Origin of the sequence: Streptomyces vastus, from assembly GCF_039532825.1 — a bacterium.
Classification (GTDB): Bacteria; Actinomycetota; Actinomycetes; order Streptomycetales; family Streptomycetaceae; genus Streptomyces; species Streptomyces vastus.
The window spans coordinates 1-57,671 of record NZ_BAAASJ010000120.1 but is presented as its reverse complement, the minus strand read 5'-3'; the positions used below and the strand labels follow the sequence as shown (position 1 = coordinate 57,671).

50 protein-coding genes (1 of these 50 running past the window's edge) are annotated in these 57,671 nt (G+C 68.9%); 26 read left to right on the top strand and 24 right to left on the bottom strand.

Annotated elements, in window-relative coordinates; all coding sequences use genetic code 11:
- On the bottom strand, positions 1-491 hold the 5' portion of the coding sequence (locus ABD357_RS39995; RefSeq protein ID WP_344396337.1) for a hypothetical protein. The gene continues 409 nt to the left of window position 1, outside the view; 491 of the gene's 900 nt are visible here — the first part of the coding sequence; it begins with the start codon at positions 489-491; its stop codon lies off the left edge, out of view.
- 335 nt (positions 492-826) lie between these two features.
- Between ABD357_RS39995 and ABD357_RS39990 the strand changes: the two genes are divergently transcribed.
- Complete coding sequence (locus tag ABD357_RS39990) at positions 827-3,730, top strand: hypothetical protein (RefSeq protein WP_344396336.1); 2,904 nt, start codon at positions 827-829, stop codon at positions 3,728-3,730.
- A gap of 390 nt (positions 3,731-4,120) precedes the next feature.
- Here ABD357_RS39990 and ABD357_RS39985 read toward each other — a convergent pair whose 3' ends face one another.
- The 12 genes from ABD357_RS39985 to ABD357_RS39930 all read right to left on the bottom strand — a co-directional run bounded on the left by ABD357_RS39985 (position 4,121) and on the right by ABD357_RS39930 (position 18,648).
- Positions 4,121-4,633, bottom strand: coding sequence for a tetratricopeptide repeat protein (locus ABD357_RS39985; protein WP_344396335.1), 513 nt, complete (start codon positions 4,631-4,633; stop codon positions 4,121-4,123).
- 532 nt (positions 4,634-5,165) lie between these two features.
- Positions 5,166-6,572 carry a DUF6177 family protein gene (locus tag ABD357_RS39980; RefSeq protein WP_344396334.1) on the bottom strand — a complete coding sequence of 469 codons (1,407 nt, stop codon included), beginning with the start codon at positions 6,570-6,572 and terminating at the stop codon, positions 5,166-5,168.
- Entirely contained in the window at positions 6,569-10,564 is a 3,996-nt protein-coding gene (gene eccCa, locus ABD357_RS39975; protein ID WP_344396333.1) for a type VII secretion protein EccCa, read from the bottom strand. Before eccCa ends, ABD357_RS39980 begins: the two co-directional genes overlap by 4 nt.
- Positions 10,561-11,697 (bottom strand): CpaE/TadZ family protein, encoded by a 1,137-nt coding sequence (locus ABD357_RS39970; RefSeq protein ID WP_344396332.1) that lies wholly within the window; start codon positions 11,695-11,697, stop codon positions 10,561-10,563. Before ABD357_RS39970 ends, eccCa begins: the two co-directional genes overlap by 4 nt.
- An 11-nt stretch (positions 11,698-11,708) precedes the next feature.
- On the bottom strand, positions 11,709-13,040 hold the full coding sequence (gene eccD, locus ABD357_RS39965; protein ID WP_344396331.1) for a type VII secretion integral membrane protein EccD: 1,332 nt from the start codon (positions 13,038-13,040) through the stop codon (positions 11,709-11,711).
- Positions 13,041-13,095: 55 nt separating this feature from the next.
- Positions 13,096-13,374, bottom strand: a complete 279-nt coding sequence (locus ABD357_RS39960) for a hypothetical protein (RefSeq protein ID WP_344396330.1) — start codon at positions 13,372-13,374, stop codon at positions 13,096-13,098.
- A 55-nt stretch (positions 13,375-13,429) separates the two neighbouring features.
- A complete protein-coding gene (locus ABD357_RS39955; protein WP_344396470.1) occupies positions 13,430-14,299 on the bottom strand; it encodes a pentapeptide repeat-containing protein in 870 nt (289 codons plus the stop codon).
- Between the two features lie 270 nt (positions 14,300-14,569).
- Positions 14,570-15,367 (bottom strand): hypothetical protein, encoded by a 798-nt coding sequence (locus ABD357_RS39950; RefSeq protein WP_344396329.1) that lies wholly within the window; start codon positions 15,365-15,367, stop codon positions 14,570-14,572.
- 19 nt (positions 15,368-15,386) lie between these two features.
- Positions 15,387-17,489 carry a hypothetical protein gene (locus ABD357_RS39945; RefSeq protein ID WP_344396328.1) on the bottom strand — a complete coding sequence of 701 codons (2,103 nt, stop codon included), beginning with the start codon at positions 17,487-17,489 and terminating at the stop codon, positions 15,387-15,389.
- Positions 17,486-17,878, bottom strand: a complete 393-nt coding sequence (locus ABD357_RS39940; protein WP_344396327.1) for a DUF6507 family protein — start codon at positions 17,876-17,878, stop codon at positions 17,486-17,488. The genes ABD357_RS39945 and ABD357_RS39940 overlap by 4 nt, the downstream gene beginning before the upstream one ends.
- An 83-nt stretch (positions 17,879-17,961) precedes the next feature.
- A complete protein-coding gene (locus ABD357_RS39935) occupies positions 17,962-18,273 on the bottom strand; it encodes a pore-forming ESAT-6 family protein (RefSeq protein WP_033326969.1) in 312 nt (103 codons plus the stop codon).
- Positions 18,274-18,315: 42 nt separating this feature from the next.
- On the bottom strand, positions 18,316-18,648 hold the full coding sequence (locus tag ABD357_RS39930) for a hypothetical protein (protein WP_344396325.1): 333 nt from the start codon (positions 18,646-18,648) through the stop codon (positions 18,316-18,318).
- Between the two features lie 472 nt (positions 18,649-19,120).
- On the opposite strand from ABD357_RS39930, the gene ABD357_RS39925 reads away from it, so the two are divergent.
- Entirely contained in the window at positions 19,121-20,086 is a 966-nt protein-coding gene (locus ABD357_RS39925; RefSeq protein WP_344396324.1) for an LptM family lipoprotein, read from the top strand.
- Positions 20,087-20,574: 488 nt separating this feature from the next.
- Here ABD357_RS39925 and ABD357_RS39920 read toward each other — a convergent pair whose 3' ends face one another.
- Positions 20,575-20,733, bottom strand: a complete 159-nt coding sequence (locus ABD357_RS39920) for a hypothetical protein (protein ID WP_344396323.1) — start codon at positions 20,731-20,733, stop codon at positions 20,575-20,577.
- A 252-nt stretch (positions 20,734-20,985) separates the two neighbouring features.
- Between ABD357_RS39920 and ABD357_RS39915 the strand changes: the two genes are divergently transcribed.
- The 6 genes from ABD357_RS39915 (at position 20,986) to ABD357_RS39890 (ending at position 30,639) form a co-directional block, all read left to right on the top strand.
- Complete coding sequence (locus ABD357_RS39915; RefSeq protein WP_344396321.1) at positions 20,986-21,660, top strand: restriction endonuclease subunit S; 675 nt, start codon at positions 20,986-20,988, stop codon at positions 21,658-21,660.
- Between the two features lie 98 nt (positions 21,661-21,758).
- Positions 21,759-24,215, top strand: coding sequence for a type I restriction-modification system subunit M (locus ABD357_RS39910; RefSeq protein ID WP_344396320.1), 2,457 nt, complete (start codon positions 21,759-21,761; stop codon positions 24,213-24,215).
- Positions 24,208-25,455 carry a restriction endonuclease subunit S gene (locus tag ABD357_RS39905; RefSeq protein WP_344396319.1) on the top strand — a complete coding sequence of 416 codons (1,248 nt, stop codon included), beginning with the start codon at positions 24,208-24,210 and terminating at the stop codon, positions 25,453-25,455. The genes ABD357_RS39910 and ABD357_RS39905 overlap by 8 nt, the downstream gene beginning before the upstream one ends.
- A gap of 51 nt (positions 25,456-25,506) precedes the next feature.
- Positions 25,507-28,851 (top strand): type I restriction endonuclease subunit R, encoded by a 3,345-nt coding sequence (locus tag ABD357_RS39900; protein ID WP_344396318.1) that lies wholly within the window; start codon positions 25,507-25,509, stop codon positions 28,849-28,851.
- Complete coding sequence (locus tag ABD357_RS39895; RefSeq protein WP_344396317.1) at positions 28,844-29,590, top strand: M48 family metallopeptidase; 747 nt, start codon at positions 28,844-28,846, stop codon at positions 29,588-29,590. Before ABD357_RS39900 ends, ABD357_RS39895 begins: the two co-directional genes overlap by 8 nt.
- A 206-nt stretch (positions 29,591-29,796) precedes the next feature.
- Positions 29,797-30,639: an SAM-dependent methyltransferase gene (locus ABD357_RS39890; RefSeq protein WP_344396316.1), complete on the top strand. Its 843-nt coding sequence runs from the start codon at positions 29,797-29,799 to the stop codon at positions 30,637-30,639.
- A 34-nt stretch (positions 30,640-30,673) separates the two neighbouring features.
- Here the strand turns inward: ABD357_RS39890 and ABD357_RS39885 are convergent, their stop codons facing one another.
- The 7 genes from ABD357_RS39885 to ABD357_RS39855 all read right to left on the bottom strand — a co-directional run bounded on the left by ABD357_RS39885 (position 30,674) and on the right by ABD357_RS39855 (position 39,895).
- A complete protein-coding gene (locus tag ABD357_RS39885; protein ID WP_344396315.1) occupies positions 30,674-30,982 on the bottom strand; it encodes a YciI family protein in 309 nt (102 codons plus the stop codon).
- 57 nt (positions 30,983-31,039) lie between these two features.
- Positions 31,040-31,804, bottom strand: a complete 765-nt coding sequence (locus ABD357_RS39880) for a pentapeptide repeat-containing protein (protein ID WP_344396314.1) — start codon at positions 31,802-31,804, stop codon at positions 31,040-31,042.
- On the bottom strand, positions 31,804-35,448 hold the full coding sequence (locus ABD357_RS39875; protein WP_344396312.1) for an nSTAND1 domain-containing NTPase: 3,645 nt from the start codon (positions 35,446-35,448) through the stop codon (positions 31,804-31,806). The genes ABD357_RS39880 and ABD357_RS39875 overlap by 1 nt, the downstream gene beginning before the upstream one ends.
- A 47-nt stretch (positions 35,449-35,495) precedes the next feature.
- A complete protein-coding gene (locus tag ABD357_RS39870; protein ID WP_344396310.1) occupies positions 35,496-36,296 on the bottom strand; it encodes a 2OG-Fe(II) oxygenase family protein in 801 nt (266 codons plus the stop codon).
- On the bottom strand, positions 36,293-37,897 hold the full coding sequence (locus ABD357_RS39865) for a carbamoyltransferase C-terminal domain-containing protein (RefSeq protein ID WP_344396309.1): 1,605 nt from the start codon (positions 37,895-37,897) through the stop codon (positions 36,293-36,295). Before ABD357_RS39865 ends, ABD357_RS39870 begins: the two co-directional genes overlap by 4 nt.
- Positions 37,898-38,067: 170 nt before the next feature.
- On the bottom strand, positions 38,068-39,411 hold the full coding sequence (locus tag ABD357_RS39860) for an NsdA family TPR-like regulatory protein (protein WP_344396307.1): 1,344 nt from the start codon (positions 39,409-39,411) through the stop codon (positions 38,068-38,070).
- Between the two features lie 25 nt (positions 39,412-39,436).
- Positions 39,437-39,895: a hypothetical protein gene (locus ABD357_RS39855; protein WP_344396306.1), complete on the bottom strand. Its 459-nt coding sequence runs from the start codon at positions 39,893-39,895 to the stop codon at positions 39,437-39,439.
- Between the two features lie 63 nt (positions 39,896-39,958).
- On the opposite strand from ABD357_RS39855, the gene ABD357_RS39850 reads away from it, so the two are divergent.
- The 4 genes from ABD357_RS39850 to ABD357_RS39835 all read left to right on the top strand — a co-directional run bounded on the left by ABD357_RS39850 (position 39,959) and on the right by ABD357_RS39835 (position 42,187).
- Positions 39,959-40,231 (top strand): hypothetical protein, encoded by a 273-nt coding sequence (locus tag ABD357_RS39850; RefSeq protein ID WP_344396305.1) that lies wholly within the window; start codon positions 39,959-39,961, stop codon positions 40,229-40,231.
- A gap of 7 nt (positions 40,232-40,238) precedes the next feature.
- Complete coding sequence (locus ABD357_RS39845; protein ID WP_344396304.1) at positions 40,239-41,180, top strand: ATP-binding protein; 942 nt, start codon at positions 40,239-40,241, stop codon at positions 41,178-41,180.
- A gap of 237 nt (positions 41,181-41,417) precedes the next feature.
- The gene (locus tag ABD357_RS39840; RefSeq protein ID WP_344396303.1) at positions 41,418-41,576 is read left to right on the top strand and encodes a hypothetical protein; all 159 of its coding nucleotides are present in this window, start codon (positions 41,418-41,420) and stop codon (positions 41,574-41,576) included.
- A gap of 83 nt (positions 41,577-41,659) precedes the next feature.
- Positions 41,660-42,187 (top strand): ATP-binding protein, encoded by a 528-nt coding sequence (locus ABD357_RS39835; protein ID WP_344396302.1) that lies wholly within the window; start codon positions 41,660-41,662, stop codon positions 42,185-42,187.
- A 161-nt stretch (positions 42,188-42,348) separates the two neighbouring features.
- Here ABD357_RS39835 and ABD357_RS39830 read toward each other — a convergent pair whose 3' ends face one another.
- Together ABD357_RS39830 and ABD357_RS39825 are read right to left on the bottom strand one after the other, a co-directional pair.
- A complete protein-coding gene (locus ABD357_RS39830) occupies positions 42,349-42,984 on the bottom strand; it encodes a translation initiation factor IF-2 (RefSeq protein ID WP_344396301.1) in 636 nt (211 codons plus the stop codon).
- The gene (locus ABD357_RS39825; protein WP_344396299.1) at positions 42,879-43,436 is read right to left on the bottom strand and encodes a Rid family hydrolase; all 558 of its coding nucleotides are present in this window, start codon (positions 43,434-43,436) and stop codon (positions 42,879-42,881) included. The genes ABD357_RS39830 and ABD357_RS39825 overlap by 106 nt, the downstream gene beginning before the upstream one ends.
- Before the next feature lie 152 nt (positions 43,437-43,588).
- Here ABD357_RS39825 and ABD357_RS39820 point away from each other — a divergent pair, with 152 nt between their 5' ends.
- The 13 genes from ABD357_RS39820 (at position 43,589) to ABD357_RS39760 (ending at position 54,833) form a co-directional block, all read left to right on the top strand.
- Entirely contained in the window at positions 43,589-44,140 is a 552-nt protein-coding gene (locus ABD357_RS39820) for a hypothetical protein (protein ID WP_344396298.1), read from the top strand.
- A 305-nt stretch (positions 44,141-44,445) separates the two neighbouring features.
- On the top strand, positions 44,446-44,994 hold the full coding sequence (locus ABD357_RS39815) for a hypothetical protein (RefSeq protein WP_344396297.1): 549 nt from the start codon (positions 44,446-44,448) through the stop codon (positions 44,992-44,994).
- 92 nt (positions 44,995-45,086) lie between these two features.
- Positions 45,087-45,785 (top strand): SAF domain-containing protein, encoded by a 699-nt coding sequence (locus tag ABD357_RS39810; protein WP_344396296.1) that lies wholly within the window; start codon positions 45,087-45,089, stop codon positions 45,783-45,785.
- A complete protein-coding gene (locus ABD357_RS39805; protein ID WP_344396295.1) occupies positions 45,782-46,639 on the top strand; it encodes a MinD/ParA family ATP-binding protein in 858 nt (285 codons plus the stop codon). The genes ABD357_RS39810 and ABD357_RS39805 overlap by 4 nt, the downstream gene beginning before the upstream one ends.
- On the top strand, positions 46,636-47,988 hold the full coding sequence (locus tag ABD357_RS39800) for a TadA family conjugal transfer-associated ATPase (protein WP_344396293.1): 1,353 nt from the start codon (positions 46,636-46,638) through the stop codon (positions 47,986-47,988). The genes ABD357_RS39805 and ABD357_RS39800 overlap by 4 nt, the downstream gene beginning before the upstream one ends.
- Complete coding sequence (locus ABD357_RS39795; RefSeq protein WP_344396292.1) at positions 47,985-48,899, top strand: type II secretion system F family protein; 915 nt, start codon at positions 47,985-47,987, stop codon at positions 48,897-48,899. The genes ABD357_RS39800 and ABD357_RS39795 overlap by 4 nt, the downstream gene beginning before the upstream one ends.
- Positions 48,896-49,795, top strand: a complete 900-nt coding sequence (locus ABD357_RS39790) for a type II secretion system F family protein (RefSeq protein WP_344396290.1) — start codon at positions 48,896-48,898, stop codon at positions 49,793-49,795. Before ABD357_RS39795 ends, ABD357_RS39790 begins: the two co-directional genes overlap by 4 nt.
- Positions 49,796-49,858: 63 nt before the next feature.
- Positions 49,859-50,062: a hypothetical protein gene (locus ABD357_RS39785; RefSeq protein WP_344396288.1), complete on the top strand. Its 204-nt coding sequence runs from the start codon at positions 49,859-49,861 to the stop codon at positions 50,060-50,062.
- 3 nt (positions 50,063-50,065) lie between these two features.
- Positions 50,066-50,479, top strand: coding sequence for a TadE/TadG family type IV pilus assembly protein (locus ABD357_RS39780; protein ID WP_344396287.1), 414 nt, complete (start codon positions 50,066-50,068; stop codon positions 50,477-50,479).
- 50 nt (positions 50,480-50,529) lie between these two features.
- The gene (locus ABD357_RS39775; protein ID WP_344396469.1) at positions 50,530-50,910 is read left to right on the top strand and encodes a TadE/TadG family type IV pilus assembly protein; all 381 of its coding nucleotides are present in this window, start codon (positions 50,530-50,532) and stop codon (positions 50,908-50,910) included.
- Positions 50,907-51,356: a pilus assembly protein TadG-related protein gene (locus ABD357_RS39770; RefSeq protein WP_344396285.1), complete on the top strand. Its 450-nt coding sequence runs from the start codon at positions 50,907-50,909 to the stop codon at positions 51,354-51,356. Before ABD357_RS39775 ends, ABD357_RS39770 begins: the two co-directional genes overlap by 4 nt.
- Before the next feature lie 43 nt (positions 51,357-51,399).
- Positions 51,400-54,204 carry an AfsR/SARP family transcriptional regulator gene (locus ABD357_RS39765; protein WP_344396284.1) on the top strand — a complete coding sequence of 935 codons (2,805 nt, stop codon included), beginning with the start codon at positions 51,400-51,402 and terminating at the stop codon, positions 54,202-54,204.
- A 104-nt stretch (positions 54,205-54,308) separates the two neighbouring features.
- A complete protein-coding gene (locus ABD357_RS39760; RefSeq protein ID WP_344396468.1) occupies positions 54,309-54,833 on the top strand; it encodes a hypothetical protein in 525 nt (174 codons plus the stop codon).
- A 220-nt stretch (positions 54,834-55,053) separates the two neighbouring features.
- On the opposite strand, the gene ABD357_RS39755 is transcribed toward ABD357_RS39760, so the two are convergent.
- Positions 55,054-55,653 carry a hypothetical protein gene (locus tag ABD357_RS39755; protein ID WP_344396283.1) on the bottom strand — a complete coding sequence of 200 codons (600 nt, stop codon included), beginning with the start codon at positions 55,651-55,653 and terminating at the stop codon, positions 55,054-55,056.
- 1,000 nt (positions 55,654-56,653) lie between these two features.
- Between ABD357_RS39755 and ABD357_RS39750 the strand changes: the two genes are divergently transcribed.
- The coding region (locus tag ABD357_RS39750) for an AAA family ATPase (RefSeq protein WP_344396467.1) at positions 56,654-57,671 on the top strand (1,018 nt) is incomplete at its 3' end.

Genomic DNA, 57,671 nt, shown 5'->3' with positions numbered 1-57,671 from the left:
GACGCCGGGCGTTCACCCAGCCCCGTCGCCCTGGCAGCCCAGGCCCCGGCCTCCTCCTCGACCCCGTCCAGCCATCCCCGGCTGCCCGGCCCCCGCGACAGCGCCCGTCCGGTGGCCCATGCACAGGTGGACAACACCGGGGAGTCGAGCAGCAGCCGTCCCTCATCGGTGATCGTCAGGGCGAACAGCGCGCTCTCGCCGTCCATCCGCCCGTCGTGGTCCTCCTCGCTCTCCCCGAAGACGTTCAGCAGTGTGTCGCGCACCGAGCGAAGCGCGTACGCACCGCCGTACACCACGTGCTGCCATGCGTAGCCCGGCTCCAGCGGCACCGAACGCAGCGGGTGCCCCGCCTCCCACGGCAGCGGGCCGTCCACCGTGACCGGGTAGACCCGGTCACGCGCGGAGACGGCCGGAATCTTCTGCGGGCTGAACAGCTCGACCGCACGCCAGTAGTCCACGATTCCGGCTCGCCGCAGCCGCTCATCCGCCATGCCCCGCCCAAGCTCCTCAGATCCGAATCCCGCTGCCTGCGGCACCCTGCGCAGCCGTTGTCCCATCCGACCGCTGCCCCGTACCGGCACGGCGACGAACAGCGCCACCGGGTCCCACGCGGCGAAGGGCAGCCTGCCCAGGCCTTGCACAGTCCCAACCCTCAATCCGCTGACCGGGTAAGCCCGTTCAGCGCAGGCAGTGGGTTCCGGCAGTGGCTCCGGAACGTCTGGCTTCGTGGATGCGTGGGCTGACGTCCTCGCCACTGCGCACGACCGACTGTCAGTGCCATCCGGTAGGAAGATCCCACGAGGCTGCGAGAGAGAAGGAGTGATCGATGGCAGCGGCTCGGCGGGCGGTGGTCGTGTGGGCGGTGCTAAGTGCTGGCTGGATCGGCGCGGTCATGCGCTGGGACGGCCTGGCGCGGGACCCCGGCATGTGGGGCACGATCTGCCTGGGGGTGGCCGCGATGCTGGCCACGTTGCTGGTCTTCGTCGTCACACTTGCCCCGCTGATGGTGCAGATGCACTTCCGCCACACCGCGGGCCTGGCCGCGACCGTGCTCGATCGTGCGGCGATCGCGTACGGTGCGTGCTTCATCTCGGGCACTTTGTTGCCGGTTCTCGCGGCGGCCGCGCCGTCTCGCGCGGGCACGCTGGCCGTGATCGCCGGCCTGATGCCCGTTCTGGGCTCGCTCGTTCCCGCCGTCCTTTTCTTCGCGGCGAGGCTGCGTTCGGGCTGGCTGTTGCAGCGCCGGGTGGCGCGTGCGGAGGCGCTGCTGAGGGATCGGCGGTCGAACCGCCGCTCCTTTCGTTTCGAGCGGGAAGCGCTCGACGCATGTCATTCCGCGACCTGGGCGATTCGGCTGGTCATGAAACACGCGGGCGACTCCTGGGACGACCAAGGAGCAGCCCGTAGTAGCGCAGTCCAGCTCCTGCAAGCTGCGGTAGCGGCCGACACCCTGGCCACTCGCCGGTTCGTCACCGACGAGATCCTCGCCTTCACATGGCTGGGCTCGGACCAACACAGCGCCTCGGTTCGTCGGGACGTCGCGTACGTACTGGAGGCCACCGTGAAGTCGGCGCGGCCGGAGACGGGTCGGTACATCGTCGAAGGCGTGCTCGCCGCGTTCCGCGCGCTGGGTGAAGGGAGTGACGTGACCCCGGCTGAGCGGGAGGAACTCGCCGGAGCCGCCAAGCGCGTGACGGTCGCCTGCCTCGCCGTGATCGCGCCGTCCGCCCGACCGCACGACACCAGGTACCGAGTACCTCGTTCCTCCGACCCCGGATCGTCGGCGCGAGAGCCCATGCCCTTCGACCGCCACCATGACGCCATCGTGGCGTGGCGAGTCCTGCAAAGCGGAGTCGCCACCATCCGAGAACTCGTCGGCCCACCGAACCGGCTGCTGGACGACAGCCGCTTCGCCCACACTCAGGCGAACACATTCGCCGCGGGCTGTCGCCTCCTCGCAGAGCTGGCTCAGGAACTACAGGACAAACATGTCTGGGTCGACCACGACGAGATCATCGAGTGCCTCGCAGGATGGCTCAATCACCGACTCGGCGACGGTTCCAGGCGCGTCGACGACCTGATCGAGACGGGCCCCCAACCCTTCCCGTACGCGGTCGAGCTGCAGGCAGCCGCCGATGCCATGGCGGACATCGCGGTGTCCGCGTACAACACAGGCTTCGATCATGTGACACGCTCCGCTTTGGCGACGCTGGTGGGACATGCCGATCGGGCGCTCACGCGCGACTCCGTTGCCGTCGTCCTGGCAGCCCGCTCTCTGGCCCGGGCCCAAACCGAACTCTTCGGGCGCGGCGATACGGAGATCCGCGACCTCGCCGCGCACGCTCGCGCCGTCGACCTCTGCACCTCCCTCCAGGGGGAGAATCGCCAACTGCTCGCCTCTGCCCTCGCCTTCTCCACGGCCGCTGAGGAATCTTCCGGTCCGGACAGCCTCCGCCGCAGCACCAGCCATGTCCGGGCCATGGAGCAGGTGGTGCAATGGGCGCTGCGCCCCCTCTTCAGGAGCTGCTCCGGGTACGGACAATTGGCCTTGGCCATAGCCCGCACCGCGCAGAGCGTGCGCTGCCCTTCCCCGTCCTTCCCGGTGTACCGCTCACGCGGCACAAGCGAGCTGCCGGACACGGACGCCATGGCCCTCTGGCGAGAAGGACACGCCTTTGACCACGGGCGTGCCTATGGGCTCGATTCTGATCTACGCATCGCCTTGATCCAAGCCATGTGGCCAAGTGAGGGGACAGAAGCGGGACTCGAGGTGTTCCGGGCGGGTGTGCGCTGGCGTGCCGCCCTGGAGGCGGCAGGCGCCGGAGTCGAGGACAGCGACGGTTCGCACGGTGTGCTGACCGACCTGGCTGGCCCCGGCATGTCCTTTGAGGTTCGATTCTCGCGGCAGGCTGCTGCCTTCGGCCGACGCGTCGAGGCGTGGACCAAAGCCCCGTGGTGCACCACTGGCGTCGTGACCCCGCTGTCGCACATCCCCGACGGGGACGGCCTTGTCTTCATCCCCGAGGCAACCGATGACGCGGCTACCAGCCTCGGGCTCCTGGTACGACGCCACCGTGCGACACGACAACAGCAGGTGTCCGACTCCGAGTTCGGCGAGCTGTCCGAAACCGAGATGCGTGCTGTGGGACTGCTCTGGGGCACATGGCCACCACCCGAGGGCTGCCCGAACGATCCCTGGGACGAGCCCGAATGGTCACGCCCGAAGACCATCTCCTACCGACTGGAACGATTCCGCTCAGAACGGGAGCGCGGCCGATACCAGACAGACGAGCTAGGCATCGACCGCATCTACCACGCCAGAACGTCCGGCAAGGAGCGCATCGTCATCACCGAGCCGGACGGCAGCAGCCGGCTCCTCTGCGGCGTGGACACAGAGAGGGAACCCTTCTCCCTTGCGTACGGCGGAACCGGCGAAGCCGTCCTCGCCCGCAGGCTCACCGCCGACGCACTGGGCTCCCTCGCCCTCTGCCCCGCCTGCCACGGAGGATCGGCGCCCGACTGGATGCCGGGCTGGTGCCGGACCTGCCGCGGACTGCGCACGCACCCGGACCTGGGCCGGACGGAACAGGCGGTCGCCAGTGCGGTGGCGAGAGCGGCGAACGGCAGAGTGGAGTGGAACATCAGCCGCAGCGACATCCTCGACGCGATTGCCTCGATGGAGGGGCGTCCGGACCTCAGGGACGCGGAGCCACAACGAATCGACCACTGACACGTCGGATCAGGCGAGCTCACCGATGACTTTCCGGAAGAAGGCGTCAATCCAGTCGAGTTTGGTCAGTGGATGGCTCGATCTTGACGGGTCCCGATCTGGTATCACGATTACCCCTTGGATAGCATTGACTTGCTTGAGTTACCCCCCACCTCAACGGGAGTCCAGAGTGAACCGCCCCCTGCCCGGCTGTTGACGGCCGCGTTTACCGCATCCGCAGCCCTGCTGCTGACCTCCCAGTAGAGGCGTTCGGCCTCGTCGGGGTCGTCGGCCTGTCGACGTAGCTCGGCCAGCTCGATCAAAGCGGCGTTGTTCCCGGCATCCGCGGCGGTGCGAGCCAGGTCCTCGGCGCCGACGGTGTCACCGGCCAGCTCCCGTGCCTCGGCGAGTTCAAATCAGGGCTGAGGTGTCACCGTCGGCAGCCGCAGTGCGGCCCAGACGCTCCGCCTCTTGGCTGTCACCCGTCATCTGCCGTATCAAGGCCAGGAGGGCGTAGCCATAGGCGTCGCCGGCCTCGACAGCGGCGCGGGCCAAACGTTCCGCCGCTGGGAAGTCGCGGGCCTGTCGCCGCAGACGCGCCAGTTCCAGGAGTGCGGCGGTGCTGTAGGGAGCGGCGGCATGGGCCACGCGCTCGGATGTATGGGGGTGGCCGGCCAGCTCCTGTACCCGGGCCAGTTCGAGCAGGACGGTGGGGTCTCCGGACTTGGCGGCGGCGCGGGCCAGGCGCTCGGCCTGATACAGGTCTCCTTCGGAGACGTGGGCTCTGGCCAGTTCGACCAGTGCCAAATGATCTCCAGCCTCCGCGGCGGTGCGGTACAGGGCATCGGCCCTCTCGGGGACGCAGGCCGCCTGCTGCAGCCGGGCCAGTTTGACCATGGCGGCGGTGTCGCCGTCCTCAGCCATGGGTCCGTAGAGGGCGGCGGCATGGCGGTAGCGGCCTCACGCAGCAGCCAGCGTCTGCTGCGCCACTCGGCCTCGCCGTCGCGCTGGCAGGAGTGCTCGTTCCCCTGGCGGTGGCGGTGGCGGTGGCGGTGGCGGTGGCGGTGGCGGTGTACCACCGGCGATGACTCGCTCGACGTGCTTCGGCTCATGGACGGGACCGGTCCTGCTCGCCGTCGCCCTGAGTGGCGGCCATCGTCACGATGCCACCCCGCACGCTCGTGGCGCCCGCTGTGGGCCCCTGGCCTCCCGTATCGGACGGGCATGAGTGACAAGTAGAACCCGGCCCGTCGAGCCGGATGAGCTGGTGGATGAGGTCGCCGAGCAGTTGATGGACGGAACCGATGCCCCGGGGCCCTGCTGGGAGGGGGCTGCTGCTGAACCGAAGTGACCCGGGCGCCTCGGTTACGAGAAGCGCGATCGGGTCGGGCAACAGCCGGAATGGCACTTCCGCGCGTCTCGGACCGCTATGCGTCCAATTTTCAGGTCTAGGTTGCTATGCCTGCTTCAGGTGCTGGGTGAGCTGTTGGAGGGTGTCCCAGGTGTGGGGGTCGGTGCCGTCGCCCAGCGGGTAGTGGAGGGCGGGTGCGGATGCAGGGCCGAGTTGGACGGTGGTGAGGTTGAGGGGTGGGCGGCGGGCATGGGCGAGGCCGATGTCGCCGACCGCGTCTGAGCCCAGCGTGAACGAGACCGGGATGGGCGGGGTCTCGAAGTGCGGGGGGATGCTCAGGTCGCGGCGGGCTGCCCGGAGCGAGGCGAGCATGGTGGTCAGGCCGTGCCTGGCGGTGAGGGCCTCGGCGAGGGTCTCGATGGTGTCGAGGGGCGGGGTCTCGTCCTTGCCGTAGCCGAGGGCGAGCGTGATGTCTTCCTCAACTCCGGCGGACGTGCGGGTGATGCGGAGAGTGGCGATAGCGGGGCGCTCGGGGTGACCGATGGCGATCAGCCAGGTGGGCTGGGGGGCGCGGCTGCGGGCGAGGTCGGTCAGCTGGCGGGTGTTCCAGGGGAGGTTGACGGGTTCGGCGGTGCTCCAGCCGGCGGGCGGGGTGTCGGTGAGGTGCTGCCAGGCGGTTTCCAGGGCGTGGCCGAGGGTCAGGTCTTCGTCGGCGGGGTGCCGTGTGCGCAGGGAGAGGACGAGCTGGCGTTCGCCGGTGTCGGCGGTGGCCCTGAAGGCCTTGGCGACGGAGGATGCGCCGTTCTCGTCGCGGATGGGGGTGAAGGTGCCGTCTTGCCAGTGGAGTTGGGCGCCGGAGAGGCCGTCGTAGTAGCCGTTGTCGGGGTCTTGGATGACCCAGCGGTTGGGGTGGCCGTGCAGGGCCGTGCGGGTGGGCAGGGTGAGCCGGGTGGTCGGTGGGGTGACGATCTGCAGGGCGAGGTCGCCTTCGGTTGCGGTGCGCAGGGCGTCGGAGAGCCAGCTGGTCATGGCGACCAGCGGGCGGTCCTGGATGACCACGGCCGTCTTGGCGGTGAGGACGTCGACCGCCGGGGCCGACGTGGGCGGGGCCGGGATCGCGGTGAGGTCGGAGGCGAGGGGGACGACGTCGGTGGAGGCTGCTTCCGGGGGCCAGACCGTGCCGCCCAGGACGGTGGCGAGGCGTCCGGCGAAGGAGCCCGCCAGCTGGCGGCCCTCGGGGACGGCGGTGGAGGCGCGGGCTTCGGTCCACCACACCGGGCTGTCCGGGAGGCCGGTTGCGGTGCCGAGGAGGCGGGTGGTTTCGCCGGGGACCTGGACCAGAAGGGGTGCTTCGACGGAGACCAGGGGGCGGCCGTCGGGGGCGCAGAGTTGGATGACGGCGCCGTCGGCCAGGGTGTTGATGCCGAGGTCGGGGCCGCCCGCGTAGAGGCCGGCGAGGAGGGTGCGCAGGTCCGGCATCTTGGGGGTGAGGGCGATGACGTCCTTGGTCACTGCGGTGCGGCCTCTTCGTGTGCTTCGGCGGTGAGGGCGGTCTGGATGAGCTGGTGGTGGCGGCCGCGGCGGACCAGGGTGCCGCGGCCGGGTGGCTGGGCGGAGGCGTAGAGGCCGGGGAAGAGTTGGCCTTCGGTGCGGTCGCCGGTCATGACCAGGGCGGTGGTGCCGGTTTCGCGCAGGGTGGTCAGCAGGGGTTCGTACAGGGCGCGGGAGGATCCGGCGACGCGGCGGGCGATGATGAAGTGCAGGCCGATGTCCTGGGCGGAGGAGATGTACGGCAGGAACGGGGCCAAGGGCTGTTGGCCGGCGGTGGTGAGGGTGTCGTAGTCGTCGACCAGGATGACGATCCGCGGCCCGGTGAAGGTTGGCCCCTCGGCGATCGCGTCGGGGTCGGCGGTCTCGGGCAGGCGTTTTTCCAGTTCGGTGGCGATGCCGGTGGCCAGGGCGGCGGCGAGTTTGGTGTTGTGGGCGTAGCCGCCGCGGTAGGGCTCGGGGACGAGGCCGCGCAGGCCGCGGCGCGGGTCGAAGACGCCGAAGACCAGTTCCTCGTCCGAGTAGCGGTCGATGAGCTGGCCGGCGATGAGCTTGAGCAGGTTGGTCTTGCCGCACTCGTTGTCGCCCAGGATCAGCAGGTGCTGGTCGCTCCCGAACAGGTCCAGCAGGGCGGGAGCGAGCGTGTCCTGGTCCACGCCGATCGGCACCCGCTTCGGCTCGGCGGCCGGGGAGGGAAGTTTCGCCGCGGGCAGGCGGGCGGGCAGTACCCGGACCGGGGCGGCGACATCACCGTGCCAGCCGGCGCGGATGGTGCGGGCGGTGCGTTCGAGGGCGGGTGCGAGGTCGCCGGTGCTGGGCCGGTTGTCGATGCGGGGCAGGGCGACCTGCGCGAAGAGCTTGCCGTCGGTCAGCACCCGGCCCGGGGTGTCCGGGGAGAGCGTCTCGGACAGTTTGCGGTCGATGCTGGAGTCGGCCGGGTCGTTGAGCCGCAGTTCGGCGCGGGTGCCGAACATGGACTGGGTGGCGATGCGGACGTCGTTCCAGCGCAGCATGCCCGCCACGACGTGGATGCCGTAGCCGCCGCCGCGTTTGAGGAGGTCGGTCACCGCGTCGTCGAGGTCGTCGAACTCGTCGCGCAGCGCGCCGAAGCCGTCGATGAGCAGCACGATGTCGGTGGAGCCGAGCTGCGGCAGTTCTCCCTTGCTGCGCAGGTGGCGTAGCTGGTCGACGGAGTCGATGCCGTGCTCGCGGAACAGTTCCTCGCGGGCGGTGAGCATGGCGCGGACCTCGGCGACGGTGCGGGCGGCGCGTTCGTGGTCGGCGCGGCCCGCGATGCCGCCGACGTGCGGCAGACCGGCGAGCGCGGACAGGCCGCCGCCGACCAGGTCCAGGCCGTACACAGCGACGTCGTTGGGGGTGTGGGTGAGGGCCAGGGAGAGGGCGAGGGTGCGCAGCAGGGTGGTCTTGCCGGACTGCGGGCCGCCGATCACCGCTACATGGCCTCCGGCGACGGTCAGGTCTAGCAGCCAGGGCTGCTGCCACTGCTGGGCCGGGTCGTCCAGGGTGCCCAGCGGGATGCGCATCGGGCCGTCGCGGTGGGCGAGCTGGAGACCTTCGGTGTCGGCGTGGAGAGGCCCGGCCGCGGCATCGAGGGTGACGGCGTCCCGCAGCGGCGGCAGCCAGATCCGGCGTACCGGCGGTGCGGCGGTGGCCAGTTGGCCGACCATCACCGACATGACGGTCGGGCCGGTCTCGCGCTTGGTCGCGGCGGGCTCCTCCGCGGCTTCGTCCTGGGGCGCGTCGAGCGTGTTGAAGGTTGGGTAGGGCCAGGCGAGCGGCTCGTTGTCCTGCTCCTTGCGCAGCGCGGGACCGCGGTAGGCGCCGGAGACGTACCCGGCCTTGAAGCGTTCGTAGGTGGAGGTGTCGACCTTCAAGTAGCCGAAGCCGGGCAGCGGCGGCAGATGGAAGGCGTCCGTGGTGTCCAGCACCGTGCGCGATTCGTCGGCGGAGAAGGTGCGCAGGCCCAGCCGGTACGACAGATACGTGTCCAGGCCCTTGAGTTTGCCGCCCTCGATGCGCTGGCTGGACAGCAGCAGGTGCACGCCGATGGAGCGGCCGATGCGGCCAATCGACAGGAACAGGTCGATGAAGTCCGGCTTGGCGGTGATCAGTTCGCCGAACTCGTCGATCACGACGAACAGGTGCGGCAGCGGCTCCAGGTCCGGGCGGTCGGTGGCGCGCAGGGCGGCGTAGTGGCCGATGTCGGCGACGTTCCCGGCGTCCTTGAGGACCTGCTGGCGGCGCTTGACCTCGCCGGCCAGACTGGTGTGGACGCGCTCGACGAGGCCGGCCTGGTTCTCCAGGTTGGTGATGACTCCGGCGACGTGCGGGAGTTCGGTGAACGGGGCGAAGGTGGCGCCGCCCTTGTAGTCGACCAGGACCAGGGCCAGGTCCTCGGGGGAGTGGGTGGCGGTCAGCGCCAGGACCAGAGTGCGCAGCAGCTCGCTCTTGCCGGAACCGGTGGCGCCCACGCACAGGCCGTGCGGGCCCATGCCGAGCTCGGCCGACTCCTTCAGGTCCAGCAGCACCGGCTCGTGACGGTCGGTCAGGCCGATGGGGACGCGCAGGAAGTCCCGCTCGCCGCGCGGTGCCCACAGCCGGGCCACATCCAGTGCGGCCGGGTCTTCGATGCCCAGCAGCGCGGGGAAGTCCACCGGACCCGCGACCGGGGTGCCCTCGGCCGCAGACTCGGCGGACAGCCGCAGGGGTGCCAGCATGCGGGCCAGCCCCTCCGCGCCCGCGATACTCACCGCCTCCGAAGTCCCATACACGACAGGGACGTTGGGCGTACGCAGGTCTTCGACCATGACCTGGTCGCCGTCGACGGTGATACGGACGCTCACCTGATCCGGCTCGTGGACCTGCTGCTCCAGCAGATGCAGCACGGTGACGCCCATGTCGTGCAGGCCGATCGCCGCATCCGAGCGGGACAGTTCGACGGCCGTCTCGCCGTACTCGTCACTGACGACCAGCAGACGGTCGGTCATGCGCAGCGCGTTCTTGTCCGACAGGCCCCGGCGCACTTCCGCGGCGTAGGAGGCGCGGCGCCGCAGGTCCTGGCGCAGCAGCCGGGCCAGCTGGGGCAGGCTGGGGGCGATCCGGCGGGCGGCCAGGGGACCGTCCTGCTCCTGCGTGTCGAGGACGTGGGGCAGCCACTTGGCCCACCCCCACTCCTCAAGCCGCTCGCCGGGTACGCCGAGCGCGATGGCCACATCGTCCGGGGCGTGGGTGACCGCGGTCTGGACGAGCAGCGCCCGGGCCACGCGCAGCACGCCCTCGCGGTCGCCGACGACGCTGACGTTCCCGGCCCGGTCCAGCGGCACGGTCAACGGGGAGTCCGTCGCCGTGGTGAACCGGCCCTGCAGAGCGCGGGCCTCGTTGAGCATGAACGGATCCGGCGGGGTCAGCACGCCCCCGGTGTTTTCCCCGATCACCAGGTCCTGCACGGGAACATCACCCACCCCGACGCGTACCCGCAGGAAATCGGCGTCCAGGCGGCGCCGCTCCCACAGCCTCGCCGGATCGCGCACCAGGTCGTACAGCGCCTGCGGCGGCGGGCTGAGCAGCCTGGCCTGCCGGCGCCGCTCGCGTTCACCGGTGGCGAGTTCCTCGCGCAGTTCCTCCAGGTATTCCAGGTAGCGCTCGCGCTGGGTACGCCGGGTGCGCTGCGCCTTGCCCCGCTGGGACAGGAACAGGGCCACCGCACCGAGCAGGGCGAAGACCAGCACGACGGCGCCGACGACGGCGAACTGGCTGCTGCGGATGACGGTCATCATCACCACCGAGCCCATCACCCCGGCCATCGGCAGCAGCGAGGTGGCCGCGTTACCGATCTTGCCCTCGGGCAGATTCGGTGGCGCCTCGATGGTGCGCGGCTCGGAGGGGGCGAGTGGGCGGGTGGAGCGGGCGGGCCGGTGGATCAGCTGCTGGGTCATCGCACCCGCACCGCCCGCTGCATCGCCTCGGCCGCCAGCCGGACGGCAGCGTCGCGGGTGGCCTCGCCGAGCATGGCGGTGTGGATGGGGCCTCCTTGGGCCAGATGACGGTCGTAGGGCAGCACGATGACGGGTACTCCGGGCTCGCGCAGATGTGCGCTCGCGGCCTTCGCATCGAGGGTCGTGTCGGGGGAGTGGGCGGTCAGCGCGACCACGGTGGTGGCCAGCGCGGAGTGCGGCAGTTGGGCGAGCCAGTCCAGGACGACGCGGGTGCCGTTGACGCCCTCCGCGGTCATGGGGGCGACCACCACCCGGGCGTGCGCGGTGTCCATCGCGGTGCGCGCGACCTCGCCGGGCAGGGTCTCGCAGTCCACCACGGTCATCGCGAAGTACCGGCGCAGCGCCAGCGTGACCGTGCGGTACGTGCGCATGTCTAGCGGTGCTCCGACGCGTCCCTGGCTGGCGGGCAGCAGCCAGCCGCCGTCGGCCACGGGCACCAGGTAGCCGGTGACGTCGGTCAACTGCATGTCGGGGCTGAGGATGTGGGCGAGATCGGCGCAGGACCAGCGCACCGACTGAGCGCCCATCCGCACCGGCAGCGTGCCGAGTGCGGCATCGGCCTCCAGGGTGAGCACCGGGTCGTGCCGGTAGTGGTTGAACGTCCGGCCCAGCAGTGCGGAGACGGTGGTCTTGCCCACGCCGCCCCGAATCGAGGTGACGGCGATGACGCGTCCGGTGGTGACCGGCTGCTGCAACTCCTGGGCCAGCCGCGTCTGGTCGGTGACCTCCTGCCCGGCGGACGCGGTCAGCTTGCGCAGCGCCCGCCCGGTGCGCTGGGCCACCGAGTCGCCGTGCTGCGGGCTGCCCAGGGCCACCGCGAGCCGCGGGTCCACGGTGGGCACGGACTCGGGCGTCGGCGTGGGCAGACGCGGATCCCGTACACCCCGCGGCGCCGGCTGGGCGCCGGGGGTGGAGTCCTGCGCCGGGTCGTGGCGTTCGGGTGGTTCGGAGCGTACGAGGCGCAGCGCCGTCGTCGGATCCGCGGCAGGCGCGGGACGTCCGTCTGGCGCGGGTGCGGGGCTCTGGCCCAACTTCCGCAGCACATTGCGCTGCCAGTCCCCTGGCTCAGCCATATCCGCGGCCCCTACGCGAAGGTGTCGAGCAGTCGCCCGTACACACCGAACACCCCGATCAGCAGCGGAAGCAGGGCGATGACCGCCACCGACTCGAGAAGGTCCCCGGCGCGCCGCAGCCGCACCCGCACATGCTCGGCCGGCTCCACCGCCAGCACCACCAACGGCAACAAGGCCAGCACGCCGAGCACCACCAGCGGGCCCGCAGCATCCGCGTGCTCCAGCCACACCACGATCAGCCGCACGATGACGACGGCCGAGGCCCCCATCAGCGCCACCACCTCGGCGATCAGGGGATACGCCCGGGCCCGAAGGGCGAGCACCAGCGCGGTGACGACCGCCAGTGGCACCGTCCATTCCGACGGCGCCTGCAGCGCGAGTACGCCGGCCACGGCCCCGGAGGCGGCCAGTACGACCGTGGCCAGGGCCAACCCGCGATGCGTGGCCGCAAGCGCCGCAGTCACCCGATAGCGGCTGACCGAGGCGCCGCCGGTGCGCCGGTCGTCCAGCCCGGACAGCCCGGACGCCATCAACGCCAGCCGCGGCAGTACACCCAGCACGATGACCGAGGCGAGCGCGAGGAGCGCACCCACCCGGCTCTGTACGACTGCGGACGCGGCATCCTGCTGCAGCCCGGCGGCCATCTCCCACAGGGCCACGCATCCACCGGCCGCTGCGGCACCGATCAACGCGCCGCGTCCCAACGGGGAAAACCAGCCCAGAAGCAGCAGCACCAGCACCACGACCGCCGCCACACCCGCCAGCCGTACCGCGGCCGACCAGGCATGCGCATCCGCCGCGGTCCACATCCCGAGCCCACCCAGCGCCCCGGCCGTGACGATCAGCGTGGCGGCCAGGCCGCGCCGTCGCGCCCGCCCGAACAGCACACCGGCGAGCACCGCGACCGCGGCGGCGGCCAGCAGGGCGGAGGCCACCGCCGACAGCGTGAACGCGCCGCGGGCCAGCACCCCGGCCGCCAGCGCCCACGCGACCGTCGCCAGCCCGGCGACGACGCGCCGGGCCGCGGGCCGCCACCGCCACGCTTGCAGGTCGAGAGCGTCGGCAGCCTCGTCGGTGACGTCATGCACCACCGGCGCGGACGGCGCATCCTCCACCCGCACCAGCCGCAGCACCGCACCATCTGGCACCCCGGCCGACTCCAGCGTGCTGTCGTGTGCGAGCGCCGAACCGTCCGCGGTCACCAGATGCCGCAACTCGGGCCGAGCGGCCACCCGGTCGTCCAACAGCCGCATCACTTCGGGCAGAAGCAGACCGATCGGCTCCTGGGAGGGGAGGACGAGGTCGACCCGCCGCTGTTCACCGACCAGAGTGACCCGGCTCAACACCGTACGTCTCGTCTGACTCAGAGCCCCCGCAGATATCACGCGTTCGAACCTATCATCGAGCCGACGACGTCACGGAAGGCGACGAAGAGGGCTGCACCGAGGAGCCGGACCCGTACGGACTCTGCCCGATCAACCGGTGCGAAATGAACGACCACCCCACGCACCCGGCACACAGAATGGCCGCGATCACCACCCCGGCGAACACCTTCCCCAACCGCTCATCCAGCGACCTTCGCTGCCGCTGCGCCCCGAACAGCACGGCATCCCGCAGGCGTCGGCGCCGAACCGACACCGACTCCAGCAACTGGCTGTCGTACTCCTGCGCTCCCACGATTGCTTGCCATCCGCCCTTCGCTTACCGGCTGTCCTTATCGGAGCCCGCCTGGTTATGTGTTCTCTTCCGCGACCGCATCAATGAACGTGACTGCTTCTGCTTCACTGATCTCTACGTGGTCGACCTCGTTGTGCCCGAGTTCGTAGAGGCGCAGGTACTCGGTCGGTTTCCAGCGCAGGTTCCTGGTGAACGCCTCGTCATGCGCTACGCCGTTCAACATGCGGCGCCGGACGATGCCCTGAGGATTGCTGCGTGAGTAGCCCTCGCTGAACTTGGCGTAGTAAGTGATGTCCTCAGAACGCGGGTTGAGAACCCGCACCTTCGCTCCGCGGCTGTTCAGCCACCGCTCGAGTTCCAGTCCGCTGATCTCGCATCGCACGCCTGCCCGGTCGATGGCCGCAGGGCCGAAGAGCGTGCCCGAGAGCCCCCGCACGACCGTGTGCTCGTCGAGCACTGCCTTCAAGGACGTCTCGCGCACTGACGCGTCGGTGAGATCGGCGCCCTCCAGCCTGACATCGATCAAGGAAACGCCATGCAACCGCGCGGCCCGAAAGCGAGCCGACCGCGCATCCACCGCCCAGAGTTGGGCGCTACCCAGATTTGCCTCGTCCAAGGTGGCGCCCCGCAGGGAGGCCTCATCGAGTTCGGCCTTGACCAACGACGCCCTGGAGAGGTCAGCTTCCTCGAGCACAGCCCCTTCCAGATGCGCCCGATACAGGTCGGTGCCGACGAGTCTGGCACCTCGGAGGACGGTCTCCGTCAGGAGTGCCATGGCGAGGTCCGCACCCGACAGGTCGGCCCGGGACAGGTCGAGCAGCGCAGTGTCCAGAAGCGAGTCCGCTTGCTCGACCCACTCCTGGAGAACTGCAGCGGCTTCCGCATCGGGTGGCATCGTCCGGATGCTTCGTTTCACGTCACGCATACCGGACACTTCGATCAGTCCTCTGTGCTGCTCGTCCCCGAAGGGGGCGCACCCACGCCGTTCCTTGTTGTCCGTGCGGAAGTCGTGATGGGGTATCCGCGTGGTCACGTGGCCCTCAGGTGGGGAACTCGCCCAGCCAGCTGTGCTGGCGCAGATGCTTGGGCAGGTAGTCGGATTCGACCTCGATGGGGACCTTCCCGTCATAGGCGAGGCATGCGATGGCCGGCGGGCCCACAACTGGCTGTCGTAGTCCGACGCCATCACGAGGGCTTAAGGCTGACGGCCATGGGATCCGCCACCTCGTTGGAGAGCTTGCGTCACCATGTGACGTACCTGCTCGTCACCAATCGAGGTCATGTAATCACCAAGCTGTTGCACTTCTGGAGATTGCGAGCGGTGAAGAAGCGTGACTGCGTGCACCAGCGCGCGATGCGACGACGCAACACTCAGTACGTCCATGACCAGCTTTGCGGCAACGCGTCCGTCGACGAGTGCCACCGCACATGCCAAGTCAACAAGCTGAGTCGCGACGTCGAACTTTTGGGGTTTCTGAACGGCGAGGGATGCGACTCCTCTTTCCACCGTCTTAGCGATGTCGCCAAGGAGCGCGCTCACGGAGGTGCGGTCGATGATCTCTCCGAGCTTGTCCTCGAAGTATTCGCTGTCGGCGATGCGTACAAGTGCACGGAAGGCCTCCGTGCGTTGTGAATACGTCCCCTTCTCTTCCGCCATTTCGTCGCTGTCGCTAACGGACACCGCCAGTTGCGCGAACGTGCTGTCTACCGAAAACTTCCGGTCGATGAGGATTTCGTACCACGGTGCGAGTTTGGCGTTCCTCGCAGCGCTCATAACCGCGTTGTAACCGGCCAACTCGCCCCACGTGGTGAGCGCCAGGCAGGAAAGGAAACGTTCCCTAGCAGGTGCCGAAGCGTCCTCCAGCACCTCAATGAGGCCGGGTACACGGTCACGGTGTCGCGGGTCGTCAAGACCCCCGTAGATGACATCATCCAGATCCGTGGTCGGCTGGCCGTCGAAGTCAGTGCCCAGTAGTCGGCTGAACTTGCTCACCTCTGACCTCCTTTCATGATCAACCGCCGAACGGTCCGCTGATATAGCCGTGCGGAACTGTACCCTTGATGAGCCATTCCTCGTCGCGCACGGTGTTCATCATGTCCATCATCCGCTGGGCTATTCGCTTCGTCTTGCCCTTGCTCAGGCCTAGTGATTCCGCAATCTCTTGGATATCGGAACGAGTTGAGCCGGGCGGAACGGTAAGATCCACGTCCTGGCCGGCGATCTTGTTCGCACTCTGCTGAATCGCTGCCTGGACCTCCTCGGGCGAGTACACCTCGACCCCTGTAACCCGACCAGCAGCGATGTCGCGCTCTAGCCTGGGCAGGTCTACTCGTATTTTCCCGGTACCGAATGCCTTGGCATCGGCCCCCTCGCGGCTTAGTGACGTGAAGGGGCTATCTGATTTGGCGGGATCACGTCCGACGATGTGATCCACGATCGTCGCCTCACCAACTGGGTTGGCTGGCACGAGATCGCCATCTTCGTTGAGATGCGACTTGCGCTGGCCCTTATGGTTTTGCTCCGACGGGAAATTGTCGTCTTGGCGTACCAGGTGTGGCCGCCCACCGCCGTCGCCACTGGAATTTCCCGATCCGCGGTTTCCTTCGCCACCATCGGCAGGAGTGCGCTCCGGATGCGAGCCGCCTTCGCCCGAGGAATGGGCCGAAGCCCCGACATTATTCCCGCCCCCATCTGGCCCGCGGGGTGTGTGACCGCTGGCGCCACCTCCTTCCCCTGCGTGAGCAGTGGCCCCGGGGGCGCGTGACGCTGCGCCGACTTCGGCCAGCTCCCTCTGCGGCGGTGCCGTCTCAGGCCGTTCCGTGCGTGCGTCGGCGGACGGTTGCTGGCGCGCGGTGTCGCTGATGGGATTGCCGTCGCGGCCGAGGAGGATGAACTCGCCGTTCTCGATGCGGACTTTGGAGCCGTCGGAGAGTTCCAGCACGCTGTGCGGAGCGCGCAGGTCCGGGATGTTGTTCACGCCGCGGAGGCTGGCGGCGACCTCGGCAATCCTGGGTACGGCGTAGGTGACCTTGGCGGCGGCGCCGATCGGGTCGATGAACTCACCGACCCTGGCCGCCGTGGCAGCGGCCTTGGCCGCCGGGCCGGCCTTGCCCGCGGAGGCGATCTTCAGCGGACCGACGCCCAGGGTCAGACCGTTGAAGACGACGGTGGCGGCGGCGCGGGCCGGGTTCTCCTGCCACATGTCCCAGGCCACGAAGGACTTGCCGAACTCTTTGGCGTACGTCTTGCTTTCCTGAGCGTAGTCACTGGCGTAGAAGCCGGTGGCCTCCCCTCCGCCCACCTCCCTCAGATAGGTGTCCGCGCCGACGAACACGCGGGCCAGGCCCTCCCAGGCATCTGAGGCCGCGTCACCGCCGTGCACGCCGAACAGGGTGGCGAGGCCGTCGACGGTACCCCCGATGCTGTCGACGATCAGTCCGTCCCACACGAAGCTCTTGGTGTAGTAGTGGAGGTCATCGGCATCGGGACGCCACCAGTGGCGCGACTTGCTGACCGCCGTGCCCCACGGCAGCTCCTTCGCCTGCTGCAGCACCTCGGCGCTATACCCGTAGACCTCCGCGCCGCGTGGGATGAACTGCTTGGCACCGGTACCGATGACGTACTGGGTGCCGCCCACCAACGCCGTGATCTTGTTGTTGCAGGCGATCTCCGCGGCGGTGAACGCGGCCTGCGCGGCGGCCACGTCGTTCATGAGCCCCTGATGCTCGTCGACCTTGTCCTGGTCGCTCATCCAGTCCTCGTCGAACGCACCGCTATCGCTCTTCAGACCCGCCACGAACGTGGCCGCCTCGGCCTGCAGCCGCTTGAGCCGGGCGATGATCGGCGTGACCTCGACGGCGTACGCGGTCAGGGCCTCGGCGACCGTGGCGACCTTATCGGCGAAGCCGTCGGCCCGGTCGCGGACCGGAGCCGTGGAGGCGAACAGATCGTCCGCCTCAGGCGCCTGGTAGAACGCTGACAACCCCTGGAACTGGGTATGAGCGGCACCCCCGGCCCGGCGGATGCCGTCGGCCTCCTTCCGCAGCCCGGAAATATGCGATTCCAACAGCCCCAGATTGCCGGTGAACTGCGGGATGTCCTCCGGCTTGATCACAGCCCACCCCGCTGCCAGCCCGACGGCATATCCGGCTCGACCACCGAGGCCGCGCGCTGCTGCAGCAGGGCCGCCATCTCCAGATCACCGCTCTGATACGCGGCAGTGGCCTCCACCGCGCCGTTGACCGACTTGCCCATCCGTTCCCCGATGAACTGCAGTTCCTCGGCCGTGCCTTCGATGAACTCCGCCAGCGCCGCGGCCACCAGCCCGGTCTGACCCGCGCCCTCACCGCTCGCCCCGCCCGGAGCAAGCGTGCCGGCCGACGTGGCCGCGCCCTGCAGATCACCGGAGTACGCCTGGACGATCTCGTCCAGCACCCCCATCACGTCTCCCACGCGGGAGACGACGACCCCGACCCCGGATGGAGTGATGTCCCACGCCGTCACCAACAGCCCCCAGATCCCCGAATACCCGTACGCCGGACCGCCCACCCGCGGCCCGGCACTTCATATCCCTGCTGTTCGGCCGGTCAGCCGATGTTGTCCACCGCGGCCCGTGCCTTGGCGAGCGTGGACTGTGCGGTGCCGTCGTTCTGCTCCAGCGTGGTGCGCACCAGCCGGATGATCTCGCGGACCTCGTTGGCGGCGGTGTTCCAGCGGGTTTCCTTGCCGTGGTACTCGTCGGAGACGCCGTCGGCCTGGTAGTCGGCCATCGCGGCCTTCACCGCCCGGTCCCGGTCGCCGAGCACACGCTCCAGGTTCCCGATCACGGTCTGCAGGCTGCCCTGTACGTCGCTGGAGGCGCCGGTGTCGTACGAGCGGCGGTCCTGGTTCTGGCCCATCGCGAAACGTTTCCCCTCGTTCTCGCTCGTTCTGGTCGGGTGTCAGCGTCCGCCGAAGCGGGCGGCGTCGAAGTTGGCCAGGCCCATGTTCTGGTTGGCGTTGTCGCCCTGCTCCAGGTCACCGGTGCCGAACGCCTCGTCCATACCCGCCTGGCCGCCCAGGATCGCGCCGAGCGAACCGTTCAGCGCCGCGGTGATCTCATCCGCGCGCATCTTGAACGAGTCGAAGGCGACCTTGCCGGAGCCGTTGAACTTGCCCTCCAGCGGCTCCGCCGCCTGGATCAGCCAGGTGATCAGCGTGCCCAGGTCGTCGCTGGAGCCGACCGTGCTCTTGCCGAGGTCGGACAGGGTCGTAGACCCCATGTCGAACTTCATGCACCCACCCCCGTAAGTCTCGTGTGCGCCGCGGCCCTCGGATCGCCACAGCGGCCTCGCGTGTCACGCACGTATCACCGTACATCGAACACCCTCTCCCATAACTCGTTGCGGATGCAACGCAGTTGGGGAGAAGTTGGCGTGATCTATCCCATGTGCTGTCCTGCTGGCTGGTACTGAGCCGAGTGCCGGACGCCTGCCTGCGGCCCAGGCGGTGCTACGCCCGCTGTTCTGGGGCGGAGTGACGCCGGGTCGGTGCAACGGATAGCGATCACGTCGTCGGGGACAGGTCACGGCGGCAGGCCCGAGTGGAGGGAAGGAGCCCCATGAGTTTGATGGTTGGCTCTGCCGAGAAGGAGCTTTCGAGATCCCCGATATCTCCGTGACCGGTGCTGGACCTGTGATGTGGCTGTGACCCGGAACTGTGGCCTCCAGCGCGGTCGGATGCATCGGGTCCTGATGAGCTGGCCCGATGCGCAGAGCCGCCTCCCTCTTACTGGTCCTCGCCTCAGGTCTCGCCATCGCGGCGTGCGGGCAGCAGGCCGACCCGCCCGCCTCCGACGCGCGGCCCACCTCGTCGGACGATCCGAGGTTCAGTCCGCTGGCCGCGTACGACATGTCCGACGACGAGAGCCGTACGGTCGGCGAAGCCCGGTGGACGCTCGCCAAGGAGTGCATGGCCCGTCTCGGGTTCGACAGCCTGAAGAACCTCGACACCGACCCCGTTCCCGCCTGGCCCCAACGCCCTGCCAACACGGGCGTGTTGGCGCTCATCTCGTACTCCTTGGACGACTTCCGCTACGGCATCCAGGACCCCGGGCAGGCCGCGCGGTACGGCTATCGGGCGGTGGAGGCCGAGTGCAAGCGCCGCTACCCGGAGAAGAGGAAGTGGACCCTGTCCGAATACCTGGCGCTCACCGGTGAGTTCGCCGTGGACGATTCGAAGACCGTCCACGGCCACCGGATCCCCAAACGCGGCTGTCTCGGCGAGGCGGACCGTACGATCTACGGGACGAGCCCTCTGGACCGCAAGGACCCGGTCTTGGACCTGGAGACCAAGAGCCTCGAGCAGGGCATGCGAGACCCCGCCTGGAAGAAGGCGGACCAGGCGTGGTCGGCCTGCATGCGGAAGGCGGGCTACCGCTACGCCACCCCCGAGGACGCCGCGACCGACCCCGACCGCGATCGCCAGGAGCGGAAGGAACGACGGGCCGACCCGCATTACGACCCGAACGAGCCGTCCGCCCTGGAGAAGAAGACCGCGACCGCCGACGCCCGCTGCAAGCAGCAGACCGGCTATGTCCGCACCGTGCACGCCATCGACGTACGCATCCAGAACCAGCTCCTCGCCAAGAACCGGAAGAAGCTCGAGGAACAGCGCCGCTGGAACCACGACGCGGCCCGCAAAGCCCACGACATCCTTGAGGACCGGTCGTAAAGACCACCCCGGCTGCCACTGCACTCGCCGGCGTCCCGGTCCCGACCGCCCGCTGAGCCGGGCTGTGTCGTTCAGCAGGTGCAGGTGAAGGAGCCGACCACATCGACGACCACGCCGCGAGTGGGGTGACGACCCCAGCTCGGTGATGGCGCGCTGCCCCAACTGCCACGCCAACAAGACGTACGGCGCAGACCGGCTGGCGCTCACCGAGCTTCTCCGCGCAGAGGCGGCCCGTTTGCATGCCGACATGAACGACGGCCGTAGCGTCCATCTGAACCACGACAGAACAAGCGCCTCGCGCCTTGACGAAGAGACTGGCGCACCCCCCAGCGGGGCGTGTCGGCCACGGAAGGGGGACTGGTCAGCACCGGTGTCGTTTCGTAAGCTGGCATGCTGGCACGGGTCCCGCCGCCGGTTGCGGCGGGACCCGTGGAGTGGCTGTGACTGTCGGCCCCCTCGGCCGGCAAACCGTTTCTGGGGGCTGGCGGTCACAGCAAGTTGCGGAGCCAGATCAACAAGCGGCCGCAGTGGTACGCTGCGGCGCTGAGGGCCGCAAACGCGGAAGCGATCAGGCGGATCTTGCGCCAGCCCGCTTCCTCCGGCTTCTCTTCCGGCTTCGCTGGGTCACTCTTGCTTGTTCCGGGCACGGTTATCACCTCCTTCCGTTTCTGTGCCTCGATTGCTGCTGTTTGGCCCCCAGGCCGGAGGGCCGCTCGTGGCGCTTCCGGTACATGACGGGACACCTGCGGCGAGCACTCCAGGTGCTAGGCTCACCCCAAGGCGCAACGGACTGTACGCATGTTCTAGATCAGATTTCAACCTACCCACCCCTCACGGGTAGCGGGATACACGCGAAATTCGCGGCGGTGGTCGACGATGGAGAGAGGACGGGACGCACAGTGGCCCGCATACAGCGACTCGGTGAGCTGAGTGAGGTCACGCCGAGCCCTTCCAGTGACCAGTTCGAAGGGCTCGGCGAGGGGCTGGGTGGCACTCCGGTCATCGCTCCTGGGGACATCGCCGACGGGAAGATCGCTGAGCAGCCCCTCCTGCGGAGCCTAGAAAAAGTTCCGGACAGCCTGGAGCGGTTCCAGGTCGCGCCGGGAGACCTGGTCATGGTCCGTCAGGGCGCGGTGGGGCGCATCGCACTGGTGGAGGAGCGCTCGCGCGGTTGGCTCTACCACTTCGCATGCATGCGCGTCCGGCCGCACCGGGCCCTGGTCGATCCCGGCTACCTGATCGCGTACCTGTCGCACCCGAAAGTGCTGGATCAGCTCCTCACGCGCGCCAACGTGGGTACCGTCACCACGGTAACGACCCGCATGGTCGAGGAGCTACCGGTGGCCGTGCCGCCGATAGCCGAGCAACGGCTGCTCACCGGCGCACTGGCCGAGGTGAACGCCCAGATAGAAAACCATCGCCGGTCGTTGGCCAGGCTGGAGGCCCTGCGCCCGGCGCTGATCACACACGTGCTCGGTGGTGAGGTCCCCGGCGAACGTCTGCCGGTACCCGCTGCGGCGCCGGAGCCAGTGAGGCGTGCGGCGCGGGGACCGCGCCCGAGGAGATTGTCGTAGGCCGCTCCTATTCTTGGGGCGGTCAGGCCGGACACCCGTCGCGCACGGCGCCCGCCGTGCAGAGCGCGAGGTGGCTTGAGGAACAAGGAGTAACGCTCGTGGCTCAGCTCACGTTGCCGCAGCTGGAGAGGCACCTGTACGCCGCTGCGGACATCCTGCGCGGCAAGATGGACGCCGCGCAGTATCAGGACTACATCTTCGGGATGCTGTTCCTGAAGCGAGCCTCGGACCAGTTCGGTGTTGCGCGGGACGCCGCCGTCGAGCGGTTCATGGATCTGGGGCTGGAGCGGGCCGAGGCGGAACGGCGGGCCGAATCCCCCTCGGCGTACCGCTCGCACCAGTTCTTCGTCCCCGAAGTCTCGCGTTGGAAGACGATCAAGGAAGCGTCGCGCTCCGATCCGGCCGAGGCGCTGAACGTGGCACTGGCCGGCCTGGAAAGCGAGAACCGATCGCTGGACGGCGTGCTCGGCTACATTGACTTCAAGCGCGGATCGGGCAACACCAAGCTGAGCAAGCCCGTCCTTCAGGCGCTGATCGACCACTTCGACCAGTACCAGCTGAGCAATGACGATTTCGAGTTCCCCGACCTGCTCGGCTACGCATACGAGTACCTGATCGGCGAGTTCGCCGACGAGGGCGGCAAGAAGGGCGGGCAGTTCTACACCCCCCGCTCCGTGATCCGCATGATGAACCAGCTCGTCCAGCCCGAAGAGGGCATGTCTGTGTACGACCCGTGCTGCGGCTCGGGCGGCATGCTCATCCTGGCCAAGGAGTACGTGCAAGAGCACGGCGGGGACGCCGCCCACGTCTCAGTCTTCGGGCAGGAGGACAACGGCAGTGCCTGGGCCATGGCCCGCATGAACCTGCTCTTGCACGAGGTCGCCGATGGAGACATCCGGCACGGCGACACCCTCGCCGACCCCAAGCACACCACCTCCAGCGGCGAGTTGTTGCGCTTCGACCGTGTCCTCACCAACCCGCCCTTTGCGCAGAACTACCGCCGCAACGACATGCAGCACCAAGAGCGGATGGGCTACGGCTGGTGCCCCGAGTCGGGCAAGAAGGCCGACCTGATGTTCGTCCAGCACGTGTTGGCCGTCCTCAAGGCCGACGGCATCGCCGCCTGCGTCATGCCGCATGGAGTCCTCTTCCGCGGCGGCGCCGAACAGGACATCCGCCGCCAGATCATCGAGGACCGGCGACTGGAGGCCGTCATCGGGGTCGGGCCCAACGTCTTCTACGGCACCGGCATCCCCGCCTGTATCCTCATCCTGCGCGGACGCGACGGCGCCCCCGAAGGCCGCCGGGACGGTGTCCTGTTCATCAACGCGGACCGCGAGGTCACTGCCGGCCGCGCCCAGAACCTCCTCGAAGCCCAGCATGCCGAAAAGATCGTCTCTGCGCACCGTGGCTGGCAGAACATCGAGAACTTCGCGCGCGTCGTGCCCCTCGAGGAACTGGAGAAGAACGACTACAACCTCAACATCCGCCGCTACGTCGACAACACCCCGCCCCCCGAGCCGCAGGACGTCCGCGCGCACCTGTACGGCGGCGTCCCCAAGAGGGAAGTCCGCGACCGCGCCCGCCAGTTCCGCGCCTTCGGAATCGACCCCGGCCGCCAACTCTTTCGCGAACGGGATGACGACTACTACGACTTCCCCGAGGAAGGCTACGAGGCCGTCGCCGACCGCATCCCCGAGCTCGCCGCCGTGCGGGAGGCCGAACTCGGCGCTGCCTTCGACACCTGGTGGAAGGAGCACCGCGGTCGACTCGACGAACTCCCCAAGCACCAACAGCTCGCCGACACCCGCGCCGAACTCCTCGACACCTTCACCGAGGCCCTAGAGCCGCTGAAGGTCTTGGATAAGTACCAGCTCGCCGGCACCGTGGCCGCCTGGTGGTTCGACTCCCGTAACGACCTGCGCAGCCTCGCCCTCACCGGCTTTCCGGGAGTCATCGATCGCTGGGTCACCAGCATCGAATCCGCCTTCGCCGAACCGCCGGAGGGCGCCGACGCCAAGACCAGAGCCCGCATCCGCGCCGCCCAGCGAAAGGCCCGCGAACACCGCCTCGTACCGGAGCTGATCCCCGCCTACGTGGAACGCTTGGAGGCCGCCGAGAGGCTCGTCGCAGAACTCGACGCCAAGGTGAAGGCGGGCTCCCCGCCCAAGAAGACCGAGGGTACCGACGGGGACGACGAAGAAGAGCCCGACCTGACCGGCGTGCTGGCACCCAAGGAACTCGCCAAGCTGAAGAGGCAGCTCACCGCCGCCAAAAAGGACCTCGCGGTGGTCAAGGCCCGCTTCCTGACCGAGCTACGCGAGGCCGCCGACAAGCTCACCGCCGAACAGGCCCAGCACGTTGTCCTCGGCTTCCTGAAGGCCGACCTCCGCGCCCGCATGGACCGCTTCGTCGCCACCGACCGCCGCGCCATGATCGACGCCTACCGCAACTGGGGTAACAAGTACGCCGTCACGTTGCAGGACCTGGAACGCGAACGAGAGGCGTCCGCGAAGCGGCTGCGGGGATACCTGGAGGAGTTGGGCTATGCGTGAGATTCGGCTGGGGGATGTTGTGTCCCGCGTAGCTACCCGCAACAGCGTCGGCAATGAAAACGTGCTGACCATCTCCGCTGCGCACGGTTTGGTAAATCAGCGCGAGTTCTTCAATCGTCGCGTTGCGAGTACGGACCTCTCCCAGTACTACCTCCTAGAGAGGGGGGACTTTGCCTACAACAAGAGCTACTCGGATGGGTGGCCTGTAGGTGTGGTGCGCCAACTTGAACGCTACGACTCAGGTGTGGTGTCTCCCCTGTACATCTGCTTTCGACCCAACCGCGATGCAGTCTGCCCAGAATTTCTACAGCACTACTTCGACTCGGGCGTCTTGGACGATGCTATCCAGGCGATCGCAAAGGAGGGTGTGAGGAACCATGGGCTACTCAATGTGAGAGTTGCCGATTTCTTCTCCCTCAAACTGACCTTGCCCCCTCTGGAGGAGCAGCGGCGTATCGCCGAGATTCTTGACTCAGTCGAACGTGATATTGATCGGGTCAGTCGGGAGTTCACGAAGATGGACTCGGTCTATTCGTCCACGTTCGTGAATTCCCTCAGCCAGTCACGAGGTGTGCTTCGCCGACACGAGGTGTCCCGCATCGGGGACCTTGCTGGCTCGATGGTGGGTGATTTTCGTTTCGCGCGCCTTGGCGACTTCCTGGACTCCATTGATGCGGGTATGAGTCCCGATCTGGAAGGTAGTCCCGCCGGGCTCGGCGAATGGGCTTTCCTGAAGGTCAGCGCGGTAGGGAGAGCTAATTTTCGGGCTGAGGAGAACAAACGGGCTGACGATCCCGATCTCTTCGATCCGTCAATCGAGGTACACGAAGGTGACCTACTGATCACGCGTGCTAACACCCCAGATCTTGTGGGTGCAACGTGCGTTGTGGATGTCAACCGACCGAGACTAATGCTGAGCGACAAGACTCTGCGTCTCAACCTAGTGGGCGACCAAGCCCTCCCGGAATACCTCTGCGAAGTGCTGCGACTGCCCGAGTTGCGCGTGCAGATTGAGGTTGCAGCGACCGGTACGAGCGGCAGCATGAAGAACATCAGCCAGAAATCGATCCGCAACCTTGTGGTCCCCTGGTACGACGTAACGGAGCAGCGTCGAATTGTCCAACCATTGACTGAGAGGCGGGAGACGCGGCGCCGTGCTCGGGCTGAAATGGACAAGTTGCACTCAATCAAACGGGCACTGGCGGAAACACTCATGATGAACCGCGAGTGTGTTGCATGAATTGCGGCACGTTCAGGGTAGGCAGCTCAAACCCAGTAGGGAGGGCGTTGCATGGCAGAATCCGGTCCTGAGTACACGTTCGTCGAGAAGCCGCTGCTCGCGCAGCTGACCAGCGGTGACATGGGGTGGCGGCATGTGCGCGGGACAACCGGGGTGGAGTTGCAGCCGCCGGGGATGCCCTCGTACGTCCGCCGTGGCTACGACGACTCCGTCCTCGAAGGGATCTTGCGGGCGAAGCTCGCGGAGTTGAACCGGCGGCCGGACGGCAGCTCGTGGGTGGATGAGGCGCGTGCAGATCAAGCCGTGTCCGCGTTGACGCGGGGGGCGGTGGCGGCCGGTGGGGGGCTGGTGGCGGCGAACGAGGCCGCCACCCAGTACCTGCTCGATGGCGTGGACGTTCCGGGGTTCGAGGACTGGGGCGGGGGCCGGAACCAGACGGTGCGATTCATTGACTGGCAGAGTCCGGAGCGGAACGACTTCCTGGCCGTCTCTCAGTTCCGTACGACGATCCCGGGCAGCGGTGGGGAGACGATCGCGCCGGATCTTGTGCTGTTCGTGAACGGCATCCCGCTGGTCGTCATCGAGTGCAAGAAACCCACCGCGCTGGGTGGCAACGTCTTTGACGCGGTGGAACAGCTCCGGCGCTACGCGAATCGGCGGGACTCCGCTGTTCCGGAGGGCAGTGAACGGCTCTTTCGCACGGTGCAATTGACCGTGGCCACCACCGGGGACCGGGCGCGGCTGGGCACGTTCACCGCGCGGCGGCAGGACTATGTGGTGTGGCGGGACCCGTACCCGCTCAAGGCCAAGGACGTCGCCGAGCGCAGCTATGTTCCCGAGGATCGGGATGCTACGTCACAGAAGGTGCTGGCGGCCGGGGTGCTGCACCCGCACCGGCTGTTGGACATCGTGCGGAACTTCGTGCTGTTCCGGGATGTGGAGGTCGCCGAGGGGCGCACGGCCCGGGTGAAGATCGGGCCGCGTTATCAGCAGTACCGGGCGGTCGCCAAGGCCGTTGAGCGGTTGCAGCGCGGTGAGACGAAGGCCGTCCACGGCAAGGAGGACAAGCGGGGCGGGATCGTCTGGCATACCCAAGGCTCGGGCAAGTCACTGACGATGGTGTTCCTGGTGCGCAAGCTGCGTTCCACGCCGGGACTGGAGCACCTGAAGGTGATCGTGGTCACCGACCGCAAGCAGCTCCAGCAGCAGCTGTCGGAGACGGCCACCCTGACCGGGGAGAAGCCGGACACGATCACCCGGGCCGACCAGGTGCCGGTGGTGCTCGCCCGACACGGTGCCGGTCTGGTCTTCGTGATGATTCAGAAACAGCAGGACGCGGAGAAGACCCGCGTAGAGCGCGCCAAGTCGGCGGCGAAGAAGAAGGTCGCGGGCTGGGGGCTCGTCAACGACGACGAGGGCATTGTGGTCCTCGTCGACGAGGCGCACCGCTCGCACAGCTCCGGCCTGCACGAGAACCTGATGGAGTCGTTGCCGAACGCCGCGCGGATCGGTTTCACCGGCACACCGATCCTGATGAACCGGCGGAAGCTGACCGAGACCACCTTCGGGGAGTTCATCGACAAATACCGGATCGCGGACGCCGAGGAGGACGGCGCGATCGTCCCGATCTACTACGAGGGGCACATCGCCAGGGGTGCGGTCGAGGACGGTGCCGCGCTGGATGAGGCCATGGAGGAAGAGTTCGAGGAACTCACCGACGAGGAGTACGAGCGGCTCCAGAAGCGCTATGCGACCTCCACTGCCGTTCTCAACGCGGACGACATGATTCGGCGTAAGGCCCGCCACATGCTGCGCCACTACGTGCAGAGCGTGCTGCCCGAAGGGTTTAAGGCGCAGGCAGTCGCTCACTCCCGGGGCATCGCTGTGGGCTACCGCAAAGAGCTCCAGGATGCGCGGGATGAGCTCGTGGCCGAGGTGGAGGCTTTGTCTGAAGAGCGAGTTCAGCGGCTGCTGGAGAAGAGGCCCGAGGAACTCAAGCCGAAGCAGAAGACATTGGTGGCCGCGCACGAGAACCTGCGCCTGCTGAAGGCGATCGACTTCGTGCCCGTCATCTCCGAGGGACAGAACGACCCGGACAGCTGGAAGGAGTGGACGAAGGAGTCGACACACAAGAAGGCGGAAAAGTCTTTCCTCAGCCCCTTCCCGGACCCCGATCAGCTGGATGGCACGCGCCGCCCAGTCGCGTTCCTCATCGTGCGGACCATGCTTCTGACCGGCTTCGACGCCCCGATCGAGCAGGTCATGTACCTGGACCGGCGGATGAAGGAGGCCGAACTTCTCCAAGCGGTCGCCCGCGTCAACCGCACCGCCGACGGGAAGAGCGCCGGGCTCGTTGTGGACTACGCCGGAGTCGCCACCGCACTGAAAGAAGCGATGGACCAGTACGCCGCCGACGAGCGCGAGGGCAAGCCCATCGACTTCGAGGTCGAGGAGCACAAGCTGGCGGCCCAGTGCACGGCACTACGCCAGCACTTCGACCTCCCCCGCGACCTCACCAACGCCGACGACATCAAGGCTGTCAACCGCCTGGTGGACTCGCTGGAGGACGACCAGCGGCGGATCGCCTTCCGTGCCCTGTTGCGCGACTTCCTCGAGACCTACACCGTCGTCACCCCCCGAGAATCGGCCCGCCCCTATGCTGAGGCCGTACGGCTGTTCACCTTCATCGCCCAGCTGGCCCGGCAGCGCTTCAGCGAGGAAGACGCCTTCGATCCGGCGGCCTACGGCAAGAAGGTTCAGCAGCTCATCAACCAGCACGTCCGTTCCCTCGGGGTGGACAAGATGATCGAGCCCACCCGGCTCACCTCCGAGGACTTCAAGACCAAGGTCCAGCAGCTTCCCGGCAGCCGCTCGAAGGCGTCCATGATGCGGCACGCTCTCCGTAATCACATCGACCTGAACTTCGGCAAGAACCCTGCTGCGTATGCCGCGCTGCGTAAGCGAGTGGAAGAGATCCTCAAGAAGCACGCCGATGACTGGGACGCTCAACTGGCGGCATTCCAACGCCTCGCCCAGGAAGTCAAGGACATGGAAGGCGGCGCCAGCTCGGATCTGCCCGAGGATGTGCGCAACCTCACCCCGCTGGAGCAGGCCCTGTACCAGCAGCTCACCAGTGTGCTGACCGACGGAGTGATCGGGGACGAGATACGCGGGGACTTCGTCGACCTCGCTCACAAGGTTCACGACTTCGCGGTGCACTACAGCGCCAAGCCCGATTTCTGGACCAACCCCGCCGCTCAGCACGACTTCCGTACCGACATCTGGATGGAGGCCGTTGCCTGCCCGCACACCCGCGAGAAAGCCGACCCCCTTGCCGATGCACTCCGCGACATCGTCCAGCACAACCGCAAGGACGTCGGCCGCCACCGTGCCTGACCTGACCGAACGGGTGGCCGAGAACGACGGCCCGCTGCACGTCGGCGGGCTGACTATCTACCTGGTCCCCGCCTCGGGACGAACCGGCGTCCGAGTCACTGTCGAACGCGACGCCCGCATCGTCGCCAAGGTGCCCGCAGACGCCGACCGCGACGCGCTTGCCGCCCTCATCCGCACGCGACTGGCCTGGCTCTATGCCAAGGTCAACGCCCGCCGCGCCGAAGCAGCCGAACGTCCCCGACGACGTTTCATCGATGGCGAAGGCTTCTGGTACCTCGGCCGCAGCCACCGCCTCAAACTCACCGACGACCTCGCAGCCTCCCCCGTCGCACTGAAGAACGGCCGCCTCCACTTGCGCCGCGACCACCGCGACACCGCCGCCCGAGCCCTCGTCTCCTGGTACGTCGCCCGAGGACGCACCTGGCTACCCAACCGCGTCCATCCCTGGGCTCGGCGCATGGACGTTCCGGGCGCCGAACTGAACGTCCGTCCCCTCGGCTACCGCTGGGGTTCCTGCTCCCACCACGGCACGGTCAATATCCACTGGGCCACCATGCAGCTGCCCGCTCGGCTGATCGACTACGTCCTCGTCCACGAACTCGCCCACCTCTACCATCCCCACCACACTCCCGAGTTCTGGCGCACTGTCGGCCGGGCCATGACCGACTACGAAGGTCTCCGCGTCGAACTCGACGAGTGGGGTGCTGGCATCTGGCTGCCGGAGGAAGAGGGGCAGTGAGCGGGCGGCTATCACGAATTCGACTCCGTCCCGTGACCGGCTGTACCCGGCATCGTGTTCGTGCTACGCATGCCGACGTGTGCCCGGTTATGGAGTATGGCCACATAATGATGCGTCTCGCCTGGAACCATGGGGAAGAGTATGGATTGTTCGACATGAATCGATTAACGACTGACCGGGAGTGCTCAGGAGAAGGGCGCGCAGTCATGGATGTGTCCCAACCACTGGACCCGCTCGCCAAGACCGCCTTGTGGACGGCGTCGATGAGGGCACGTGAGCACCGGCGTGCGGACCGGTTGTTCTCGGACCCGCTGGCGGAGACGTTCGCCGGAGACGAGGGGCCGAAGATCATGTCGCAGTTTGAGGGGCATGTGCAGTCCGGGGTGGAGGATCCGGCGCTCGCGGTGCGGACCCGTTTTCTGGACGATCAGTTACTGAAGCTCGATGCCGACGGGGTACGGCAGTTCGTCTTCGTCGCCGTCGGTATGGACTCGCGTGCCTTCCGCCTTGAGTGGTCCCCCGACGTGCTGATCTACGAACTCGACCGTCCCGCTCTGCTCACCTTCAAGGAAGACCTCGTACGCGGTCTCCACGCACAGGCCACGGCCGCCCGCGTCCCGCTCGGAGTAGACCTGCTGGCCGACTGGACGGGCCCTCTTCTTGAGTCCGGCTTCGATTCTCGGCAGCCCACGTGCTGGCTGGTGGAGGGACTGCTGTACTTCCTCGAACCGCACGAGCGCGACGTGCTGTTGCACCGACTCACAGACTTGTCGGCCGCTGGGAGCCGACTCCTTGCGGACTACGTCGGCCAGACCATCCTGAACAGTCCAGGGATGGCGGCCTGGCGCGCACGCATGGTTGAGCAGGGGCACCCGTGGAAGTCGGGAAGTGACCGGCCCGAAGAGCTCTTCGTACCGCTCGGCTGGGAGATCCAGGTTTCCGCATACGGCGATCCGGACGCAGACTACGGCCGCTGGTCGGACACGGCCGTCGCGCCCGGGATGCTCGGGACGCGCGGCCGGTATCTCCTGATCGCCGACAAGCAGTGACGACCCAGCACACGCTACTCGCCAACGGGCAATGCTACTTGTGTAGCCCGACGAAGGACGGGCCGACGCGCACCGGCTTCACCTCGATGGTCTTCCACACGTCCTGAACGACGTACGGCTCGATCTTGAGCCAGTCGTCCAGCTCGGCCCTCGACGGGTATTCCAGGATCAGCATGGACCCGATCATTCGGTCGTTTTCGTCGAGGATGGCGGTGCCGAAGAGCATGTGGCCTTCGGCGACCAGCTTGTCGCCCAGTGCGATGTGCGCTTCACGTGCGGCCAAGCGGCGGTCCAGGCCGCCTTCGTCGGTGCCGTGATCGTAGGCGAGGAGCATGAACTGCATCGGGTTCTCCTTGTGTTGTTGGTCGGACATATGGTGATGGCCGAAGCCGGGGCACGCTCAGGTCGCCGCGCCGATGACTGCCTCTGGTGAGAAACCGGCGGGCCAGCGCGTCGTCTCGTCCCAGGTGGTGGATGAGTCCATGCGGACGTTGTCCAGCAGACAGCCGGTCAGATCGGCGCCGCGTAGCACCGCTCCTCGCAGGTCCGCCTCGGTGAGGTCGGAGTGGGCCAGATTGGCCCCGGCCAGGTCAGCGGACCGGAGTATCGCCTGGGCCATGTCTGCGTGATTCAGCTGGGCGTCCTGAAGCCGTGCTCCGGTGAAGTCGGTCATCTCGATCACAGCCTCGGACAGGTCGGCATTGTTGAAGTCGCAGTCCGTCACGTTGGCGCGCGAGAGGTTGGCCTTGCGGAGATTTGCGCCGACCAGGTCGGCTCCGTGGAGGTCCTGGCCCTCAAGCACGATGTCGTGGAGGTTCGCGTCCCGCAGACGGGCTTCGACAAGTGCGCCTTCGGCGAGCCAGCCACGGACGTCCAGTTCGAGGATGGCGCGGAGGGCGAGTCCGTGGTCCGTGCTGCTTGCTTCGCGTACGAGCTGTTGGCGCAGCCTGACGGATTCACGCCGTTCGGCCAGTTGGTCGATCATCAGCACGGTGACCGCAACGGCGACGAGCTCTGCGCCCACCGAGGTGCCGACATCGCTGACCAGGCCCGACCAGGTCCAGCCCTTGGCGGAGACGTGGCCGACGACGATGCCGACCAGCCCCGCACTCATGATCAGAGCCCCGATGGCGATCGGGGAAAGAGGACCGCGATGACTGGACATCAGCCGCTCCAGGGAAGGGGGTTGAGGCCGCCCGCCCATGCAGGGTCGGGCTCAGGAACGGTCAGGGCCAGTCGGAAGGTGATGTAGTAGTTGCGATTCGAGGGAATGTGAGCGTTGCGGCACGCGGATCGGGCGTAACGCGCGCCGAGGTTCCAGCAGCCTCCGCGCAGGACTCGTCTGTCGCCGACTTCCGGGCCGCGGGGGTCCCACTCCGCCTCGGAGCCGTAGAGGGCGTACCAGTCGGAGCACCACTCCCAGCACTGGCCGTGGATGTCGAAGAGCCCGGCGGGGTTGGGCCGGAGGATGCCCGCCTCGTGGGTCTTCAGGCCGGAGTTCGCGGCGGTCCACGCGTATGCGTCGATCAGTTGACGGTCGGAGCCGAAGCTGTAAGCGGTGGTGGTACCTGCGCGGCAGGCGTACTCCCACTCGGCTTCCGTGGGCAGCCGAAAGCCGGCCCACTCGGGCTGGGCCACCGGGTGGTCGTCGATGTCGGCACCGAACTCGACCGGGGCGGAGCCGGGGATCACCTGAGTCGTGAGCCAGGCACCGAAGTCCGCCGCTTCGTACCAGGTGGGTGCGACTACCGGCTCGGACGGCTTGTCGCTCCACTCGCTGATGTCCGGCAGGCCCTGCCGCCCAGTCTGATCCATGAACCCCTCGAACTCGCCGCGGGTGACCTGCGCGTTGCACACGGCGAACGACCGGGTGAGAGTGGTGCGACGCCTTGGGCCCTCATAGCTGCTGCGTTCCCGCTCGTCCTCCGGGGAGCCGATGAGCAGGGTTCCCGGGCGGAACACGCTGAAGGTGAGCCGGGAGCCGAGCGGCGTAGCACAGGTGAACCAGGTGCGGAGGCCGGTGGGGTCGTACGGCGCAGTGTGCTCCGTGCTGTCGATGCGGTGGTTCCAGCGGCGGTCAAGCCAGCGGGCGGCGCTGTGCACGCTGGCGGAAGGGTCGCCGCGGTGGAGGTCGAGTATGAGGCGTTCGGTCCTGTCGAACTGCGCTGTGGTGGAGAATGCCTCGGGCCTGTACTGGCCGAGCGCCATCATCAGGTAGTAGCGGGCCTGGGCGTCCGGGGCCTCGGCGAGCAGTCCCGCGAGCGTGTCGGCCGGTACCTCACGCTGTGCCGCCTGATGAGCGAACTGGGTGGCGAACTCGGGATCCGGAGCCGTCACCATCCGCTCCAGGATGCCGTCCGTGCGGGAGAACCGAAGCAATGTGCAAGCGGCGGCGACGCGACGCCGACCGAGTTCAACTCGCTCTGTTTCAGTGACAGCTGGTGGCGAAGGGAGCTGCAGGGTAGATCGGAGTTCGGTCTGCGCCGCCTCGTGGACCGCTGGGATCGGGCTCTGCGCCAGGCGTCTGACGACCTCCGCGTACGCGTGGTCGGGGCCGCCGCTCGCCAGCCGCGCCAACAGGTCGCCGCGGTCAGCCGCAACCTCCTGGAGGACCGACACGGCGGTCTCACGCACCGTCTCCCGTACGGATGTGTCCACCGCAGTCGCTGTCAGTGGCTCCAGCAGATACTCGACGACCGGGCCCAGCGCTGCTAGCCATGCGGGCAGGTGGAGCTGGTCCTGTTCGAGGAGTTCGGCGGCGAGCCGCTGTGCGACGCCACTCCAGCGATCGTCATCGGGAGCGGTCGCCGTGTCCGCGAGGAGTACCGCAGCGTGCAGGCGCGCGGCGGTCCCGACGGCTTCGGTATCGAGAAGTGTTCCCCACAGCTGCCCCTGTAGTTCCGCGCCGATCGGCGACAGGACCTGCCGGGCTACCGCAAGCTCCCCAGGCGCGATGCCACGCAGGTGGCGGCCGATCCACGCTGCCTCGACCGGGTCCGCCCCGGCGAGGAAGAGCCGCAACCGCCAAATGTCCTCCTGCGCCAGGCCGTCGGCCGCGCCCGTTCGAACCGCCACCTCACCGCGCAGGATCTGTCGGACCCGCTCGTCAACAACCGAACGGTGACGGGCCAGTTGGGTCACGACGGCCATGAGTTCGTCGGTCTTCACCGTCAGCAGCCTCTCGACCTGCGCAAGGGCCTGCTCGTGTTGCTCGGTCCGGTGGATATCGGCACTGTGCCGGATGAACTCCTGAAGGTCGTCGGCCACGGCATCGCTGCCCTGTGACTGGAGCCACCCTTCGGCCTCGGCGAGCAGCCGGCCGTGCAGGGCGGTCGAGGCGTCGTCGGGGCCGGCACGCCAGTCCTCGTAACGGCGACGGGTGCGCTGCTGCCACAGCAGGAACTGCCGGTCTCCGTCGAGCCAGGTCCGTAGCCTGCCCCAGCTGCGGATCACCGCCTCGTGGGAGACCTCGACGGTCGGTCGGCCCCGCTCGTCGGAGTCAGTCACCAGGAGGCGGGCGTCCGTGAGCGCGGCGATGACTTCGTCGACCCGGGCGAGGCCCGCGAGTTCGGCGACCGGAGTGCGACGCCGCGCGTCCTCGCCCTCCTCGCCGATGGGGGCGACCCGTACGAGCCGGGTCAGCAACTGCCGCGCGGTGTCCTGCTGTTGCGGCGAGAGAGTCGAGTACATCTCCTCGGCCCGGGTGGCTATCGCCCCGACGACCTCGCCAACCGCCTCATACGCGGTGTGCGTGAGCTTGCCCGAGGACTGCCGGTCCCACAGCAGCGTGAGGGCGAACTCGAGGAGCGGAAGGTTGCCGGGTTCGCTGCCCACATCGTCGAGGATGCGGTCGACCAAGCCGTCCTCCAGGTCCAGCTGTCGCGCCCGTGCGGGCTCCACGATGGCGCTGCGCAGCTCGGCCCGGTTCATCGGAGGCAGATTGATGACGTGATCCTGAAGCACGTCGGAGAACCGGCGGTGCGCGATGGCCCGGCCGTAGAAATCCCCTCGGAGGGTGAGAACGGCCTTCGCCCGGGACGTACCACCGGGATGTTCCTGAGCGAAGTCGGCGAGGTGGTCAAGGAACTGCTCGATGTCCTGTCTGTCGCGGCAGTGCGTGAACAACTCCTCGAACTGGTCAGCGAAGACAAGCAGTGGCCGGTCGAGACGGCGCACGATCTGCTCGATGGACGAAGAGATGCCACTGGTTCGCATGCGCTCGGCCATGCTGGCGGCGGCTGCGGCGTTCTGCTCCACGGTGGCCTCGGGGTGCGCCAGTTCGACCAACGCGCCGGCCAGTGCCGCGTAGGGGTGGGAGCCGGGCCGGAATACGGCGACCGCCCAGTGCTCCTGACGTCGCAGCGCGGGGATCAAGCCGGCATGGACGAGGGACGACTTGCCGCTGCCCGAGGCGCCCACCACACCGGCCAGCGAGGCGTGCCCGATCGTGCGAACCAGGCGCCGGACCACGCTGGAGCGGCCATGATAAAGAGGGGCGTCCTGCTCCCGGAAGGCGTACAGACCGCGATAGGGGCAGTCGCCACGGTCCCGAACCGTGCCCGGCACTGTGGCACCTGCGGCAGTGGACGGGGTGCGCCGGAACTCCTCCCACAGAACGACGATCTGCTGCGGCGGCAGGCCGACAGCCGCCACGAACTTCTCCAAGTAGCGCTCCGTGGGCGCCTGTTCCCCGCGTTCGACCTCGGTGACGATCTGTCCGGGAAACCCCATCCGGCTGGCGAGCTCCAACTGGGAGAGGTCACTGGCCAGACGCAATCTCCGCAGGCGGACGCCGATGTGCCCGGGCACGGGGGCCGAAGCCCGGGAGCGGGGGGTGGAACGGGGGGTCAGGGGGATCAACTCCAGCAGACGAGGGGGCGGCCGTGACGAACGCCGAGGAAGCAGGACAGGCCGATGCGGGCACCTTGCTCCTGCCGGGACACGGCGTGCAGCTTCGTGGCGTCGATCAGCACCAGGTCACCAGCGGTGACAGGCAGGACACACGAAGGCGGCGGCACGAGAGCCCGGTCTGTCCCGTACTCGCTGTCGGACGCGCTCCACGCGGCCAGCTGCGCCTCGTCGGGCCGGAGGTCCCATAGCTGCAGTTCGCCACCCCTCTCGGGCACCTGCAGATAGATGTTGGCCGCGAGCTGTGCATCCAGTTCACGACCGAGGGGCAGCCCGGGAGCGTCACGGCTGAGCCGGTCATTATGCGGGAGCAGCTCACTGCCCTCGGGGAAGACGCGGCACACCCCGGCAAACATCGGCCGGTCGTCGATGCGGGCGCGCTCCAGGCCGTAGAAAGCGTCGAGGTCCCGCCACAGCACGTCCAGCGGAGAGGGGGACGGCGCGCAGCAGGCTCGGATCTCTTCCATGAGCGGGTCCGCGTTCCGCAAGTACTCCGCAAGCGCACGGCCGTTGGTGCTGCCGTCCACGTCATGCGTTTCGTAATGGCTTTCACCGACGCGGACCAGTTCGGGAGTGTTGCGGTAGGCAGACAAGCTGGGGTGGGCCGCGAGGCGGTGGGCCATGCCGTGTGCCTCCGCCGGGTCCGTGAAGCCGGAGACGCGGATGGCCAGGACGTCTCCAGCCACCAAGGGTTCCAGGCAGCCCTTGGCTAACCCGGCGAGCGTCAGCATCCGGTGGTCACCTGTCATGACCGCGCCTCCTGCGTTGCGTCGGCGGTCGGCGTGCGGACCAGGTGAAGCCGATCGTCCAGGACAAAGCCGTCGATGCCACGGTCGAGGACATGCTTGATCAGGTCAGTGGTCCTATTGATGAAGCCCCGGCCCGGGAGGTTGAGCGACGTGTTGCAGAGCACGCCCGCTCCGGTCACCTGCTTGAAGGCTCGTAGCAGACTGTGCAGTTGGGGATTCTGTACCGAGCTGACCGTCTGGGCCCGCGCAGTGCCGTCAACATGGGTGACCGCGCGCAGGGACGGGTTACGGACCTTCTGGAAGTAGAGCATGTGAGGGCTGGGCCCATTCCAGTCGAAGTGATCGCTCACATCCTCTTCCAAGCACACCGGGGCGATGGGCCGATAGGACTCTCGGTGCTTGATCTGGTTGAGCTGGTCACGCATCTGGTCCTCGAACGGGGCGGCCAGGAGCGACCGATTCCCGAGCGCGCGCGGCCCGATTTCGCACCGCCCCTGGACCCAGGCGAGGACCTGACCTCGGGCCAGCAGCCCGGCAACCCGGGACAGGTCCAGGGGCTCGTCCGTGAAGTGCTCGGCGATCTGCTCCGGGCTCCGGTCGTGGACGAAGTCTGGCCCGCTGTAGACATCCCAAGTGATCTTCGCCTGGCCAGTGAAGTGACGCTGTGCATCGACCGCTGTGCCGATGGCGGAGCCGGCGTCGTTCGGGCACGGCGGCACGAAGACCTCGGGGAAGAGGCCGCAGTCGCGCCACTGCTGGTTCCAGTCGCAGTTCAGGCCGCAACCACCGGCGATGAGGAGCGGTAAGCCCTCTGTGAGCTCCCGCTCGGCTACAGCGAGGAAGCGGTCGAAAATGGCCTGGGAGTGCTTCGCGGCGAGATCCTTGAACTCTTGGCTCTCCACGCCTATGTCATAGAAGGGCGACCAGACCAGTTTCTCCTTCGGGGCAGTGAGCAGGATCGAGGGCTGGTCAAGGATGTATTCGATCAGATCTCGCTCGGCCTGCGACACGGTGGAGCTGCGGGCGAAGCCGGTCAGCGCCATGAGTTTCCCGGCATTGGAGAAGCGGAATCCTCCGTGCTCCCGTGAGGTGGAAGGATCCGCAAGGGCGAAAATGTGCTGGTACTTGTTGCCCGGGTCCTCCAGCACGGTGGACAGGCGCCTGACCTGGACGTCCGGTGTGAAGGCGTAGAACGACCCGATGTTGCCTTCCCAGACCAGCGCGTAGCAGGGCTGCCCCGGCTCCAACTCCGACATCCCGTACGCGCTCAGCAGATGGGACCGCTCGTGAGTGGAGCTGAAAGTGCGGACGGGGCTACCGAAGAAGCGGCTCTCACCCGTGAGAATGCCGCCCTCGTCGTATCCGAAGTACCCCGCACCCAGCGGAGGATCGACAGAGTGGAACCCCTTGACCCACCCACTGAGACACACCACGTCCGGAGGTCCGTCCAACCGCTCGGCCGCGTCCAGCAAGGCGGATGGGGTCAGGTCGGTATATCGGGGGAAGGAATCCTTCTCGCTCTCGTGTGAGAAGACGAGGCGCCCGTCCTCGACGAGGGCAACTGTCCCGTCATGCCCAGGCTTGAACGACAGGATGCGCACCAGACCCCCCGAGCAGCTGTCTCGTCCAACGGCAAAGACTAACGATGGGCAGTCTTGCAGGTCAATGTGCCTATGAGCAGGGCCAGTTGAGCATGACGACGACCGAGCGCCCGACCCTCGTGTGTTGCGGTGGCCATTCCTGCGTTTGCCACTGGCCCAGGCTCGTCTCTCTACGCGCCGAGCGCATCGATCAGGTGGTCGTCGAGGTCGGCGACGAAGCCCTCGGTGCGCCACGGGCGCAGCTCATGCCGTGCCCGGCGCAGCCGGATGGTGGCGACTCGGCCGCCCGTGCTCGATGCGCCGTCGATGCATTCGTGCAGCAGTTCGGTGGCGGCGTGCGGGTCGCCGAGCCGGATGCGGGCGAGGGCTTGATCGGTGGTGACGATGGTGCGCTGGACGCGTTCGCGTGGTGTGGTGAGTGCGTGGGCGGACCGGGCGAACGCGTCGTGGGCGGCTGCCGGGTCGCCGACGTACAGCTCGCACAGCCCGTCGAAGCCGCGCAGGTGGGCGGGCGAGAAACTGCTCGATGACGGATCGCCGTTCCGGTCGCCGTCCAGGTCGTACCAGGCCAGTGACAGTGCGGCCTGGGCGTGTCGTCCGGCTCCGGCGCGTGCGGCGATCTCTGCCTGCAGTGCGTGCGCGCGGGCCCGGACGGTGATGCTGGTACCGGCTCGTGCGTCGCGTACCGCGGCGTCGACGAGGTGCCGTGCGGCGTCGATGCCTTGCGTCGAGTACAGGGTGACCAGGGCGTGGCTCATGTGGACGATGGCGCGTTGCCACGGACTGCCGGTGCGGCCCGCCGTATTGGTGGCTGCGGAGTACAGGGCGCGGGAGGCCTCGTCGTCGCGGGTTTCGAAGGCGAGGCGGCCGGCGAGGGTGTACGCCTGTGAGGCGATCGAGCGCAGCTCGGGAAGCTGGGGTTCGGGTACGGCGTCCGCCAGCAGGCGGCGGCAGGATTCGACGATGGGGGCGAGCAGCAGTTGCAGGCGCACGAACGGGATGCTGCCGACTTGCCTGTTCACGTCGCCGATGGTGGCGCGCATCCCGGCGAGCAGCTCTTCGTCGAGGCGGGAGGGATCGGCGAGCGCTGCGGTGAGGGCGTGCTGCGTCGTCGGGCCGAGCAGCGCGAGCAGGCTGCCGCCCGCATCCGTGGCGGTGCGTACGAGCAGGGTGCGCAGCTCGTGGAGCCGGTGTTCGCTTTCTCCCAGGTGGGCAAGGGCGTCGAGCAGTTCGGCGAAGTCCGAGCCGTGGCCGAGGCTGTGCTGACCGTCCAGGTCGCGTGCATAGAGGTGGGCGAGCAGGAGCTGGTATCGCTCGCCCGGCAGGATCGGCGCGGTCGTGCTCTCCCAGCGGGCCACCGCCCGCTGCACACTGGCGATGCTGGAGCCGAAGGGCTGCCCCAGCCGGGCCGCCGCGTCGATGATTGCGCGTGCGGTGTCCGCGAGTGACCAGCCGCGGGACAGTCTGAGCCGCTTGAGGGTGGCGGCGCCGACGCGCCGATCGTGCGCGGTCATGCCGTCATGATGCCCGCTGTACGGGTTACACGGGCACGATCAGGCGAGGTTTCCCCTGCTGGGCACCGTAGTTGAGGGTCTGCCAGGTGCCGGATGTGCCTTCGGGGTCTGCGAGCGGGAAGCCGATCACCATGTCGGAGCGGTCGACCATCCAGCGGTTGCGCGCGTGATACGCCGGGGTCCCGAGCGCTTCGGCACCCAACTCGACGATCTCGGTGATCCGGTCCCGGCACTGCTGGATCGCCTGCCGTGCTTCGGCCGGCTGCTGTGCGACCGTGCCTGGGGTGACAATCGTGATCTTTGCCTTCGAGTTCCCCGCAAGCCACAGCAGGGACAGGCTGTCGATGCCCTTTGCGCCCCCGATGTGGAAGTGGGCCTGATCAACAGCGAAGGGGCCCAGGAACTGTGCGAACAGCTCCGCGTACCAGGTGAGTTCATGGTGTCCCGTTGACCGAGTGCCGGTAATCGTCACAGTCAGTGGCATGATCAACTCCGTGTCATAGGTTGTCAGGCGCCGGGCCGCACAAGACTGCGGTGAGATCGGCGCATGGACACGACCACCGCACCAGCCATTCTCGCGGAGCAGTTCAGGTCACGCGGATTGACCGTCATAAACGCGGACGACCAGACGGTAAGCGTGATGAACCCGCTCAATCCGAGTCTTACCGAAGCCGTTGGCGTGTGCGACGGACACTACGTCACCTGCTGGGGGTACGAGCTCGGCCAGACCGGCGACGAGACCGGCACCGCGCAGCGGCTCGCCTTCCTGCTCGCCCTCCCGAGCGACAGCCCATCGCGTGATACCGCAAGTCGAAGGTAGGCGGCCGGTGCAGCAGACACGAGAGAAACACTTCACTCCCCATCCGGCCTCAGTTGCGCACGCACGGTCCTTCGTTGCCGACACCCTCAGCGCGTGGGAGCTCGGCGACCGACTCGATGACGTCCGCCTCTGCGTCTCCGAACTCGCCACCAATGCCATCGAGCACGCCACTTCTTCCGCCGAACAGGACTTCCGGGTTCGGGTCGCACACGGCGAGGAGCGGCTGCGCGTCGAAGTGCATGACCAGGGTGGTGGGACTCCCACCGTGCGGCACGCCACAGCCGACGACTGCCACGGGCGCGGCCTCCTCCTCGTCGCCGCTCTCGCCGACGACTGGGGCGCCTCCCGTGAAGGGGCAGGCACAACCGTCTGGGCCGAGTTCAAGCTCGGAGCCTCCACCGCACCGCTCGTTGATCACACGCGGGTGGCGGCCCGTGCAGCGACCGTGCCCGTATCGGCCGGGCTGTTCGCCTCCCTCGGTGTGTGGACGTGGATCGGCGCCGACGCCCACGGCGACCCGCTGGGGATCGTCCTGCTCGTGCACCCGCCTGCGCGGCGCCACGGCGAAACTGACGAGCGGATCGAGCAGCAGATGCGCGCCCTCGCCGATGCCTTCGGCCTCGTCGAAGCCGGAAAGCCGCTCACGGACATCGGGCCGCGGGTCACGATTCATCGCGGCGCCCGCATCCTGCTGCGCCCAGAGGGATCCCACTTCGGCGTACAAGTGCCGGCGCATCCCCGGCTCGTCCGGTTGCTGACCGAGCGAGGTGAGCTCGCGGTCGCCGTCGGACTCGACCCGCTCGCCATCGGCGCGCCGCCGGCCGAGGTCGACCTGTATGTGGACCGCGGGCTGCCCGCGAACCGCCTCCTATTCGGCCGTGCCCAGGCTGCGGCATCACTGCACGCCATCCGAACGGTTGAACCCCCGCACGCACCCGACGTGCGCTGAAGAACGGGCCTGCATCGTGGCTTTCTGTTGTTCCGATCGCGGTGCGTGAGCTCCTGTTCCATGTGCTCTCCGCCTGCCCCAGATCTTGGCTCAGGTAGTGATCAACCGGCGGCCCATGGAGCCGCACGGTACGGCGAAAGTCCTCGAGAGTGCTGGTCAGAGAGGGGTTCCGCTCTTCACCGGACCGACGGTGTCGTGGTCGCGTCCCAAACGCGATCACCAGGGGAGGCCCCTGCCATGGTGCCGATTCTGTTCACCGCTGTGCTGTTGCTGCCGTTCGCGACGGCGGTCGGCCCGTTCGCGCTGTGCGAAGCGCGCGATTACGTACGTCCCGGACGCGGCCGACACCGCCGCGTCGTACGGGGCCGCCACGCGGCCCGGGGAGGGCGACGATGACCGCGCGCCGCGCCCTGAGCGCCACCCCAAGTGTCGTGTGGTGTTGGACAAGCTGTACCCCCAACGCCCCTTACCGGGCCCGTGTGGCCCTGTACTGCGCCCTCGATCAGCTTGGCTACGACGGCGATGTGATCAGTGATGCGGTGCTGGCGGTCTCCGAGTTCGTCGCCAACGCCACCGAGCACGCGGTCGGACCGTACGAGCTGCGGCTGCGCCGCACTGCCACGGAGGTCATTTGCGAGGTAGAGGACCACGACCCGCGGATCCCGGAGGTTCCCGCTCCCCCGGCCACGGCGCCGTACGCTCCGGCCGAGGAGGACCGCGGGGGTGGGCTGGAGGCACTGTGTGCTTTGTTGACCGAGCGTGGGCGCGGTCTGCACATCGTTCATGAACTGACCAAGGGCGCATGGGGGTTCCGCAGCCAGAAGAGAACGAAGACGGCCTGGCTGGCGCTCCCGGCGGAATTGCCTCCGAAGCGACACGGCGCGGATTCTGCTCTCGGCGACGAGCAGGGCGTAGGCGCCCAGGTGACGGCCGTCGAGCAGCGGGATGGCCGTGGTGATGTCGAGGTGCGGAAACAGTGTGACCGTTCCTACGACGTGGGGCGTTGACGCCCGGGCGGTCGACGGGGAGCCGCGGAGGATGGTCCGTACGCGGTGCGTGCGCACGCGGACTGTCGGCTTCCTGAACCGACCTGGACGACCATCTGATCGACACCTTCATGTCGTCAACAAGCCGGTTGTCGGCTTTTCGCCGGAGCCGGGCACCCCGTTCAGTGCGGTGCCGGTTGCGGGTCCAGGGCGTTGCCGACGGTGCAGCCGCCCTCTCCGGGCATCCGCTGGATCCGGGGCGGCACCCACACCTCGGTGGCGCCGGGGCCGACGCGGGCCAGAAGGCAGTCCTGCGGGTCGAAGCCGTTGCCCTTTACCGACAGGAGAACGCCGACCCGGCCGCCGTCCGCCTTCACCTCGGTACGGATCGCCGGATGCAGGTCCAGGGCGGCGAGCGTACGGCGCACCTCGGCCTCGTCCACCAGGCCGCCCTCCGGCACTCGGGGAAGTTTCGCGCGGAGATCCTCGTACGGCAGTCGGGGCGGTTCGGGTGGCGGGGCGAAGGTCAGCGGAGGGCCATCGGGGCAGTCCACGTTACGGGGGTCCTCACCCCACTCCGACTTGGGTGACACCCGCACCGCGAAGCAGCGCCGCACGGTGACCTCCTCAGGGTCGAGCCTTCCGGTATATGCCGAGCCGGACGTGCGGACGATCACGTCGACGCTGTCGCCGTCGTGTGTCGAGGTGCCCGTCACCCGCAGTATCTCCACCCCGTCGATGCCGGAAGCGGAGCGCCCGACCTCCGCTGCCGTGCGCGGACGTTGGCTGTTGAGCCGCTCGCCCGCTTTCCTGGCCACCTCCCGTGCGGCGTCCGTCGCCTCGCCCTCGGCGGGTTGTACCAGCCCGCAGCCGGCGGTGAACAGCAACAGCGGGGCGAGCAGCGGCAGTCGGCGCATGCGTCCACCCTCCGGTGCCGCGTGCGGCGGGCAACCGCTTGCGTACTCAGACCGGCGTAGGTGTTCGTACTCAGCCGGTGCGGCGACCAGCCGCGGGCGTACCCCGTGAGGTTCCTGCTGCGGGAGTACATCTCAATCTCGATCCTCATCCGGGGGTCGGCGAGGCCGCAGACCATCATCTTGGCGGCGGGCCGAACGCCGCCGAAGCGGCCGCGGAGCAGGGGCCAGCACGGCTCGAAGTCGTCGAGGCTGGGGAGGAGATGACGCACCCGGACGACGTCCGCGAAGGTGCAGTCCGCTTCTTTCAGCGTGTATTCGATGCGCCGCAGCAGTAGCCATCTCGCTCCGAACATGATCGGCAGGACAAGTCGGCCGCAGCGTCAAGTAAGCAGGAGCGGAATTCACTCCTCCCCTTTCGGTTGAAGCGCGCGTCGCGGGGTAATTTCAGCCGCATCTTGTCACTTAGAGTGGTTGCCCAGCTGTAAAAGGTGACGGAAAGTGGGGGATGGTGAAGGCGTGGCGGCGAGCCAATCTGCTTCTGGCAGGGGTGAGTTCGGTGATCACAGGGCTGCTGCTGGCGGGCTGCACGGACGGTTCGTCAGACGCCAGAGCGCTACCCAAGGGGACGACCGAGACGACGGTGTCTCGTACGCCGGATGCGGAGCGCGCGGAAGCACTCGACGCCTACCGGGCCATGTGGGACGACTTGGTGGTCGCGGCGCGGACATCGGATGCCGAGCACCCGCAGCTCGACGATCACGCGAACGAGGGCGCGCTGGAGCTGCTGCGCCACATGATGCGGGAAAACAAGAAGCAAGGTGTTGTGACGAAGGGACAGCCGAAGTTCGCACCTGTGGTCACAGAGGGCGGGGCTACGAAGGTCGTCATCCAGGACTGCGCCGACGGTTCCCACTGGCTCCAGTACACGGAGGACGGTTCCCTCAACAACGACGTACCCGGCGGGCATCACCGGGTCGACGCGACGGTCGGCAAGCACAAGGACCGGTGGCTGGTCGAGTCGCTGTACATCGACGAGGTGGGGACGTGCTTGGAGTGAGCCGCGGCAGCGCGAGCCTGCCGATTGCTGTCGCACTGGCCATCTTCGGGACCGGCCTGTTGGCTGCGCCCAAGGCGTCGGCAGGAGATGGATTCGGCAACGGCACCGGGCTGAGGTGCACGGGCAAGGGGTGCGATCTCAAGGCTTCCCGTACGACACCATCGCGAAGTGGCAAGGGAATTGCTCCTTCTGGCGGGAGCGGTAGCGGTACCCGCGGCGGAGGCGGCGGAGGTAGCCGAGGCGGTGGACCGGTCGCGCCGCCGACGGTGACCTCGGACGGGTGGGAGTACGGCCTGGGGAACGGTATGGGCATTCTGCCGCGCTTCGACGGAGACAAGAAGGAACCCGACGCGGGAGCGGACGGGGAGCAGATCCCTGTGGAGGCTGTGGCCCAACAGGCGGTCGAGCGGCTCGAATTGCCTGAGCCGGTAATTCGTACGAGCCCTGATGAGGACTTCGTCCAGGTGGTGCACGTGCCGACCTGGATGTGGGTGGAGGAAGGCAGTTGGGGGCCGGAGACAGCGAAGGCGCAGGTCCCTGGGGTGGAGGTGACGGCGACGGCCCGGCCGCGGAAGGCGGTGTGGTCGATGGGTGAGGGCGGCACGGTGGTGTGTGACGGGCCGGGGACGCCGTACTCGGACGCGTACAGCCCCAAGGCGTCGTCGCCGGACTGTGGTTACACCTATCGGCGGGCGTCGCTGTCCGCGCCGGGCAAGGCGTACACGGTGTCGGTGCAGGTGACCTGGGACGTCGAGTGGCAGGGGGCTGGGGAGAGCGGGGTGGTGCCGGGGCTGGTGATGAGTGCCGAGCGGCAGTTGGTGGTGGACGAGGTGCAGGCCGTCGTCACGCGCTGACGGCTCGGAGTGATTAAGCGGCCCGTACGGGGCGGGCCCGGGCAGTGGACGTTGGAATTCTCTTGATCGTGAGGTGAGTTGTGGGTACCTCCATGTCTTCTTCGGCCCTGAAGGGCGGCGGGTTCCAGGTGCCGGGCGCGCGTGGGTCGGGTCCGGAGCAGCGGCCGGCGGTGACGGGTGCCCGGCGGCGCAGGCTGGGCTGGGCGTGGGCCGGGCTGGGGGCGGTGGTGGTCTCGGCGGTCGGCTTCACGTTGGTCGCGCAGGCGGCGGGGGAGCGGGAGCAGGTTTTGGTGCTGGCCCGCGATGTGCCGGCCGGGCGGGTGCTGAAGCCGGGCGATCTGCGTGTGGTGGAGGTGGCGGCGGACGCGGGCGTGGTGCCGCTTGCGGATCGGGGCACGGTGCTGGGGCGGCAGGCGCGGGTGCCGTTGCTGGCCGGGTCGCTGCTGGCACCCGGACAGGTGGGCGCGAGGGCCGACTTCCCGCCGAAGGGGTTCTCGCAGGTGGCGCTCGCGGTGGAGCCGGGCGGTGCGCCACCGGATCTTGCTCGTGGGGAACGTGTCGCGGTCCTTCCCGGCCCGGACGGTGCCGGAGCCGGAGCGGTAAGCGATGAGGCGGAGGAGAAGGCGGTCTCGGCGGTGGCGGGGACGGTGACGGGGGTGCGAGCGGCGGAGTCGGCGGGCGGGCCGCGGGTGGTGACGGTGCTGGTGGAGACCGGGGCGGCGCGGCGCGCGGCGCAGCTGGAGCATCCGCGTGTGGTGGTGCTTCCCGCGCAGGGGCGGGAAGCGCCGTGAGGCGGCTGGTCGTTCTCGGGTCGGTCACGGGCGCGCCGGGGGTGACGACGACGGCGCTGGCAGTGGCTGCCGTGTGGCCGCCGGAGGCGGACGGCGGGGTGCGGCCGGTGATGGTGGAGGCGGACTCCTCCGGCGGTGACCTCATGATCCGCTTCGGTCTGCCGACGGCTCCCTCGCTGCTGGATGTCGCGGCGGCGGCCGGGAAGCCGTACCCGGGCTCCCTGCTCGGGGCGGCGAGCGAACTCCCTTGCGGGGTGCGGGCGGTGGTCGCGGTGCCGGGCCGCGGTCCGTGCCGTCAGGCCGTGCGGTTGTTGGCCGCCGAGGCCGGGCGGCGCGTGCTGCTGGGGGACGAGAACGATCGGGGCACGGTGCTGCTGGATGTGGGGCGCCTGACCGAGGACGTCGAGCCGCTGCTGGAGGCGGCCGGCCAGGTCGTGCTGGTGGCGCGGGGCGGAGCGGAGCCGCTGACCCATGTGTCCGCGTACGGACTGGACGTGGACGCGTATGCCGGGCGGCTGACGCTGGCCGTGGTCGGGCCGTGCCCGTACCCGGCCGAAGAGATCGAGAAGACGCTCGGCATCGAGCCGGTGCTCTTCCTTCCCTGGGACGCCAGGAGCGTGGCCGCGATGAACCGCCCCAAGCACGGCGGGCGGCGCACCGCCGGGTTTCGGCCGCCACCGCTGATGACCGCCGCACGGACCTTGGCCCGTCGGCTGGCCGGGCCGCAGGCGGGCGAGACCAGGACTCGGGACATGGACGGCAGTCGTGTGAGCGAGGACGACGGGACGCGGCTGATGGGGCAGGGCCGGACCGGTCTGGTTCCGGTACCGGGAGTCGAGGGAAGCGGATCATGAGCGAGCAGCTGATGGCGTCGGGTGCGGTGCCCGGCGGCGGTGAACGGGAGCTGGCGCAGCTGGTGCGTCAGCGGGTGGCGGCCCGGCTGACGGCGTACGCGGGCGAGCGGGAAGCGGCGGGGTTGCCGGCGGAGGATGAGATGGCGCGTCGTGCCACCGTGGGACGGCTGTTGGCGGAGGAGTTGGGTGCGCAACGGCGTCAGGCCCTGGCTCAGGGCCGGGCGGTGCTCGATGCCGTGGCCGAGGAGCGGATCGCCCAGGCGGTCAGGGACGCGCTGTTCGGCACCGGCAGTCTGGAGCGGCTGCTGGCCGACGGGTCGCTGGAGAACATCTGCGTCAACGGCTGCGATGTGGTGTGGGTCAAGGACGCGGCCGGGGCCTGGCGCCGGGAGAGTCCGGTGGCCGCCTCGGATGCGGAGCTGGTGGAACTGGTCCGCACGCTCGCGGCCCGCGCGGGCGATGAGGAGCGGCGCTTCGACCGGGGCATGCCCCGCCTGAACCTGCAACTGCCCGACGGGTCGCGGCTGTTCGCGGTGATGGCGGTGGCCGGGCGGGTGTCGCTGACCATCCGCCGTCATCGCTTCCCGGTCGCCTCGATGGGGGAGTTGGTGCGGCTGGGCGTGTGCGACGAGCAGCTCGCCGCGTTTTTGAGGGCGCTGGTGCGGGCGCGTAAGAACATCGTGATCGGCGGCGGCACTAATGTCGGCAAGACCACCGTGCTGCGGGCCTTCGCGCACGAGATCCCGCCCGAAGAGCGGCTGGTGACGATCGAGGACACCTTCGAACTCGGCCTGGACGCCGATGCTGTGGCGCATCCGAACGTGGTGGCGATGCAGGCCCGTGAGCCGAACATCGAGGGCCAGGGTGGCATCGACCAGGCGGAACTGGTGCGGTGGGGGCTGCGCATGTCCCCGGACCGGGTCATCGTCGGCGAGATCCGCGGGGCCGAGGTCATCCCGATGTGCAACGCCATGAGCCAGGGCAACGACGGTTCGCTGTCCACCATCCATGCCTCCACCTCGCGCGGGGTGTTCACCAAACTTGCCTCCTACGCCGCGCAGTCCCCGGAACGGCTCACGCTTCAGGCGACGAACCTGATGGTGGCCTCTGCGGTCCACTTCGTCGTGCACCTGGGCTGGGACGCGGCAGGGCGCCGGGTCGTCGACTCGGTGCGCGAGGTCATCGACGCGGACGGGGCGCAGATCGTCTCCAACGAGGTCTACCGGCCCGGCCCGGACGGGCGCGCCGTGCCCGCTACCCCGCTGCGCACCGAGACCCTCCATGACCTGGTGGCGGCGGGGCTGGACGCTCAGGGCGCCGCCCTCCAGCGGTGGGGGGCGGCGTCATGAGCGGCCTGTCCGGCTCCGGCACCCTGATGGGGGTCGCGGTGGTGTGCGGGATGGTGTGCGGCCTCGGCCTGGTGGCCATCGGTTACGGCGCTGTGGGGCGGGCGGTGTGCGAGGAGCGGCCCGGCCTGTGGCGTGCGCTGGCGGCGCGGCTGCCCGCGGACTGGACCCCGCGGCGTGTGGTGATCGCGGTGGTGGCCGGGGTGGTCGCGGGGGCGCTGACGACGTGGCCGGTGGCTGCGGTGCTGACCACCGTCGCCCTGCTCACCCTGCCCGGTCTGCTCGGCCCGGACCGGCAGGCGGCACGGCGTACGGAACGGATGGAGGCGCTGGCCACCTGGACGGAGATGCTGCGCGACACGCTGTCCGCGGCGGCCGGTCTGGAGCAGGCGGTGCTGGCCACTGCGGACATCGCTCCGGCCGCGCTCGAATCCGAGATGCGGGAGCTGGCCGCCGCGGTCCGGTCGGGGCGTCCTTTGCCGGCCGCGCTGCGGGCGTTCGCCGAGGAGGTCGATGACCCGTTGGCCGATGTGGTGGTGGCCGCGCTGGTGATGGCCGCCGAGCAGCAGGCCAGTCAAGTAGCGCCGCTGCTGGGTGAGTTGGCGGAGTCGGTGCGGGAGCAGGTGGCCATGCGTCAGCGCATCGACGCCGGCCGGGCGAGCGTGCGTACCGGGGTGCGGGTCACGGTGATCGTCACCCTGGGCATGGCGGTGGGGCTCGTGGTCCTCAACCGCCCCTATCTGGACCCCTTCAACACGCTGACCGGGCAGGCGGTTCTCGCCGTGGTGGGCGCCCTGTTCGCCGCCAGTTTCACCTACCTGTCCGCGCTCGGCCGCATGGAGGAGCCGGTCCGCCTCATCAGCCCGGCCGCTCCCCGAGCCGCTGCGGGTGCCGATCCGGGAGGTGCACAGTGATCGTCATGCTGCTCGGTGCGCTGTTCGGCGCCGGGGCGACCGCTCTCGTCTACGGGCTGCGTCCGCCCCGGCCCGCCCTGGCCGACGTCCTGACCGCCCTCAACACACCCGCACCGCCTGCCGAGTCACCTGCGCACGAGGCGGACGACGCGGAGTGGGCCACCCGGCTGGGCAAGCGCGCCGTACCGCTGGTGCGGGCGCTCGGCTTCCCCACCCTCGCGCTGCGCGCGGACCTGGCCGTGTGCGGCACAGATGAGGAGCAGCACCTGGCGGGCAAGGCGGTCTGCGCCACGACCGGACTCCTCGCCCCATGGGCCGCCGCGCTGCTGCTGCGCCTTGGGGCCGGTATCGCGGCGGGCTGGTGGGTGCCGCTGGCCGGCTCACTCGCCCTGGCCGTGGTGCTGTTCTTCGCCCCCGACCTGTCGGTACACCGGCAGGCCGCGCGGCGGCGCCGCGAGATGCGCCACTGCCTCAGCCTGGTCCTGGACCTGACGGTGATCGCGCTTGCGGGTGGCGCCGGAGTCCAGCAGGCCCTCGCCCAGGCCGTCGCCGCACCCCAGGGATGGGCGGCGGCGCGACTACGCCACGCCCTGCACGTCGCGCAGCTCACCCGGACCAGCCCCTGGCCCCACCTGGGCGATCTGGGACGCCAGCTGGCCGTGGGGGATCTCACCGAGCTCGCCTCGACGCTGAACCTCGCGGGCAGCGAGGGCGCCAAGATCCGCGGCTCGCTCGCGGCGAAAGCGCGGGCCATGCGACGACGGCGGATCTCGGAGGCCGACGGGGACGCGCAGGCGGCCACCGAGCAGATGTCGCTGCCCGTGGTCGGGCTGTTCGCCGCGTTCCTGCTGCTGATCGGCTATCCGGCGCTCGCCCACGTCATGTCGATCAGCTGACGCCCCGACCCAACCGAACGAGACCAAGACAACGGTACGAGACCAAGAAGAGAGAGCACCGTCATGTTCCAACTCGACACCCTGGCCCACCGGGTACGCGCACACCTGGCCGAGGTACGCCGGCACATCCGCGAGCACGGGGACGGGGGCTACACCACCGAGACCATCGTGGTCACCGCCCTGCTGGCGGTCCTGGCCCTGAGCGTGGTGGGCATCATCGCCGCCAAGGTGCTGGGCAAGGCCAACGGCATCGACCTGGGCGGCTAGTTCGTGACCGCGTTCCGTCGCCGGCTGCGCAGTGATCGTGGGGCGGCCAGCACTCAGCTGGTGCTCATCGTCCCGGCGCTGCTGCTGATCGCGCTGCTGGTGGTGCAGTTCGCGCTGGTCTGGCACGCGCGCCATATCGCCCAGTACGCCGCCCAGCGGGCCCTGGCCGCCGCCCGCGTCGAGGACGGCACCGCAGCGGACGGCCGGACGCAGGCCCGGCGCAGCCTTGCCGCGCTGGGCAGCCGGGTCCTGACCGCTCCGTCCGTGACCGCCGAGCGCACTGCCGCCCGGACCACCGTGCGGGTGGACGGGACGGTGATCCGCGTGCTGCCCGTCCCGGGGCTGGTGCTGCACGCCTCCGGCACTGCCTCCGGTCCCACCGAGCGGATCACTACTCCCGGCGGAGGCCAGCCGTGATCCGGCGGGTGCGCCGCGCGCGAGGCGATGGGGAGCGGGGTTCGGCCGCGGTGGAGATGGTGCTGGTCACGCCGCTGCTTGTCCTCGTCCTTCTGGTCGTGGTGGCATTCGGGCTGCTCGCCGATGCCCGCCTGGTCGTGGCGGACGCCGCCCACCAGGCCGCCCGCGCCGCCTCGCTGGCCCGCACCGAGAAAGATGCCCGTGCCCAGGCGCAGCAGGCGGCGAGCGCGGCACTGCGCGAGGCGACAGCGTCCTGCGCGCATCCGAGTGTCCGTCTCACTACCGGCGGTCTCACGCCGGGCGCCACCGTGACGGCACGGGTCTCCTGCACCGCCGACCTGGGCCATCTCACCGGCACCGGGATGCCCGGCCACCTGCCCCTGGCCGGCACCGCCTTCTCCGTCGTCGACACGTTCAGGAGCAGCCCGTGAAGCGACGCGTGCGAGCGCATCTGGCGCAGGTCCGTGCCCGGATGGCGGCCGGGGACGACCGGGGGCAGGTCACGGCCTTCGTCGTCGGCGTCTTCGCCGCGCTGTGGCTGTTCGCCGGGATCGTCGTCGACGGCGGGCTCGCCCTGGCCGGCAAGGCCCGGGCGCTGGACGTGGCGCAGGAAGCCGCCCGTATCGGCGCCCAGCAGCTGGATGTCGGCCGGCTGCGCCGCGGCGGCGACGTCCGGCTCGTACGCGACAAGGCCGCAGCGGCGGCCCGCGCGCATGTCGCCTCCACCGGGGACAGCGGCACCGCGTCGGTCAAGGGCGACGTTGTGACCGTCCGGGTCACCCACCACCAGCGCACCCAGATCCTGCAGCTGATCGGCCTGCGCACCCTCACCGTGCACGCCAGTGGCACCGCACACGCCCAACGCGCCACCCCGTAAGGACCGTTCACCACCATCTTCGGCCGAAGAGAGCGAACCGGCGATGAACCACCCTCCCCCGCTGCGCCAGCGGCTGACCGCGGCCGCCACGGCGGGCGGCACCCTGGCCCTCACGCTCGCCCTGCTGGCCGGGATGCCCTACGTCCTGTGGCGAGCTACCGGCCTGCCCTGGCCCGAACACGTCCCCTCTTTCAGCGAGTTCGGCCAGCGGCTGACGCAGCCGGTCAGCGACCCCCTGATGACCGACCTGCTGGCCATGGTGGGCTGGGTGTGCTGGGCCGCCTTCGCCACCACCGTGGTCCGCGAGACCTGCTGGTACACGACCCATCTTCCGCAGCTGCTGCGCGACCGCCACGCGCACGATGAGCACGTGGCCGCCCTGTCGATGAAGGGGTCGCTGGCCGCGCTGTGCATCGGCACCCTCGTGGTTGCCCTGATCGGCCTGTGGCGCCCGCAGACGGTCAGCGCCCAGCAGCCCTCCTCGCCGGGCGAAGTACGGACGCATATCACCGCGACAGCCCCACTCGTACCCGCCCTGGGCCAACCGCCCACCCCTCCTGCCGCAGCCGCGACAGCTCCGGCGCGGGCCATGACCGCCGGGCTCACTCCGGAGCGTCCCGGCCCGCCGGGCAAGGCCGAGGAAGTCGAGCACATCGAGTACACGGTCACCGAGGGCGACACCCTGTGGGACATCGCGCACACGCACATGGGCGACGCGCTGAAATGGCCGCGGATCTACGCGCTGAACAAGGACCGCGTCCAAAGCGACGGAGCCCGGCTCACCGACCCGGACCTGATCAGGCCCGGCTGGCACCTGACCATCCCCATCGCCCCGAGCGCCACCCCGCCGCCAACCCCTGCGCCTGCCCCGGTCCCGGATGCCACGCCTTCCCCGCCCTCTGCGCCGCCCGCCCAGCCAACTCCCGACCAGGGCACGGGCACCGGCCACGAGGCAGGCGGTGAGCACACCCCTGCGGGGCCTGACCGGCACGATGAGACCGCGGCCCGCAAGACGGACACGGAGCCGGGCCCGGCCGCCATCGGCCTGGGGGAAGCGAGCCTGATCGGCATCACCGCGGCGGCGGGCCTGCTGGCCGCACGCCGCTACTGGTACTGGCACCAGCACCGGCTACGCGAGCCCAATCACGAGGCGGAGGTGCCCGCCCTGAGCCCGCTGGTGGACAAAGCCGCGCAGGCCGCCCACGCAGCCACCCGGCCCCCTCGTCCCCCCGACCCGGATGCCCTGGTCACCCACCGCACCCCAGCCCAGAAACCCCGCAGCACGGGCACGGTCACCATCGGCGTCCGCGACAACGCCGAGGTCCTGCTCGACGAGCTGGCCCGGCCCGGAGGCTGCGCCTGGACCGGTCCCGGCTCCCAGGGCGCCGCCCGCGCCCTGCTGGTCGGCATCCTCACCGCCGCCGAACGCCGGCGCCCCGCACCCCCGCACGTCACGGCGATCGTGCCCGAACACGTGGCCGAGAGCCTGCTGCCCTCACTCCCCGCCCAGTTCACGGCCCTGACCCAGAGCGCCGACACCGCAGCAGCCATCCGAGCCGCCGAGCAGCACCTGATCGCCCACGCCCGCACCCAGGACGAGCAGGACACCGACCCCGCGGCAACCGGGCCGACGATCCCCGACAGCACGCCGGAGACCGGACCGGGCACCCTGCTCCTGCTCACCGTGCCGGACGCCGCCCACACCGGACAGCTGCAGGCACTGGCCGCCCGCAGCCACCCCGGCACACTGATCGTCCTCACCCTGGGCGCCCCGCTGCCCGGCGCCGCCTCCTGGCACATCACCGACGACGGCACCACCCACCCCGACACCCACGCTCAACACCCCAGCCCGCTCCGGCTGTTCCACCTCACGCCCGAGGCCGGACGCGACATGGCCGAAGTCCTCCTCACCGCCCACGGCCAGCGCCCCCGCCTGCGCATCCTCCCTGCCCCCAGCCGGCACCCGGACGATGAGCACCCCGACGACGAGCACACCGATGCCCCGGCCGCACCCACGGCGGATGACCCGCCCACCCGGCCCTACGCCCTCGAGGCATCGCGGCCGGCGCAGACCAAGCCGGTACGCCTCCACGTCCTGGGACCGATCACCCTGTACGCCCGCGGCCACCAGGACCCCGTCGGCACCAACCTGCGGAGCGAAGTCCACGAATTCCTCGCCCTGCTCGCCGCCCACCCCACCGGACTCCTCGCCTCCGACATCGCCGACAAACTCCACCTCGACCCAGGCAGCGACCAGAACGCGCTGAAAAACCTCCGCCGCGCCGTACGCCGCGCCCTACGGGCCGCGACCGGAATCACCGCCCAGGAATTCATCGTGCTGCAAGGAGAACTCCACAAACTCCATCCGGAACTCGTAGAAACCGACCTCGCGGACTTCAACAGCAACCTGCAAAAGGCATTCGCTGTCCCCGAGCGGGAAGAAATGCAGAACGACGCCCTGTCCGCCGTGCGCGACGCCCTGGCCCACTACCGCGGGCCCTTCGCCCAGGGCGGCGACTACCTATGGGCCGACGCGATCCGCGAACACCTCGCCATGAAGGCCACCGACGTCACCCTCCGCCTGGCCCGCCAGGCCGAACACGCCGACGCCACGTCACGCGAGCGAGACGCCGTCCTGACGCTGCTGGAACACCTGAGCACCCTTCACCCCGACCACGAACGCCTCGCCCAGCACACCATCCGCCTCTACCAAGCCACCGGACGCCACGACGCCGCCCGGCACACCTACACCCGCCTCAAGCGACACCTCACCGACCTCGGCCTCGAACCCGAACCGGCCACCCAGGCCCTCGTCACGCCCCGGACCCACTCCCGCCAGACGCGGTAAAGCCGCAGCAGACTGCCCCTGCGTTCCTCTCCGCTCGGCATGGCTGGCCCGGTGTGACTGATTCCCCATGCTGTTTGTCCACGGGCGGGCGTAAGGTTCCGCGAATGAAATCGTTGATCACTGCCGTCCGCGAGCATGACGAAGCTGCACGTTTCCTCGCTTGGCCGGGCGATTTCGACCTGGACCGAGGCGACCATGTCGAGGATGTCCACCTCGCCTCGGGCGTCGCGCTGGACGGGTTCGCCGGCGACGGCGCCGGGGGCACCTTCTTCTTCTGCGGCGAAGGTGCCGAGGAACGTCCTCTTCTGTATGCGGACTCTGAAGGAGGCTCGGCGCTCGTTGCGATTGGCCTGCCCGAACTCCTGCGGCTCCTGCTTGTCGCCCCATGGTGGCGCGACTGCCAAACGTTCACCGCGGAGGAAGGCCATCAGCTCGCGGCCGAGTACCTGGAGGACATGCCGGACCTTGTCGCCCGACGCGATCGTGCCGCCGCAGCCCTTGGCCTTGCCCTTGCTCCTGAAGGGGACGTCCTGGCCCGCCTGCGGGAGGTGGCGCTCGGAATCGGAAAGGACTTCGTACTCATATTGACGCCGGAGGGCGAGCCCTACGAACCTCTCTTCAAGGACTGAGGCTGCAACTCCGGCGCCGTTGAAGGCCACGGCAACAGAATCAAAACGTCACCCGCAGAGCGGCTGTCCTCTCTCGCCTGGGGGCTTCGGGAGCTGCGGTCGGGCCTGATCTCACTTGCCCTGCGCTGCCCCTGGTTCTGGTCATGGGGGCAGCGAGGCGCCACCGCGTCGCTGCTGCTCATCCCGCCGCTGGGACGCGAACGGTCAACCGCGGTGTCGGTCAGCAGCGCAGGCCAACGACGCCCCAGCTGCGGCGCTCTGCCTCCGTGACCACCTCTCCCCAGTCGGTGAGGAGGTCGGCAAACGATTCGAAGGTCGTGATCCATCCGCCTGGCTCCGCAGCGTGCCGGGTGAACGGCTCACGCACCACTTCCAGTTGGGGTGCCGCCTGCCGCCACCATCCGGCGATCAGTGGCACGTGGTCGGGCGGACACCACAGCAACAGATCCGCGTCCCAGGTGCACGGCCGCTCCGGGAGCCCGGAACCGACCCCGGTGGTGTCCTCCAGACGGTGCCAGAACAGCGCGTCGTTGAACCGGTCCAGCGCCTCGCGCACCTTCGGCTCGACGAAGTCGCGCATGTGGTCCCAGCGGTGGCCGGCCCAGAAGTGCGGCTTGTACGAGCCGAACGTGTTCCGCAGGGCATACCTGCCATACCAGTCCTCGCCCGGCTGCTCGGGCCACGACCAGCCGTGCTCGAAGAGGTCGTCGCTGTACGCCTCTCCGAAGGCGGCATCGATCAGCATCTCTTCCCGGTCGCCGGGCGCGGCCGCCTCCACTCGCGGCCAGTCCACGATCAGCACCTCTATCCCCACACCCACCACGCCAGCGTAGGGCAGGGAAACAAACGTTGATCACCGCAGCGCTCGTCGCCAACCGCGACGCTCGGAGGGGCCCACCTTCAACTCGGGCGCTCCGTCACACCCGCTGACGTTTGCCCCGTCGCATCCGGTGTCGTATCCGCCGTCGCTTCCGTGTGCGCGCTTGGATACGACGCCCCTGCCTGGTACGTCGGTGCAGGCCAGGGGACCTGCCAGCCACCGGCGGGCGAGGGCGACTGTATATCGGTGCAGCAACGCATCCCGATCTACTGACAGCCGGCGCCCGGCTCCGCGCATCCCGCGCTGCTGCTCGCGCCCTGCCCCGCTCCGCTCATTCCGTGTGACTCTTCCATTTCATCAACTCTGCTTCCAGGCAGCCCTGTACAGCCCTGGCCAGGAGCAGGCTCAAGTCCCCATACGTGCGCAGCACTGCGGCGCCCAGGCGTAGCCGAGGGTGCCGCCGTGCCGGGTGCCGCCGTGCCGGGTGCCGCCGTGCCGGGTGCCGCCCATTCGCGCGTGTACTCGAATCGACGGGGCGCCGGCGTGTGTGGGCGCCTGGGAATCGGTCGTGCGGGCCGTCGTCCACGACGCCTTGCGTCGTGCCTGCGGGAATTCCCCTGAATTCGCGTCGTGAATTCACGAGAATTCCAGCATTATCGAGCCGGAATGCGGCTTCAGGTGGGGTGCGGGTCGAGCTATATTTAAATTGTTCCCGGAAAGGCCGGGAATGGAAAACCCGCCAATGGGGTCCGCCCGAAAACGGATGACGGGTGGAGTGCGCCCAAAAAAGGGTGGCCGCCTCTGAATTCGGAATGCGGCAACGCCTCGGTTAATCAGTGAAAGGGCCTGAGTGATGACCAATACCGCCACACCCTCGTCCCCGCCTCCCGGCCCCGCGCCGCAGCCGACCGCCCCCACCACGCCGAACTCCCCGGCACCGCCTGTGAGTTCACCGCCCAGCGCGGGCGGGAAGGCGCGCCCGGGGGAACTGCGCGCGAGGATCGCGCAGGTCCTGGCGGCGCACGCGGGCGCGCAGTTCACTGTCACGGAGCTGGCGAGGAAGCTCGGGCACTCGGGCGGGGCGGTCGGCAACGCGTGCGAGACGCTGGTGTGCCGGGGCGAGGCAGAACTGGTCGGCTCCAAACCCCGGATGTACCGGGCGACTTCGACCACGGCCACCGCCGCGCAGCGCGCCGTACCGGGCCAGCCCGCGCAGGGCGGCCCGCCCCGGGTGCCGCGACCGGCCGCCCCGCAGGCGCCTGCGGCCGGGCCCTCAGGCGGGCGGCCGGGGCCGATCACCCGCCCGAACGGGCAGCAGTACCACCCCAGAGCACTGGCGCAGCTGCCGGATGTGGAGGCGCTGCGGCGGCTGCGCGAGGCGGGTGTGGCGGTGTTGCTGTACGGGCCGCCGGGCACCGGGAAGACCTCGCTGATCGAGGCGGCCTTCCCGGACCTGATCACGGTCGCCGGAGACGGGGACACCACGGTCGGCGACCTGATCGGCGAGTACACCCAGGACGCGAACGGCGGTTATGAGTTCGTCTACGGCCCGCTCGTGACCGCCATGACCGAAGGCCGCGCCCTGCTCCTGGACGACGCCACCCTGATCTCCCCGAAGGTGCTGGCCGCCCTGTACCCGGCCATGGACGGGCGCAGGCAGATCCAGGTCAAGGCACACAAAGGCGAAACGATCACCGCAGCCGACGGCTTCTACGTGATCGCCGGACACAACCCCGGCGTCCACGGGGCGGTCCTCACCGAGGCCCTCGCCTCCCGGTTCTCGGTACAGATCCAGGTCGGCTCGGACTACGACCTGGCCTCCGCCTTGAAGATCAACCGGACGGCAGTACGCATCGCCCGGAACCTCGCCACCCTCCAGCAGGCAGGCGACATCGGGTGGGCCCCGCAGCTACGCGAGCTGATCGCCTTCCAGAAGATCGCCGATGTGCTCGGCACCGAGGCAGCCTTCGCCAACCTGGTCGGCATCGCCCCGCTGGAAGACCGCGACACGGTCGCCG

Excerpts from the sequence above, each read along its gene's own strand:
- ABD357_RS39970 (WP_344396332.1), bottom strand. The coding sequence starts at position 11,697 with ATGGCTGAGCCAGGGGACTGGCAGCGCAATGTGCTGCGGAAGTTGGGC.
- ABD357_RS39990 (WP_344396336.1), top strand. The coding sequence starts at position 827 with ATGGCAGCGGCTCGGCGGGCGGTGGTCGTGTGGGCGGTGCTAAGTGCT.
- ABD357_RS39855 (WP_344396306.1), bottom strand. The coding sequence starts at position 39,895 with ATGCCACTGACTGTGACGATTACCGGCACTCGGTCAACGGGACACCAT.
- ABD357_RS39925 (WP_344396324.1), top strand. The coding sequence starts at position 19,121 with ATGCGCAGAGCCGCCTCCCTCTTACTGGTCCTCGCCTCAGGTCTCGCC.
- ABD357_RS39935 (WP_033326969.1), bottom strand. The coding sequence starts at position 18,273 with ATGGGCCAGAACCAGGACCGCCGCTCGTACGACACCGGCGCCTCCAGC.
- ABD357_RS39985 (WP_344396335.1), bottom strand. The coding sequence starts at position 4,633 with ATGGCTGAGGACGGCGACACCGCCGCCATGGTCAAACTGGCCCGGCTG.
- eccCa (WP_344396333.1), bottom strand. The coding sequence starts at position 10,564 with ATGACCCAGCAGCTGATCCACCGGCCCGCCCGCTCCACCCGCCCACTC.
- ABD357_RS39850 (WP_344396305.1), top strand. The coding sequence starts at position 39,959 with ATGGACACGACCACCGCACCAGCCATTCTCGCGGAGCAGTTCAGGTCA.
- ABD357_RS39890 (WP_344396316.1), top strand. The coding sequence starts at position 29,797 with ATGGATGTGTCCCAACCACTGGACCCGCTCGCCAAGACCGCCTTGTGG.
- ABD357_RS39810 (WP_344396296.1), top strand. The coding sequence starts at position 45,087 with ATGTCTTCTTCGGCCCTGAAGGGCGGCGGGTTCCAGGTGCCGGGCGCG.
- ABD357_RS39885 (WP_344396315.1), bottom strand. The coding sequence starts at position 30,982 with ATGCAGTTCATGCTCCTCGCCTACGATCACGGCACCGACGAAGGCGGC.
- ABD357_RS39765 (WP_344396284.1), top strand. The coding sequence starts at position 51,400 with ATGAACCACCCTCCCCCGCTGCGCCAGCGGCTGACCGCGGCCGCCACG.
- ABD357_RS39760 (WP_344396468.1), top strand. The coding sequence starts at position 54,309 with ATGAAATCGTTGATCACTGCCGTCCGCGAGCATGACGAAGCTGCACGT.
- ABD357_RS39955 (WP_344396470.1), bottom strand. The coding sequence starts at position 14,299 with ATGCGTGACGTGAAACGAAGCATCCGGACGATGCCACCCGATGCGGAA.
- ABD357_RS39840 (WP_344396303.1), top strand. The coding sequence starts at position 41,418 with ATGGTGCCGATTCTGTTCACCGCTGTGCTGTTGCTGCCGTTCGCGACG.
- ABD357_RS39815 (WP_344396297.1), top strand. The coding sequence starts at position 44,446 with ATGGGCATTCTGCCGCGCTTCGACGGAGACAAGAAGGAACCCGACGCG.
- ABD357_RS39870 (WP_344396310.1), bottom strand. The coding sequence starts at position 36,296 with ATGACAGGTGACCACCGGATGCTGACGCTCGCCGGGTTAGCCAAGGGC.
- ABD357_RS39880 (WP_344396314.1), bottom strand. The coding sequence starts at position 31,804 with ATGTCCAGTCATCGCGGTCCTCTTTCCCCGATCGCCATCGGGGCTCTG.
- ABD357_RS39900 (WP_344396318.1), top strand. The coding sequence starts at position 25,507 with ATGGCAGAATCCGGTCCTGAGTACACGTTCGTCGAGAAGCCGCTGCTC.
- ABD357_RS39800 (WP_344396293.1), top strand. The coding sequence starts at position 46,636 with ATGAGCGAGCAGCTGATGGCGTCGGGTGCGGTGCCCGGCGGCGGTGAA.
- ABD357_RS39825 (WP_344396299.1), bottom strand. The coding sequence starts at position 43,436 with ATGTTCGGAGCGAGATGGCTACTGCTGCGGCGCATCGAATACACGCTG.
- ABD357_RS39930 (WP_344396325.1), bottom strand. The coding sequence starts at position 18,648 with ATGAAGTTCGACATGGGGTCTACGACCCTGTCCGACCTCGGCAAGAGC.
- ABD357_RS39785 (WP_344396288.1), top strand. The coding sequence starts at position 49,859 with ATGTTCCAACTCGACACCCTGGCCCACCGGGTACGCGCACACCTGGCC.
- ABD357_RS39795 (WP_344396292.1), top strand. The coding sequence starts at position 47,985 with ATGAGCGGCCTGTCCGGCTCCGGCACCCTGATGGGGGTCGCGGTGGTG.
- ABD357_RS39905 (WP_344396319.1), top strand. The coding sequence starts at position 24,208 with ATGCGTGAGATTCGGCTGGGGGATGTTGTGTCCCGCGTAGCTACCCGC.
- ABD357_RS39820 (WP_344396298.1), top strand. The coding sequence starts at position 43,589 with ATGGTGAAGGCGTGGCGGCGAGCCAATCTGCTTCTGGCAGGGGTGAGT.
- ABD357_RS39860 (WP_344396307.1), bottom strand. The coding sequence starts at position 39,411 with ATGACCGCGCACGATCGGCGCGTCGGCGCCGCCACCCTCAAGCGGCTC.